This window comes from Echinicola vietnamensis DSM 17526 (assembly GCF_000325705.1).
GTDB classification, from domain to species: Bacteria; Bacteroidota; Bacteroidia; order Cytophagales; family Cyclobacteriaceae; genus Echinicola; species Echinicola vietnamensis.
This window is the reverse complement of the sequence record NC_019904.1, coordinates 1,336,599-1,394,269: the sequence shown is the minus strand read 5'-3', so window position 1 is coordinate 1,394,269 and position 57,671 is coordinate 1,336,599. Positions and strand designations below refer to the sequence as shown.

The following is a 57,671-nucleotide window of genomic DNA, read 5'->3' as shown; positions in this document are numbered from 1 at the left end:
GCAAGCAGAACGGACGTGCCCCGGCAGACCTCCGATCAAAATACCGAGAATAATTCTCCACTCCCGAGCAGTAGCCCAGCTCCCTGATCATCTCCAAATCAAACTCTGTCCGCTCTCGCAGCCTACTGGCTTCTTCCAGCCTCATGTCCTTTTCGAAAAAAGAAATCTGGCTCATCAAGTCATCTTGAATCTCCTTGATCGCCACATCAATCGTTTCCTTGCCTGTCACAAAGAGGTTGGCAGGAAATATGGTGATCTGCTTTTCACTACTTATGCGCTTTCCCGTTTCTGGATCGATCCGTTGGATTCCCTCGATTTCGTCTCCCCAGAAATAAATCCGATAGGCAAAATCTGCATAGGCCACAAAAATATCCACGGTATCCCCCTTCACGCGGAATGTCCCATGTTTAAATTCCACATTGGCCCGGCTGTACAGGATATCGACCAACTGGAACAGCAGTTGATTTCGTGGTATTCGCTGCCCTTCCTCTAGGTTCACTACATTCTTACCAAACTCCTCTGGGTTACCGATACCGTAGATACAAGAAACAGAAGCCACCACGATCACATCCCGCCGACCACTCAGCAAAGCGGATGTCGCGCTCAGGCGAAGTTTCTCAATCTCCTCATTGATGGACAGGTCCTTTTCGATATACACCCCACTCGTGGGAATAAATGCCTCTGGCTGGTAATAATCATAATAGGAAATAAAGTATTCTACCGCATTATCCGGAAAAAACTGCTTAAACTCTCCATACAACTGTGCTGCCAAGGTCTTGTTATGACAGAGCACCAGGGTCGGCCGCTGTACTTCTTGGATCACATTGGCCACGGTAAACGTCTTTCCTGATCCAGTCACCCCCAACAATACTTGTGAGGGCTCTCCCGAAGAAATTCCCTCAGAGAGATTCTTGATGGCATTGGGCTGATCGCCTGTGGGGCTATAATCTGAAATGATCTTAAAATCCATAATTTTTCTTCTCTATCCTTACACTAACGTATTCGAGCAGGCCAAAAGTTTTTTAGCTATTTACCATTCGCTTGTGGGCTTTGAACTTATCGAGGTTATAATAAAGAAAATTGCTCCGAAGGATCACAACCAAAATCAGTGGAAGGACGCTTGGATGAAAAGATTGCCAAGACAGGATCCAAAACACCACTGCCGCATCGGCCATGATCAACGCAAACAATAGATACTTTTTTACCCATGGAGCGGGACTGCTCATCCCCAAACCATACACCAATAAGCCATGTAGCGGAAATGCCCATAACATATTCCAATTGTACTTGGTCGCCGTATGTTCGGTAAAAAACCAAAGCAACACCACTACGATTCCCAATACTGCCAACACGCCAAAAAAGGCTTGATCAAATCCTATAAAGAGTCGCTTTTTTCTATATCCCATGTACGTAATGACGATAAACATGATGGCAATTCCCCAAAACAGAAAATACGGATTAAAAATATTCGGGGCAATCGCCACGGGAGGCACATCCAGAAGCGTGGATTGGTGCTTTACCAAGGGCCGTGTAGGGCCATCACCTACAATCTCCGCCCTCCCAAAAGCAGCTTCCATATAATCGGGCAAGAACTGCTTCTCCCGTTCGCTGGCGTCTATATCGATCACACTTCCCAAAGCCAGATCAATCCCTAAATCCCCCCAAGGCAGTGGATACACATATTCATCGATAAGGTCTCGAAAGGTCTTTTGTTCTTCAGACACCGGATCATTCCACTCCAGCTGCTCACCCAACACCGTCTTCATCATATCCCTGATCCGCGTAGCACAATTGTCATAGAAAAAATCATAACGGTAATACCGATTGTCTGGCTGATTGTTGATGTGTAAAAACTCCACCATTTTATTGGCCTGTTCCTCGTTTAAATTCAGCTCCTGCTCCCTTACAGCTTGCCCCAGATAAGCATAGTGCTCCATAAACCGGTCATAGGTGGCTACAGAAAGCCAATAGTCAAGTTTTCCTCTGGCAAATTTCATGTAAAAGCTCGGATCAAAATCAAATGTCCCGTAATTGTAGACCAAATCCCTGCCTGTTTCCATGTCCGTCACACGCACAGCACTGTGACCAAATACACTGTATAATTCTGAACCTGGGGCACAGGTCAACAAGCTTACCCTATAATTTTTCGCATATAATTGGCTAATATTCAAAAGGATAATGGTAAAAATCAAGACGGATTTCTTCATTGTCAGGATTATATTTATAGGTAATGGGATGGTCTATTTTTTTAGTACGGTTTTATACGATTCCCCTTGCCGAATGGGGCAGCACTTATGCCAAACGAATTTACAAGATAATATTCGTAATTTTTATAGTATCTGGGATATTCTCCTTAAACGCAAACGGTCAGGAAGTTGGTGCCTTCCGTACCATTACCAGTGGAAATTTTGACCAAATCAGCATTTGGGAAGTCTATGATGGCAGCAACTGGAATCCTGCAAGTATGGCCCCTGACAACACCTCTGATGTGTATGTAGCTTTTGGCCATGAAGTCACCTTGACCCAAAACCAGTCTGTCAAATCCCTCTACCTCAATGCTCAAACGGGAACCGGGAAAAAACTCGATATTAATGGAAATGAACTCTCCCTGTATGGAAGCCTCAATGCCTTTTCTGGAGCAGTGCCTGGCATCCCCTCCGGTACTTGGAACAACATCGACTGGATCGGCAGTAGCCTTGAAAGCAAGCTGGTCTTTAAAGGAGCATCCCGGATAGCCATACCTGAAGGCGCTTGGAGTGCCCTGTCCACCCGAAGCCGATACACCATGGTCTTTGCTCCGGAACCGGATGCCATCCTAACTGTTCAGGAATCGGTAAAAGCCAGTGAGATCATCATCGAATCTGGGACGGTAATCCAAGAAGGCATTCCAGGGGTGGATTGCGCCACCTTTTCCTTCAATACCAATCCCGCCATAACAGGAGCTTATGGCTCCCTTACCATCGCCGAAAACGCTGCCTTGGAAAGCTATTGTAACGCCCCTATCGTCCAAAGGTCCAGCACCCAACCTGCCCAAGAAATGACCCTTGCTGATGGAGGAACACTCGTGCTCCATGCCCCCATGCCCGAGCTCCATGCGGCCAACGTTAACCTTTTGGGAGAAGTCCATTATGCCGCCCCGTCAGGCATACAGGAGCTGCTCAAAAACACCTTAACCGGCACGGCAGAGCCCTCCTACCATGACCTATATTTTGAAGGTGAATCCCTAAAGAACCTTCCTCCTACGCTCTTCCTGTCCGGTGACATGATAAGGAATGGTACTGGCCCTATCCAAGGCAATAACACAGCCCTCTCCATCATTGGAGCGGAAGACCAAAGCATCTCCGGCATGGCCCTCTCCATAGAAGATCTCGAAGTGGACAAGCCCATGGGAACAGTCTCGTTTGACGATGACCTCACCATTTTACGCCATATGACCATGAAAGCTGGCGCCATGGATTTTGGGGGCCATGACATGACCTTAAACCAAAGCGGATTGGGAAGCTATGAATACGAAGTGGGGCAATGGCACAATCTTGAGGCTCTACACTATAAGCACCCTCCAAACAACCTGAATATCAGCAATGCCAGTTTTCCGTTTGTGGATACCTACGAGGGGGGCACACGGCTGCTCCAGCTGCTCGGCCCCAATCCAAATGCCGGAAACAACCTGACCATCCGGTACACACAGCTCCCTGGCGTAGATCACGATGCAGATTTCTTTGACACTGATGGCACTTGGATCCTGTATCAATTGTACAGCTATTTCAGCTTTTCAGGATTTACTGGAGGAAATAACTTCATTACCCTACGCATTTCCGGACAGGGACTGATCATCGATGAAGTCGATGACTTGCGAATTGTCGCCGATCATGAACCCGCGGCTGGCAACCATCGGATTGGCATTGATCAAAACGGATGGCCATGGGCCAGAAGAAAGGTTCGTCTCAATCAGCTCAGCAATCATAAGTTCACCATTGGTAGCGAGCGGGTAGCCACCATCCTCCCGGTCACTTGGCTCTCTTATGGCGCAAAAGCCGTGGACCATTACAATGTCCTGCATTGGGAAATTACGGATGAACGCCAAATAAAAGGCTATAAAGTCTATCGCTCAGCCTTCAATGTGGATAACTTTGAGCCCATTGGTGAAATCGAGGCCAAAGGCAGTGCTGGGGAGGATTTACCCTATCAATTTGTGGACGAAAACCCGCCGCTTTTTGGCCACTGTTATTATAAAATCACCAGTTTGTCCTCCATGGGCAACGAAGAACCCACGCCAATCTTTCTGGTAAAAAGAACGGCAGAAACCAGCCCATCACCCCGCATCTCTCCAAATCCTTACAACCATGGGGACCTCCACCTTGTCCTTCCAGAAAACCTGGAACACTTACAGGCTGATTGGAAGGTCATGGATGCACAAGGCATGGAAATCCTATCCCTCCAGGGCAGCAAAAAAGCCATATCCTCGAGGCTCAAAGAAAAATTATCAACACTTCGTAGTGGAATCTACCTCATCCGAATTTCCCATCGTCAGCAAAGCCACACCATCCGATGGATCAAACAGTGACCTTGCAGGCTCAAAAGGCCTCTTCTCACCAAAACCCTTAATCGATCCCAAGCAATTGCTACCTATCATTTTTTACGTTATATTCCTACACTATTTTAATGTAAACCCAAATCACATGAATTTTACCCTAACGGAAGAACACCTAGCCGTCCAAGAGGCCGCTCGGGAATTCGCCAAATCTGCATTGTTGCCCGGTGTAATTGAACGGGACACTCACGCCACCTTTCCCCACGAACAGGTTAAGCAAATGGGGGAACTGGGCTTTTTGGGCATGATGGTAGCTCCCCAATACAACGGTGGGGGCATGGATACACTTTCTTATGTATTGGCCATCGAAGAAATCTCTAAAATCGATGCCTCCGCGGCGGTGGCCATGTCCGTCAATAACTCTTTGGTATGCTGGGGACTGGAACATTATGGCTCTGAGCAGCAAAAAGAGAAATACCTAAAACCCTTGGCTGCAGGCGAAATACTGGGCGCTTTCTGCCTTTCAGAGCCCGAAGCAGGCTCAGATGCCACCTCCCAGCGTACCATGGCAGAAAAGCACGGCGACCATTACCTCCTCAATGGCACCAAAAACTGGATCACCAACGGCGGCACCGCCAGTGTATACTTGGTCATGGCCCAAACCAACCCTGAGCTGAAGCACAAAGGCATCTCCACTTTTATCGTGGAAAAAGATATGGAAGGATTTCAAGTGGGGAAAAAAGAAGATAAACTGGGCATCAGGGGCTCTGACACCCATTCCTTGATGTTCAATGACGTGAAAGTTCCTCTGGAAAATCGCATTGGAGAAGATGGTTTTGGCTTTACCTACGCCATGCACAGCCTGGATGGAGGAAGGATAGGAATAGCGGCCCAAGCCTTGGGAATCGCTGCTGGAGCCTATGAACTGGCCTTGGCGTACTCCAAGGAGCGGAAAGCGTTTGGCAAGCCGATTAGTCAGCATCAAGCCATTCAGTTTAAACTAGCGGATATGGCCACGGAAATAGAAGCGGCCAGGATGCTGGTCTGGAAGGCTGCCTGGCTTAAAGACCAAGGCGAATCATACGCCCATGCCAGCGCCATGGCAAAATTGTACGCTTCCAAGGTCGCCATGGACACGACGATTGAAGCTGTACAAATCCATGGGGGCTATGGATTTGTCAAAGAATATCATGTAGAAAGACTCATGAGAGACGCCAAAATTACCCAGATTTACGAAGGAACAAGTGAAATTCAAAAAATAGTTATATCCCGTAACTTATTAAGATAAATAAACAAATTCAAAATCGTCCCCCCGTAACTTTGAAATTCATATAATTATTCGGCCGTTGTTGAATTTTTCGTTAAATTTATTATATTCTAACTAAAAAAGTCATACTTTTACAGGTATCAACATAATAATATCTGTCATGGAATATTACAATAAAGTCATAGAATCCGTGGGTGTGCGGTATACGAGGGGTAATAACTACAAAGTAGAGCGACCTATTACCGTGACGGACTACTTAGAACCTGAAAACACCGTCATTCTATTACATCAAGGAACACTAAAGTTTGGTGATGAGCAAGAACTAGTCAATGAAGGCGAAATACTGTTCATTCCCGCTGGAAGAGCATGCAAAGTTTCCTTTGGTCAAGCCACCAAAAGAAATGAAATGTCCAACAACAGCTTTTTGGAAAACAAAAAGAAGCATTTACAATCCATAAGTTTTAAGGACATTAAATCCATTGAAGAGGACTGTATCACATTGGTGACCTTCGAAGCTAAAGTCTTCGATGTCGTGAATTTCTTCAATTCGCTCGGCATCCCGCCATTTATCATCCGTTTTAACGATCGATTGGCCTCCATTATTGAGGATGTGGTCAAAGAATCCGAGCAAAATATCCCCGGTAAAGAGCGAACTATCAAAATCCACACGGAACTGCTGGTGGTGGAATTGGTAAGGCATATTTTGAAAAACCGATTGTTCGTGGAAGAAATGTCTACGAACAGTACTTATTTCAAAGACCCACGCTTGATCGACATGTTCAATTACATCAAAAAGAACATCGGTGGGGATCTTTCCAACAAGGTATTGGCCAAAGTAGCCAATGTATCCGAAGACTATGTAGGCCAATACTTCAAAATGCTGACCGGCATCAATCCGCAGGATTACATCGAATACCAACGCATGGAAGCTGCAGTAGAACTACTCCGTACTACCAAGAAAAGTATTCGCGACATTGGTAAAGAGGTGGGCTATAAAGATACAGCCTATTTCTGCAGAAGGTTTAAGATGATGTACGGATTGCCAGCAGGCAAAATGAGAAGAAGAGAATCACTAATTAACGTTCAGTGATACGTTGTAAACATTTGCTAAGTCAATTACCTCGGTCAGCAGGCCGGGGTTTTTTTCTGCCCCATTGCCCAGGACGATGAGGTCTGCCCCCGCTTCCCAAGCGTCCCTTGCTTTTTCCACCGAATCGATCCCTCCTCCCACGATCAGCGGACGATCTACCTTCTTACTGACGGCTCGGATCACCGCTTTGCTGACCGGGACTTTGGCGCCACTGCCAGCATCGAGGAAAAAATACTGCATCCCCAGAAACTGACCTGCCAAGGCTGTCGCAACGGCCAGAGCGGGCTTATCATTGGGCAAAGGTATGGTCTGGCTGATATAGCTGGCACTCGTGATTTGCCCGTCATTGACCAGCATATATCCCGTGGGAAGCACCTCCAGCGAAGACTTCTCTAACAAGGGAGCAGCGGTCACCTGTTGGCCGATCAGCAATTCAGGATTTCTTCCCGATATCAATGACAAAAACAAGATCCCATCCGCCTTGTCTGTTACCTGAATGACATTTCCCGGAAACAACACCAACGGAATCTTTTTGGCCAAGCCCTTTATCTTCTGGACAATGGCATCGACGTTATGATCATCGATTAGGCTTCCGCCCAGAAAGATAAAATCCACTTTATGACCTGCGGCCAATCGAACCAAGTGCTCCAGCGCTTCTGCATCTCCGCATTTCTCCGGATCTATCAGCAGCGCCACACCTTTCATTCCATTTCTGTGCAGGTCATTTAATGCCGTGGCAATAACCGGTTTACTTTTTCTTGGCATCATTCGCTTGCTTGGACAGTACATCGACCAACTTAGCTTGGCCTAAAGATAAGGCGACCATAAAGAGACGCTTGCCCAAGCCACCTGCAAACGAAGATTTTTTTGGTTTTGTCTTCACTATATAATCCTCGGGCTCTTGGCTACTGCTTTTGGCTTTTTTAGCGTGCTTTTTAGGCTTCTTTTTTTTGCCCTTAAACAATTTTTTAGTGCCGTAAATAAGCATACTTCCTGCCATCACAGCACCGCCCACTTTGGCCCAAGAAACGGATTCTTGCTTTAAAAGCCCAAGCTGCTGGTCCAGTTGCCTTTCCAGGTCCTCTTCTTGTTTTTTAAGATCTGCTTTACTCATTGTCACCACTGTTTTTTTTGCGAAAGAAAAGGAACGTGTTCAGCACAGCACCAACATTACGCTGGATTCCTTTGGAATCTTTGATGATGTAAAGGAAAATCAGGATTCCCAAATATATGAGGCCTACATACAAAAATCCAAGTGAATTGGAATAGGTAAGCTCTGCAAAATAAAAGGCAAGGGCAATGCTTCCAAAAAGCAGAATCAATACCGAGACAATGACCATCATCGAAAGAATGGCCACTCTCGTAATGACGGCAGAAAGCTCATCCTGCACGTCCCTCTTGAGCATCTGAATCTTTACTTCGATGAGTTTTTTTACCGTATTGATAATTTCAGAGAAGTTAAGCATCATAGTTCGGTTATAATGAAAAATAATTTCTGTGAGATAAATTCAATACAATATACATCAAAAACCATGCTTTAAAAATTTATACCGCCTCTCCTTCAATGTAGTAATAAAATGAAAACACCGCTTCCAAGGCTTTTCTTATGGCCAGATTGATGGGAAACTGTTGCTCGGCCAAGTGAAAATCAATCGCGTATAAACGGGTATAATAATCTGCACTAGCGGGCACATGCAGTCCATCCTGGATGGCTACACTTACTGCTTGGTACTGATCCTTCTTTTCTTCTTTTATCAGTTTACAGGTAATCAGCTCCTTTTTCCCTTCCCTGTTTCGCCTAGCTGAAGCCCCGAAGAGCCGACAGATCAATCCACGATGCGCATACTGTCCGCATAGCCCGCCACTTCCGGCAATGCTCATCTGCTGAAGCACCACGCAATAGCGCTCATCACCCGCTTCTACCAGCTGGGTAAGGAACGCCTCTGCCTTGCCGGTTTGGTACAGCTCAAAGGCCAAGGGCAAAAACTCCAATACCGTGGCCGGTACGTTTGGGTTGGCGCAGCATCTTCCGCATCCTGTGAGACAGGTAAGCCGGCCCTGTTCGTTAAACTGCTGGATTTCTATGGCTAGGTCGTTGAAAAGTTCATTGACGGCAAGGGATTTTTGTATTAAATTCATACAGGTACATAAAAGCGCACGAAAGTACTCGAATGGCAGAATATTTACAACAGTTATTTTTGCAGACGGAATCTTTTTTTGCCCTGTTAGGATGAATTCATCTTGGAATGGAGCCTTCACATCAAAAGGACTGCTTTATCACTGACATTGAGATCATTAGCCAAAAAACCCATTCTCAAGCTCCGGATAAATCCAGCATCCATTTTCTATTTATCATCAAAAAAATTAAATTTAGTACCTGAAAGTAACCACTTTTAGTCGTTTCTATCGTATTAGTTTTTTAACATCAGTCCAAAAGTTATGAGCGAAGAATCAGAAAAAACCAATTTAGAAGAAGAGAGAATCCGTAAAGCTTTTAAGGAAAAAGACTGGAGTGAGATCAAAAGTGCCAACTCCTGGGTGATCTTTAAGGTAATGTCAGAATTTGTGGAGGGCTTCGAGAAGCTGGCAAAAATAGGCCCATGCGTTTCCATCTTTGGCTCTGCCCGTACCCCTCAGGACAACAAATACTATAAAATAGCCGAAGAGATCGCTGCCAAACTGGTCAGGCACGGCTATGGCGTGATCACCGGTGGCGGCCCCGGAATCATGGAAGCCGGTAACAAAGGAGCTCACTCCGAAAAAGGAAAATCGGTGGGACTCAATATCCAGCTGCCTTTCGAACAGTTTAACAACATGTACATTGACCAGGACAAACTGATCACATTTGATTATTTCTTTGTCCGCAAGGTAATGTTCGTAAAATATGCCCAAGGATTTATCGTTTTGCCGGGAGGATTCGGTACCATGGATGAGCTGTTTGAAGCCCTGACATTGGTACAAACCAAGAAAACTGGAAAATTTCCCATTATCCTGGTTGGTAAAGAATTCTGGGAAGGATTAATCGAATGGATCAAAACCATCATGCTGGAAAGGCACATCAATATCAGTCCTGAAGACATGGAACTGTTTACGCTGGTGGACACGGCTACCGAGGCCGTTGAGGCCATCGATGAGTTCTATAACAAGTATTTACTCTCCCCAAATTTCTAGTGGTGAAAAATATTCATGCATATATCCTGTACGGCCTGGTGGCCGTACTTTTTGTGTTACTTATCCGAAGCCGGATGGAAGTCGTATCTGATGATGCCAACACTTCCCGCGAATCTTCAGGAAACTATTTCTGGCCAAAACCTACCTCAAATGATGCCGAGTCCACCCCTCGGGTAACGCTCTTTGACCTTCCCGAGAAATTGACCTTTGCAGGTGAACCGGTTCCGCTAAAAGAAATGGACATCAAGGAGCGTTTTGAACGGGAGGTATACGTGAATGCTTTCTGGGAATCCAATATGCTCCTGATGATGAAGCGATCAGCAAAGTACCTACCAACCATCGAAAAAATCCTGGCAGACTATAACATCCCGGAGGATTTTAAGTATGTGGCCATGATCGAATCGGGCCTTCAAAATGTAGTCTCCCCGGCTGGAGCACGCGGATTTTGGCAATTTATGGAGGGTACCGCCAAGGATTTTGGCTTAGAGGTCACACGCGAAGTGGATGAACGCTATGATTTTGAGAAGGCAACCCATGCCGCCTGCAAGTACCTGCAGCAGTCTTATGCGAAATTTGGCAAATGGACCAGCGTGGCGGCCAGCTACAACATCGGCCAAGCCGGTTTACGACGAAGGATGAATGACCAGCAGCAGCCGGACTATTATGAGCTGTTGCTAAATGAAGAGACGGGTCGGTATATGTTCAGAATTTTGGCGTTTAAGGAGATTTTCGAGCATCCAGAAAAGTACGGTTTTGAGCTTAAGGAAGAGGATTATTACCATATGCCTGCCCTGAAAACCCTCGTCATCAAAAGTTCGGTAAAGGACTTGGCCGAATGGGCCCTAAAAAACGGCACCAACTATAAACAGCTAAAGATTTACAATCCTTGGCTCCGAACCCCAAAGCTCACCGTAAAAAAAGGCCGGGAATACCATATCAAACTTCCCGCAGATTGAGCCCAAGGCAACACCCGCAAAGAAAAGCGCTAACGATTCCTCATCATGTTTGATTTTAGACTTCAGGTTTTCCATACGGTCGCCAAGCGACTGAACTTCACCAAAGCTGCAGAAGAGCTTTACATTTCCCAGCCTGCCGTCACCAAGCATATCAGACAGATCGAACTGCACTATCAGGTCAAACTTTTTGATCGCCAAGGAAGCAAAATATCCCTGACGCCCGCTGGAGAAACGCTTTTTGAGCATGCTGAGCAGATTTTTGCCATCTATCGAGACTTGGAGTTTGAGCTCAATCACTTTACCAAGGACCATCGCGGCGAACTCCGCATCGGCGCCAGCACCACCATTGCCCAATATGTGTTGCCTCCTATCTTGGCGGCATTTCATGAGAAATTTTCCGATATCCGCCTAAGCTTGAGCACAGATAATACCGAACAGATCGGAAAGGCGCTGGACCAAGGGGAAATCGACTTGGGCATCATCGAAGGACAGACCAAACAATCCCAGTTTAAATACACCGAGTTTACCAAGGATGAAATCTTGCTGATCGCCCGTGCAGATCATCCCTTGGCCAAAAAAGAATCCCTTAGCATCCCCGAATTGCTAAAAATCCCCTTGCTGCTCCGAGAGCCCGGATCAGGCACCTTGGAAGTCATTGCCCATGCGCTGAAACCTCTGGGGGTAAAGCTGGGCCAACTCCAAAAAGAAATGCAGCTGGGCAGCACCGAAAGCATCAAAGGATACCTGATGAATTCTAATGCCATGGCCTTTCTATCCGTTTTTACAGTATTGGAAGAGCTTCATAGCAAAAAATTTACGGTCATCGATATCGACCAATTGTCCATAGAACGCTCTTTTCTATTTATCCAGCCTCATGGTGCCAAAGAAGGAATTGCTGATTTATTCATGAAATTTGCCCATCGCCATAACTTCAGGTAATCGATCATTGCCAAAAGCAATTTCATTTGTCCATTCTGAAAGAATATTTTTGCACTGTACAAAACAGGAGTTATGGACATGGAGAAAGCAAAGTTCAGTCTTATTCGCATTAGAAGCATCCAACAACTGCTGGACCGTGGCCTGACCATTCGGGAAATTTTATTTTGGGTGGCAGGGTTGATATGCCTTCTTCCCGGCATGACGGCTCCACTGGCCTTGGTGATGGGTCTGCTATTTGCCAATCTCCTAGGCACGCCCTACGCCACAGCAAGGACCAAAGCAACGGACTATCTGCTACAATTTGCGGTAGTTGGCTTGGGGTTTGGCATCGGAGCAGCAGATGCCCTTCAAGCAGGTAAATCAGGCTTCGCCATGACCATCATCGCCATATGCTGCACATTGGCACTTGGGCTAACCTTGGGAAAGTTCCTGAAAATAGACCGCAAGACCTCGCTATTGGTAGCAGTGGGCACGGCCATTTGCGGGGGCAGCGCCATTGCTGCCGTATCCCCAGCGATCCACGCACGACAGCATCAAATTTCCATGGCTCTAGGTGCCGTCTTTGTGCTGAACTCCCTGGCCTTGTTCCTGTTTCCGCCAATCGGAAAATTCCTAGGGCTCAGCGCTGGGGAATTTGGCACGTGGTGCGCCATCGCCATTCATGACACCAGCTCCGTGGTGGGTGCCGCCAGCCAGTACGGAAAGGAAGCCCTCCATATCGCAACGACGGTAAAATTGGCGCGAGCCTTATGGATTATTCCTGTGACCTTTGTGGCTGCAATGACCTTCGGAAAGGGAAAAGGAAACATCAAAATACCTTATTTCATCGGCTTTTTTATCTTGGCTGTTTTGGCAAACAGTTACCTGCCAATGGCAAATTGGATGGTCACGCTCATTCACCAGCTGTCGCATACGGCACTGTGCCTGTCCATCTTCCTTATCGGCTGTGGACTGTCAAAAAAACTGCTGCTTGCAGGGGGATTACGTGTACTCGGACAAGCGAGTATCTTATGGGTGATCATTTCAGGGATGACCCTTTTGGTGATCATCAACTTCTGATTTACCCTGGTCAGGGGACACTTTGCCAAGAGCTGAAAAAGTACGGTGATATTAGCGAAGTAAATCAAGGTTTGCCCAACCCACTCCCTAAAGGATGCTGGGCAAACCCAAATTGGATTACTCTTTCAAATAAACCAACACTAATTTACTTTCTTCATTCCCCACGTTAACGGCCTTATGTGTTCCTTCCTCAAACCAAATGGCTGCCCCTTTGGGAATTTCAGCTGTTTGCTCTTCACCCTCCGGAGAGGTAATTAACACATTCGCATCGATTAACAAACCCGGTCCACCCTTATATTCCTTGCAGCAAGGCTATTTTCTAAAGCCAATTCGATTCAAAAACTTTTGATACCCCATCAATGCTCAGGCACCTTCGTCGAAAGCCTCTTTTGCCTTATCGAGAAACTCCACAAAATTCTGGGGGTCGGTGTCGTACGCTTTTGGTCTGACGAGCATTTCCTCATCATGGTCCAATATCACATAATAGGGCTGTGCATTATTGTTGAACCGCGTAATCTGGAAATCCGCATTTTGCTTGCCAATGGTTTTCTTCACTTTATCATCGTAAGCAGAGGTATACCAATCTTCCTCGGGAAGTTCGGTACGCTCGTCCACATAAAGGGCCACCAGTACAAAGTCTTGCTTAAGCCGCTCCAGTACTTCAGGTTGTGACCAGACTTTTGCTTCCATCTCTCGGCAGTTGACACAGCCATGACCGGTAAAATCAATAAAAAGTGGCTTGTTTTCCTTTTTGGCCACCCTCAGCGCCTGCTCATAGTCATAATATCCCTGCAAACCGTGTGGCCAGTGCAAGAGCTCTCCGTGCTTGGGCACTTCTGTCATTTCTTGCTGAGCAGTGGCTCCGCCCCCACGGTTTTCACGGATCAGTTTTTCGATGTTAAAATCATGCGTGTGGATTGGCGGCAGGTAACCACTTAGTGATTTGAGTGGTGCGCCAAACAAACCCGGCACCAGATACACCACAAAGATAAACGTCACGGTCGCCAGCAATAGTCTTGGAACACTTAGCTTTTCGATGGGAGAATCGTGCGGCAGGCGGATCTTGCCGAGCAGGTATAAGCCCATGAGTGCAAAGATTACAATCCAAATCGCAATATAAATATCCCGGTCCAGCAGTCCCCAGTGATAAACCTGATCGGCCACGCTCAAGAACTTAAACGCCAATGCCAGCTCCAAAAAGCCCAGTACCACTTTCACGGAATTAAGCCAACCGCCCGATTTTGGCAAGCCGTTAAGCCATTCAGGGAAAATGGCGAAAAGCGTAAAGGGAATGGCAAAAGCCAGCGAAAAGGCAAACATGCCCATAATGGGCTTGAGGATTTCTCCTCCGGCAGATTCGATCAATATGGACCCAACAATTGGCCCCGTACAGGAAAATGAAACCAACACCAAGGTGAAAGCCATGAAAAACACACCTGTGAGGCCTCCCTTATCTGCTTTGGCGTCCATCTTATTGACCAGGCCACTGGGCAATGTAATTTCGAACAAGCCCAAAAAGGCCAACGCAAAGAAAACAAACACCAAGAAGAAAAAGATGTTGGGCAACCAATGTGTAGAAAGCCAATTGGCAAACTCCGGCCCTTGGACTGCCGCCACAATGGTTCCTGCCAGCGTATAAATAACGATGATGCTAAGGCCGTAGATAAAGGCATTTCTGATCCCCTGAGCCCGGCTTTTGCTTCTTCCGGTAAAGAAGGTTACCGTCATCGGGATCATGGGGAAAACACACGGGGTCAGCAATGCTGCCAATCCCCCCAAAAACGCCGCAATCACAAACGGCCACATGGAAGTGGCATCTCCCTGCTTTCCTTCTGGTGACAGGTCCACCTCAGGCACTTTAGTACCGGTCTTTTCAGGTGTAGTAGTCACTTCAGGCTTGACATCACCTGACGTATCCGCATCCGCTGTCTCCGAGGCAGGTGATGAAGTGTCTGCAGCACTTGGTGCATTGTTTTCTTCTACTTCATCCGTATCCGGTACGGCTTCTTTCTTGATGGAAGCATTGACCGATTGGGAAAAATCTTCCTCATAAGGCACACATTGTCCTGTCACATCCGAGCACATTTGATAGCTTATCAGGCCTACGATCTTTACGGCGGTTTTCGTGATCTTCACTTTCTGCCTGAATTCGGCAGTGCCCGTAAAATAGCTGACTTCACCATCCCATATTTCATCCATTTTCCGTTTTGGATTGATGGGCTTGAGTTCCCCAACTGGCTCAATTCCCTCGGATCCTTCCAAGCTCAATTCCGTCAGCATTGGCCCCAAATCGGGATCAAAATCATTGGAATAAATGTACCATTCCCGCGGAATATCTGCTTTGAAAATAAGCTCGACTTCATCATCCACAAATGGCGTCGGATCGGAAAGGGTCATCTGCCATTTTGGAGGCTCTATCAGCTGGGCAAAGGCCACCCAGCTGGTCAGGCAAAACAGAAATACGAAAGGGAGGGATTTTTTTAGACTCTTCATAACTAACAGTTAAAACTACCTTAGAGCACTAAGGGTTTCATATAAAACAAATAAACCACAAAACGGAAGCTGCTCAATTGATTTTTTAGGGTAAATACCCTACATTGGACGCTAGCTTTTTGTGGTTTACTGTGAAAGCTCAAATAAGGTTCTATTTTTCGGACAGTTTTCTAAAGTTTTTAAAGAAAGCTGCTATCGTCTCGATCCCCAACAGGTAGTTTTTGATACCATAATGCTCATTGGGCGAGTGGATTGCATCTGTATCCAGCCCAAAGCCCAAAAGAATTGGATCAAGTTTAAGTTCTTCCTGGAAAAGGGAAGTAATCGGTACCGATCCCCCTTCTCGGGTAGGAATGGCTTTTTTGCCAAAAACTTCCTGCACAGCCGCTTCAGCAGCTTTGTACCCTACCGATGAAGTAGGCACTACTGCCGGTTTGCCACCATGGTGAGGCGTCACCTTTACCTTCACCGAATCCGGTGCCAGTGACTCAAAGTGCTTCTGGAAGAGCTCCGAAATTTCATGATGATCTTGGTGTGGCACTAGTCGCATGGAGATTTTAGCATAGGCTTTTGATGGAAGGACGGTTTTAGCACCCTCGCCGATATATCCTCCCCAGATACCATTGACATCCAAGGTTGGCCGGATGCCTGTTCGCTCCAGCGTGGTAAACCCAGCCTCTCCTTCTACTTCTTTGATATCGAGCTTCCGCTTATAATCCTGCAAGTCAAAAGGTGCTTCATTTAGCTTTTTACGGTACTCCGCTGAAAGCTCCTCCACCTTGTCATAAAAGCCGGGAACGGTAATTTTCCTGTCTTCATCCTGCAGCTGGGAAATTATCTTGCAGAGGATATTGATGGGGTTGGCCACTGCTCCTCCATAGGTGCCACTGTGCAGGTCACGGTTTGGTCCGGTCACTTCCACCTGCATGTACGCCAGTCCCCGAAGACCAACCGTCACGGAAGGTGTTTCCAGTGACAGCATGCTGGTGTCTGAGATCAGCACCACGTCCGATTTTAGTTTTTCTTTATTTTCCTTGATGAAATTCGCCAAATTATCGGAGCCAACTTCCTCTTCTCCTTCGATCATGAACTTCACGTTGCAGGTCAGCTCTCCCTCGGCCATCATGGCTTCAAAGGCCTTCACATGCATATAAAACTGGCCCTTGTCATCAGCAGAGCCACGCGCAAAGATCGCTCCTTCTGGATGAAGCTCAGTCTTTTTGATCACAGGTTCAAAGGGTGCCGAATCCCACAGCTCATAGGGATCGGCTGGCTGCACATCATAGTGGCCATACACCAGCACCGTTGGCAACGCCGTGTCGATGATCTTCTCGCCATACACCACAGGATAACCGGGCGTAGGGCAGATTTCCACTTTATCGGCACCCGCTTGCGCAAGGCTTTCTTTCACGTATGATGCTGCTTTTAGCACATCCTCCTTGAATTTTGGGTCCGCACTTACCGAAGGAATGCGTAGCAATTCCAAAAGTTCTTCGATGAATTTATCCTTGTTCTGTTGGATATAATCTTTTGATGCCATATTTGGGATTTTAGATTGAACGTTCGAATGACCAAAATTACATTTTTATTAATTTATTTCCATGGTAATGGGAGGATAGGATTTTCGACGGAGGTATAGTGACTTCGTGGCCTTAAACTTTCGCCATTAAGGCACAAAGACACCAAGAAAGTTAGAGGTGGCCGCAACAACCGCTATGACCCCTCCAAGAAAATTGGTATTATTTCTTCCAATCCAACTGTGGAAGGCTTAGCTTAAACCTTACCGCTACCAATCGGATGGTGACCACCAATAGAAAGGAAAGAATCAAATTGGTATTACGCTCTACACCCAAGTTCTGAAGGACAATCACCAATATCGCCCCACTGAGGCAAGCGGTGGCATAAATTTCCTTTTTGAGTAAAATAGGCGTGGCATTGCACAGCATATCCCTGATGACCCCGCCCATGACGGCCGAAAACATCCCCATCATCGCGGCAATTTCAGGTCTTACCCCTAGGCTAAGGGCCTTTTCAGCCCCTAACACTGAAAACAAGGCGATCCCCAACGTATCAAATAAAAACAAGGTCCTCCGAAGCCTGGACATGATTTTAAAAAACAAAATGGCCGTGAGGATCCCAGCAAAAATAGCATACAGGTAACGGACATCATCGATCCACACCAACGGGTAACTGTCCAGCAGGACATCACGTAACGTACCGCCACCGATGGCCGTAATAAAACCCGTAAAGCCCGCCCCGAACACATCATGCTCCCGGTCATGCACCGCCAATGCACCAGAAACAGCAAAGAAATACGTGCCGACCAATTCGAAAATAAATTGCAAATCCATCATCTGGACGATTTAATTTTTTTTGATAAGTGTGATGAGCTGCATTATGCCGGTGACCCAAAACCTGTCAACTGCACGCCACAAATTACGTTGATATATACAGATATTTGGAGGAATTTTCTGGAAATTTCACTCCTCTTTTAAAAAACCAACTTCCTACAGGTATAGCAAATCAAATCCATAAAACACATGGTTGCGCATGATGCCTTGTATCACCCAAGCCTCTTAAGCATTAGCTTTCCTTGGTCATAACCAAGACCCCCATGGCACGAAGCGCATGAACCAGCACGGATTTAGGTGGTTCAACATGACTCAAGGTATGTTTCTCCATCACCTCACGCAATAACCCATCCGTGAGCAGAAACCGTGTAGAGCCATCCAACAACTGAAAAGTCCCTTCTCCAATCCTTTCACTGGCCGCCTCCATTCCGCCAAATCCCGTGGTCATGCGCAAAAACAACAGCCCTCCAGGAGCCAAAACCCGCATCATCTCTCCAAACATAGCATTAAAATGGGCGGTGTCCCTAGCGAAATGTAACACCGCAGAGCTGATCACTGCCTGAAAAGCCCCCTGATGAAAAGGCATGTCCTCCACAGGAGCCACCTGCAATCTCAGTGGGTCGTAGGCCTTGTCAATGGTCTTGGCATAGGTCCTGGCCATTTGGATGGCCGTTGGGTTTTGGTCCACGCCAAAAACTTGGAAACCTTCATGCAAAAAATAAATCAGGTTCCTTCCTTCTCCACAACCGGCATCCAAGATGCGCATTTCCTTGGTGAACCTCCCTTTCAAAATCTGATCCAACAGGTAAATATCGATATTGCCCAGCAATTTGTTCAGCGCGGCAATGTTCATAGGTCAAGTTGTTTTAATGTGGCGTGGGTAAGGTCTTTGCCCACTTCGATGATTTCTTTGGCCCGGTAAAACTCAAAGGTACCGCATTGCTTTCGGGACATCTGCACCACAGCATCCACGGTATGTGCCTGAAGGATATAGTCCGAAAGCCGGTCCTGCATCATCTCAAAGGAAAGGTTCATGAGATCCAGGAAGCTGGGGCTTTTGGGCTTTTCCTTTCGCTCTTGGGGAAAGAACCTGGCCATTTTTGCGCGATATTCGGTGACCCACTGCGGAACCGTAATGAGTGGCCTCCCGTCTTTTTGGGCCTGATGTGCTCGGACAAGGCAAGCAATGGGGGCATTGACATCAGAGGCAATCAACAGATCACTGTCAAAATCCTTAGCCATATTCACGGGAATAGGATTCAGCAAGGCACCGTCCACAAACTCCTCTTGACCGATCACATAGGGCTTAAAAACCGTCGGTATTGCTGCGGAGGCCCGAATTGCCTGAAACAAACTCCCTTGGCTGAAGGTAACTTCCTCACCAGAGAAAATGTTGACCGCATTACAAGCAAACGGGATGGGTAGGTTTTCGATCAGCTCATCGCCTACGAGTGCTTCTACCGCTTGGAAGACTTTATTTCCCTTGATAAAACCACGAGTGGAAATGGTAAAGTCCATCAGCGAAAATACATCGATACGATCCAAGTTACAGATCCATTCTTTGTAGGCATTCAATTTCCCACGGGCATAGATGCCTCCGATCAGTGCCCCCATAGAACATCCTGCAATGGCCTGGATGGAGTAGCCATGCTCCTCCAATGCTTCAATCACCCCAATATGTGCCAATCCTCGGGCACCACCACTTGAAAGCACGAGTGAAACTGTTTTTTTGCCCATGGTATCTTTGTTAACCCCTTATTTCAAGGGCTAAATTACTAAACGTTTCTTACGTAATAAATGATGTTGTCTTTTATTGAGGGGTAAGCTTGGAGGCTTGGGGTAGGTATGGCCTTTGAAGACTCAGCCAATTGCAGTTCCACGTCAGCGATGACGGGACTACTTGGTTTTTCTTCGGCTGCCTTCGGTCACCCACTCCTTGACTAGTCCTTTTCAAAAACAATCGCAGCCCAATTATCTTTCACTTTTTGGCCTTTCAGGTGAAGGCCAAGGGACTCCGCCCGGTATTGAAGATCAGGGATATCATGTTCGTAAAAGCCGCTGAGAAAAAGTTTGGCGTCCGGTTTCATCAAGGAAACATACACCTCCATTTCGTCCAAAAGCACATTTTTGTTGATATTGGCCATGACGATATCGAATGGGCCTTTGGGACTGACCTCCCGGATGGTTCCATGTCCCATTTTGACATTTTCCATCCCGTTGAGTTCAAAATTTTCATTGCCGTTTTCCACACACCAATTGTCTATGTCAAAAGCCTCAATGTGTGTGGCACCCAGTTTATGGGCCATGATGGCCAAAATGCCCGTCCCAGAACCGATATCCACCATGCTTTTTCCTTCATGCGATACCTCCAACTGGTGCGATAGCATCAGGTAGGTGGTGGCATGGTGGCCCGTACCAAAGGACATCTTGGGATTGATCAGGATCTCATGGTTGACGTCCTCCTTGGGAGCATGAAAGGATGCCCTGACATATACTTCATTGCCAATGGAAATGGGATCATAATGCTTTTCCCACTCTTCATTCCAGTTGACCTTGGGCATTTTGCCTTCTGTCAGGGAAATCTGGGCCATTTCTTGATATCGCCCCATCACCTCATCGAAAGCTTCCCGGTCAAATAAATCCTCTTGGACATAAGCTTCTACACCATCATCCGTTTCCAAAAATGAATCAAAACCGATTTCGCTCAATTCGGCCATGAGAATTTCCGTAAATTCTTGGGAACAGGAAATTTTAAACTCGAGGTATTCCATCGTCTATCGAAAAGTTTATGGTGTAATGCTAGAAGAAAGAGGCTGTCTCATAACTCCTCGTCATTGCGATTCCGATGGATATCGGAAGAAGCAATCTCGTCATACGTGCAATGCAAGCACATCGAGATCACTTCACTCCGCTCGTGATGACGGATTATTTATTTATGAAACAGCCTCTAGTTAACTTAGAAGGACTTGATGATGTCCACGAAGTCCCGAGATTTTAGCGATGCACCACCGATCAGCCCGCCGTCTACATCTGGCTTGGAGAAAATCTCTGGTGCATTATCTGGCTTGCAGCTTCCTCCGTAAAGGATGCTGGTTCCTTCAGCGATTTTCTCGCCGTATTTGCTGGCCAAGTGTGCCCTGATGGCAGCATGCATTTCCTGTGCTTGGTCAGAAGAGGCTGTTTTGCCGGTACCGATTGCCCAAATAGGCTCATAGGCAATCACAATTTTGGCAAAATCTTCCTCGCTCAGACCAAACAGACTTTCTGTTAATTGATCCTTTACATATGCCTCATGCGTACCTGCTTCCCTGATTTCAAGGGGCTCTCCACAGCAGAAGATCGGGGTAAGCCCATTTTCCAAGGCCAATTTCACTTTTTCGGTAAGCTGCTCATTGGATTCTGCAAAATACTCTCTACGCTCACTGTGACCAATGATCACGTAAGTGGCTCCGAAAGAGGCCAAGATGCTGGCAGAAGTTTCGCCTGTGTAAGCACCGGATGCTTTATCAGAGCAGTTTTGTCCGCCAAGGAAGATGTTATCCACTCCACCGATCAGTTTTTTCACATTGGAAGCATGGACAAAAGGAGGGTTCAACACCACTGTGACATCACTGATCCTTTCATCTTTGACCATATTGACAATCTCAGAAGTCAGCTTTTGACCTTCTTCCTGCGTTCCGTTCATTTTCCAGTTACCGGCGACGATTTTCTTGCGCATGATAATTTAGGTTAGGTTTGATATATTTGAATGAGAAAAAGACTTCCTGAGTCCACTGCGGTCCCCGGAAGATGTTTCGCTGCTAAAATTACATAAAATGTCCTTCCCAAGAAAAGATTATTCCCAAGAGCCTCAGAAAAAAACACTGACCCCTGGCCAAGCCAAGGTGAAGATTGCGGCATTTTGTGCATACCAGGAGCGAAGCCAGCAGGAAGTAAGGGATAAACTCTACGGCTATGGACTCTATCAAGATGAAGTAGAAGAGCTTATTTCAATCATGATTACGGAAAATTTCCTCAACGAAGAGCGATTTGCCGAGGCCTACGTCAGGGGCAAGTTTCACCTCAAAAAATGGGGCCGCCTGAAAATCGAGCAAGGACTAAAGCAGCACCAGCTTTCTCCCAACTGTATCAAATTGGGCATGCGGGAAATTGACGCGGAAGCATACTGGAACACTTTAGTGGAGTTGACGGAAAAAAAGTGGGCGACCACCCGAGAAAGTGATGATTTTAAGAAAAAAGCCAAAATCCACCGCTTCCTGATCAGTAGAGGGTTTGAGTATGACTTGGTGAGCAATGCCCTGCAGGAAGTCGCCTCAAAGGGTTAACGTCAATGGCTGGATTTGAACGGGCTTCCAGCATTTCATCACCAGAACCTACTTTTAACAAATCCCTTGCGGGCTAATCCATAATTATTGGATATGGTCATTATTCCCCTCTGGGGTTACACGCTTCAAATCCCCGCAGGCCGAACCCGGAGGGTTCAAACTTCCATAACCCAAGGAGAATCCTTGGGAAAGCACAACACCCTCCACCCCTCTCGCCAACCCCAGAGGGGTTGAACTTTTCCTTTTGAGCTGGTAAATTACACAGCACACAAAACCCAAATCTAACCATGAGCAGCTATAGACAATTATTTTACCATTTGGTATTTGGCACAAAACTCAGAGAGCCAAGCATCCCTGACAAATATTGCTTGGAATTATACAAATACATTTGGGGAATTGTTAAAGCGAAAAAATGTCAATTGTACCAGATCAACGGCATAGAGAATCACATCCACCTGTTGGTAGATATTAATCCACAAATAAGCCTTGTTGATTTCATAAAAGACCTTAAAGTTTCGAGCAGCACTTGGATGAGAAAGCATCCCAAGTTTCCTAATTGGAATGGCTGGTCTGTTGGTTATGGAGCATTTACACTATCTGTTAAAGAAAAGGATAGAATAATCAATTACATCAAAAAACAGAAAGAGCACCATGAATCCACTACGTTTGTTGATGAGTACAAAAAGCTTCTCAACGAACATGGAATCCCTTTTGAGGAAAAGTATTTGTTTGAATAAGAAGGCGTTCAACCCCTCTGGGGTTGGGGGTGGTTAAGTTTGCTCATGCCAATGGTTGCACCATTGGATATGGTCATTATACCCCTCCGGGGTTATGGGCTACCTCGTAGTTTTATTAGTTATGACTTGATTCCAAGGTCTCCCTTGAGGAAAGTTAACCCTTGTTTATGGATATACCATCTTTATCACCTCAGTTCGGCAATTATTCCAATGCCAAAACGTCACAGGGAGCCCTTTTGCGATAGGTTGTATAGGACATGGTAATCTCATGATGTTCGAAACTTTCAGTACACAGACCTCCATTAAAGACTTGAAGTCACGGGCTTTAAAATCAAACGCAGGTTCATCCAATTCCTGCCAAACGCCAAGAAAATTTAAACCTGCAAGAATTTAGATTTGGTCATTATTCCCCTGTGGGATTACACGCTTCAAATCCCCGCAGGCCGAACCCGGAGGGTTCAAACTTCCATAACCCAAGGAGAATCCTTGGGAAAGCACAACACCCTCCACCCCTCTCGCCAACCCCGGAGGGGTTGAACTATTAATTTTGAGCTGGTAAATTACACACGGAAGATTGGATAGAAACATCCCTATTGGCTGAATTTGATAGGTTTTTGCCCAGCCATATAAAAAATTCCGAGCCACTTATAAAAGGACCTTTTCTGATAAAACATTCTTTGGCTACCTTGAGCAGGAATTGACCGTACACTAAATCAACCGATATGAAAAAATTTACCCTATTGGTGGCATTGGCAGGGCTTTTCTTTTCTGCCTTTGGCCAACAACCATACACCACCCTGTTCGAAACATCCGATGGAACGGAAACTCCTGAATATGAAGCAGTGATTGCCTATTACCAAAACTTGGCTGATGATTTTGAAGAAGTTCAGCTAACCTCCATGGGAACCACCGACAGTGGCAAACCCCTCCACTTGGTCATAATGGACCAAAAGGGAAACTTTGACCCGGAAAGTTGGCAGGCAGAAGGACGATTGGTGGTTTTTGTAAATAATGGCATCCACCCTGGAGAACCGGTGGGCATCGATGCCTCCATGATGTACCTCCGTGACATTTTGCAGGGGAAGGAAAATTGGGACGAAGACATGGTGCTGGCCCTAATCCCCGTTTACAATATTGGGGGGCACCTGAACAGGAATTCGACCACCCGGGTAAACCAAGAAGGGCCCAAAGCCCATGGTTTCCGTGGAAATGCCCGCAACTATGACCTGAACAGGGATTTTATCAAGACAGACACAAAAAATTCGGAGAGCTTTCAGGAAATCTTCCAATGGCTACAGCCACATGTCTTCATCGACACGCACACCAGTAATGGAGCGGATTACCAGCACATCATGACCCTCATCGAAACCCAGCACAATATGCTGGGCGGGGCCGCGGGCAAATACATGCATGAAACCTTGACCCCAGGACTCTTCAGCCAGATGAAAGAGCGTGGATCGTCCTTGGTACCTTATGTAAATGTCTGGGGAGACGTACCGGAAAATGGCTGGTCGCAGTTTAAGGATTCGCCGCGTTACTCCAGTGGTTATGCTTCCCTATTCCATACCATTAGCTATGTGCCAGAAGCCCATATGCTGAAAACGTACCGACAGCGGGTAGAAAGCATGTACAAGCTTTTCCAATCGTACACCGCCATTTTTGAGCGGGACCAAAAAGAAATTGTCGCAGCAGTGAAGGCAGACCGTGAAGCGGCAAAAAGCCAGGAAACTTTCGACTTTAACTATCAATCCGTAAGGGAAAATCCGGCCACGATAGATTTCTTGGGCTACGAATCAGGCCACAAGCCAAGTGACATTTCTGGTGAGCCGCGGCTATTTTATGACCGCAACAAACCTTTTGAAGCAGAAGTGGATTTCTACGACACCTATTCACCATCGATTTCCATCGAAAAGCCCACTTACTATGTCATTCCCCAAGGCTGGTTCAAGGTAGTGGAAAACCTCCGGCGGAACCATGTCCACATGAAAGCCGTAAAGGCCGACACGACCCTCGACGTCACCACCTACTACATCACGGAATTTGAGACGCTGCAAAAGCCCTATGAAGGCCACTACCTCCATTCGGACATCCAAGTAAGAGAAGTTCCCCAGCAGGTATCCCTACGGGCGGGCGATTGGCTAGTCCCTATGAACCAATCTTCAAATGGCTTTATCATGGAAGTGCTGGAACCTCAAGGGGAAGACAGTTATTTTGCCTGGAATTACTTTGACACCATCCTTCAGTCCAAGGAAGGTTACTCTGCTTATGTTTTTGAGGATTTGGCAGCGGATTACCTTGCCCAAAACCCAGGATTGAGGGAAGCATTGGAGGAGGAAAAAGCCAAGAATCCTGACTTTGCCGATAACGGTGCTGCCCAACTTAGATGGGTCTATGAGCATTCCCCTTGGAAGGAAAAAGAATACATGCGTTATCCTATTTTCAGGATAAACTAATGGGGACAAATTTGTATATTGATGGCTTATGAATGTTTTCTTTGCTAATTATCAGACCACTATGAGCATCACAAGTGGCAAAAGATCACCATCATGAGCAAAAACAGTCTCCTTAAAAGACTCCAACATAAATGGCAACTCAAAAGCATCCGGCAGGTACTGCTGGTGCTTTTGGCTTTTGCCTGTACGGGATTTACAGTGCTGTTAATCAAGCAGCCGATCTTTGATTTTCTGGGCGTGGACATGTCATCAGGAGGTTTTTGGAAAACCGTTCTTTACTTGCTACTGGTCTTGCCGCTCTACCAAGTTTTATTGCTGGCTTATGGCTTTGTTTTTGGCCAGTTTTCCTTTTTCTGGCGAAAAGAAAAGAAATTTTTCCAAAGAATAGGCGCGTTGTTCATCCGAAGGTAGCATTTTACCGTAAATTACAGCGGTCTTTATACCGCAATTCCGTATTTTCTATTGATTTAGTGATCGTTATCATTTATAAACCAAATCTTGTACATTTGTAGCCGCAAATGAAGAAGTAGCGCACCCGATATGGCAAAGAAGAAAAAAGCACTGGAAGAACACGAGAAAAGAAAGCTGAACAAAAAGAACCTTAGCAAGCTGATTGGCATATTCAATTTTGTCTTGCCGTACAAGGGGATTTTCATCGTAGGGCTTATTTTCCTGCTGTTTTCCAGCCTCACCTTGTTGGCCTTTCCGTATGTTGCCGGAAAGCTGATCGATGTGGCCCAAGGGAAAAAATGGATGTTTTCGAACATCAACACCATTGCGCTAGTGCTGATTGGGATTCTTTTTGTCCAAAGTGTATTTTCCTTTTTTCGGGTTTGGCTATTTGCTTTGGTAAGCGAACGCTCCATGCGGGATATCCGGCTTTCACTATATAGCCGACTGGTAAACCTTCCCATGAGTTTCTTTGACAAGCGCCGCACAGGGGAATTGATCAGCAGGATCACCTCTGATGTGAGTTTGCTCCAAGATACCTTTTCGGTCACCTTGGCGGAGCTGTTCAGACAGATCATCACCTTGCTGGCCGGGACCGTTTTTCTTTTTGTGACCACCCCTAGACTGACCTTGTTTATGCTGGCCACCTTCCCGGTTTTGGTGATCATTGCCATGGTTTTCGGCAAGTTTATCCGTAAACTCTCCAAGGAAACCCAAGACGAACTGGCCGCTGCCAATGTCATCGTGGAGGAAACCCTCCAATCCATCAGCACCGTGAAATCCTTTGCCGGAGAAGCTTATGAAGCTGCTCGATACGGAAAAGGCCTGAACAAAGTGGTAAAAGTAGCCCTCAAAGCCGCGGGATTTAGAGGCGCCTTTATCTCCTTTATCATCTTTGCCTTGTTTGGTGGGATCGTGGCGGTCATGTGGTACGGAGCCATGATGGTCAGCACGGGTGCCATGAGCATTGGGGATTTGGTGTCATTTGTTCTTTACACGACCTTTATCGGCGGATCTATCGCAGGACTGGGCGATATTTATGGCCAAGTACAAAAGGCCATCGGGTCCTCTGAACGGGTCCTCGAAATCCTCGACGAAAGTCCCGAAGAATCCTTAGCGGACTACCAAGAAGTATCCATCAAAGGAAACGTCTCCTTTTCTGATGTCAGCTTTAACTACCCTACCCGTCCGGAAGCCGATGTGCTGAAACATATCAACATATCCATCCAATCCGGTGAAAAAATCGCTTTGGCAGGACATTCCGGGGCTGGCAAATCCACCATCATCCAGCTGCTGATGAAGTTTTATACCATCAACTTCGGTGAAATCACCATTGATGATAAGCCTATCCAAAACTGGAACCTTAAGCAGCTGCGTTCCAATATCGGGATCGTGCCTCAGGAAGTGTTGCTCTTTGGGGGCAGCATCCGTGAGAATATCGCTTACGCCAAACCAGAAGCAACAGAGCAGGAAATCATCGAAGCTGCCAAAAAAGCCAATGCGTGGCAGTTTATCGGTAAATTCCCTGAAGGGCTGGACACCTTGGTAGGAGAACGGGGCATCAAGCTCTCTGGTGGCCAACGTCAGCGAATTGCCATCGCCCGGGCCATCCTCAAAAATCCTTCTATCCTCATCCTTGATGAGGCCACCTCCTCCTTGGATGCTGAATCTGAAGCCTTGGTGCAAGAAGCTTTGGATGAGTTGATGAAAAATCGGACCACCATTGTCATTGCCCACCGGCTGGCGACCATCCGAAAAGTGGACCGCATCTATGTTATGAAAGATGGGGAAATCGTGGAAGAAGGAAGCCATGACGATCTGGCGGTGCAAAAAGGAGGATTTTACGCCAATTTGGTAAAGCTTCAGTTTGCCGAGTAAGGGGAGGCTGAAAAGCACTTCCAGGCAGCAAAAGTGATAGTACTAAGTGCAAAATCGGTTTCACCCGGAAATAAAGGATCGTTTCTCTGAGAGATTTGGCGATGCTGATGGGGACTGGCAGTTTGCTTAATGGTAAAACCACGAATAAATAAAAATGCCACAACCTCCCAATGACACCAAGTGGATTCTGTAACCTGCACTGAAGGGGTGTAAATTACTTGAGCCAGAACTCCTCCGCATCTCGAAACCCGGTCAATGGAAGGCATTTTCCATCCCCAGCAGCCATGATGGATCTGGGCAGTTGTTACGGTAATAATCTAAGTCTTTTGGTGCGCAAACCCCGGGATAATCCCCCCAGTGATCTCCTAAATCCAACATCAGTTGAAAATGCAAGTGAGGCGGCCAATCCCCATTTTCAGGAAATGGGCCGATGTGCGCAAATTCCTCTCCCGCCTGGACCTGCTGCCCCAGCTGCAAGCCCTCCAAATCCGCCTTTGCCAAATGGCCATACAGGGAGAAAAAGGTCACATCCTCGTAGGTGTGCTCCAAAATAATGGTCGGGCCATAATTCCCGTACCCTTTGTTGTTTTGGAAACTATGGACACGCCCTGCCAATGGGGCAAAGATAGGCTGTCCTGCTTTTGCCCAGATGTCCACTCCCAAGTGTATGGAGCGCCTTTCTTCATGATCCTTCCCAAACACCTCACTTCGATGGTAAATGGCCCTGGGCTCGAGGTATCCGCCAATGCCGAAGGATTTTTTTGCGGCGTCCAATTGCCCAAAAACATACGCATCAAATAAGGGAGTACTTGAAATATCCAGGGTGGCCAAATCTTCGTTTTTTGCAGTAAAATCCAACAACATGCTGTTTTCAGCAGTTAATTTGACCCCTACCAAAGGATAAATATCACTGATTTCTAAGGAATTAAGTAGTTTTTGCATCTTGGATATTTTGGCGAAATATACACAATTTGTGTTCAAAATGTTAACTTTAACCCATGCAGCAAACCTATAGAATCCCCCAACTCATTGATATCAAGCAGGCCTATCAACGGATCATGGCCTATATCCACCACACTCCTATTTTGACTTGTGAAGCCATCAACAAAATGGCAGATTGTCAACTGTATTTCAAGTGTGAAAATTTCCAAAAAGTGGGAGCCTTCAAAGCCAGAGGAGCCACCAATGCCATCTTGAAACTTCCTCCAGGATTAAAGAAAAACGGTGTGGCCACCCATAGCAGCGGTAATCATGCTGCTGCACTGGCCCGAGCGGCCAAGGAGACCGGCACCAAAGCGTATATCGTGATGCCTTCCACAGCGGCCGCAATCAAAAAAGCAGCGGTGCGTACGTACGGAGGTGAAATCATCGAATGTGAACCCAACCTTAAAGCCCGCGAAACGACACTTGAAAAGGTAGTGGAAGAAACAGGGGCGGCATTTATTCCTCCTTATGATTATATGGACGTCATCGAAGGACAGGCCACCTGCGCCTTGGAAATGTGGGATGAAGGCATCCCTTTTGACGCCATCATTACCCCGGTGGGTGGTGGAGGATTGTTGGCAGGCACTGCACTGACCACGCATTACCTATCTCGAAAGACGCCCGTTTATGGTGCCGAGCCAAAAGGCGCTGATGATGCCTATCGCAGTCTAAAGGCCAACAAAATCATCCCAATGGAAAACCCGAACACCATTGCCGATGGCCTGCTGACCTCACTTGGCAAAAGAAATTTTACCATCATAAGCAAAAATGTAGCGGACATCCTCACGGTTTCTGATGATCAGATCATCGCAGCAATGCGACTGGTCTTCGAGCGCATGAAGCTGGTCATTGAGCCGAGCAGTGCTGTGCCTTTGGCGGCTATTTTAGCGAATAAACCACTCTTTCAAAACAAACGAGTGGGGATCGTCATTTCAGGTGGAAATGTGGATGTGAGCAAACTGCCCTTTACATAAGGGGGGACTTATTGGCGTTATGCTCGGAATACGCAGGTTGCGATGGATTCGGCAATCAATTGACAGATTGGTAACCAATCATATTTCTAGGGTCACCTCCCTGCCTCCGTTGTTACCACTGCAGAGAGGCGGAACCACTGACATGGCGGGTTTAGGCTCAAAGCCGCTTATGCGTTGATATCACGGGATGCTTGGTGCTAGCCGCCATCATCAACCGCTCTTCATGTACCGTAGGTACATCACATGGGAAGATATTCCGAGAGGAAAATTTGATCAATCAAATTTTTCAAAAGTGATTTACATAAGCAATTCCCCAATCAATTGGATAATACATTGTTTCGAACTAATTTTGGGCAGCCAAAAAACCATTTGATTTTCCCGAATGGATCAATGCCATTGAGGTGCGACATGAATCATTTCCGATAATCTTCGGGAAAGCCTCTAGGGAAGACAAAAAAGACTGTAAAAAACCAGATCATATTCATGAAAAGAGACCAGGTAATATTTGACCTTATCCAAAAAGAAGAAGACCGTCAGAAGAGAGGCATCGAATTGATTGCTTCTGAAAACTTCACCAGCAAGCAGGTGATGGAAGCTGCCGGTAGCGTACTGACCAACAAATATGCGGAAGGCCTTCCCAAGAAGCGGTATTACGGTGGCTGTGAAGTAGTGGATGACATCGAGCAGATCGCCATTGATCGTGCGAAAGAGCTTTTTGGTGCTACATGGGCGAATGTGCAGCCCCATTCCGGTGCACAGGCCAATGCGGCGGTATTCTTGGCTTGCCTAAATCCTGGTGACCATATCCTTGGTTTTGACCTTTCTCACGGTGGGCACTTGACACACGGATCACCGGTAAACTTTTCTGGAAAAAACTACAAGCCTCATTTCTATGGCGTAGAAGAAGAAACCGGAATCATAGACATGGACAAAGTGGCCGAAAAGGCCCGTGAAGTAAAGCCCAAGCTGATCATTTGCGGTGCTTCTGCCTACAGCCGTGATTGGGACTATGCCCGGTTCAGGGAAATTGCAGATGAAGTCGGAGCCTTGCTATTGGCTGATATTTCCCACCCTGCGGGGCTGATTGCCAGAGGCCTCCTAAAGGATCCGTTGGAGCACTGCCATATCGTGACCACCACCACCCACAAAACCCTACGCGGTACACGCGGTGGCCTGATCATGATGAGAGAGGATTTTGACAATCCATTTGGCATCAAAAACCCAAAAGGAGAACTTAGAAAAATGACCCAATTGCTGGATTCTGCGGTATTCCCGGGAATGCAGGGAGGGCCGTTAGAACATATCATTGCTGCCAAGGCTATCGCTTTCCAAGAAGCCCTGTCTGATGAGTACATGGAATACATTCTTCAAGTGAAGAAAAATGCTTCCATAATGGCAGATGCCTTCGTGGAAAAAGGCTATAAGCTGATCTCCGGTGGCACAGACAATCACCTGATGCTGATCGACCTTAGAAACAAGGACCTTTCCGGTAAAATCGCCGAAGAAACCCTTGGAAAAGTGGACATTACCATCAATAAAAACATGGTGCCTTTCGACACCCGTTCGCCCTTCGTGACGTCCGGTATGCGTGTCGGAACTGCCGCCATCACCTCTCGTGGCCTTAAAGAGCAAGAAATGACCAAAATCGTGGACTTGATCGATAGGGCCCTGATGAACCATGAAGACGAAGCTGCCCTGGCCAAGATCAAGCAGGAAGTAAACGACTGGATGGTTCAGTTTCCATTGTATTAAGTAAAGAAGAAACTACGTGGCATTAGATCAATACCGGGAAGAAGAGGAAGAAGACGGCATGTCCTTTTTGGACCACTTGGAACAATTGCGTTGGCATTTGGTCCGGTCCGTTGCAGCTGTGCTGATCTTTTCAGTTCTGGCCTTCCTTTCTAAAAGTTTTGTTTTTGGACAAGTGATTTTGGGACCATCCAAGGTGGATTTTTTCACCTATCGGATGCTTTGCAAGGTTTCTGATGCACTGAATATCCCTGCACTGTGTATCCAAGAGCTCCCTTTCATCCTGCAAAGTAGGCAGATGACAGGGCAGTTTTCCATGCACATGACCTCCAGTTTGGTGGTAGGGCTGATCGTGGCTTTCCCGTACGTGTTTTGGGAAGTCTGGCGATTTATCAGCCCAGGGCTCTACTCGAGAGAGCGGAAAGCAGCCCGGGGAGCGGTGTTCTTTGTGAGCTTGCTGTTCTTTATGGGGGCGGCATTTGGGTATTATATCCTGTCGCCATTGTCCATTAACTTTCTATCGCATTATCGGCTGGATCCTTCCATTGCCAATGAATTTGATATCACTTCGTATATCTCCACTTTGGTGATGCTGGTGCTGGCCTCAGCGGTAATGTTTCAGCTTCCGGTGGTCATCTACTTCCTGTCCATGTCAGGACTGGTGAATTCCGCGATGCTAAAATCCTACAGAAGGCATGCCGTGGTCATCATTTTGGTGCTTTCGGCCGTCATCACACCTCCTGATGTCATTAGTCAGCTGTTGATTGCCATGCCGATATTGATACTTTATGAAGCGGGAATCATCATTGCCAAGCGTCTCGAACGACGAAGAAGGGAAGAACGAGCAGCAGAAGAAGACTATTAACCAAACCATATCATGTCAAAGAAAATAGCCATCGGCGGAGATCACGCCGGATTTGATTACAAGCAGCAATTGGTAACGTTCCTTGAAAAGGAGGGTTACGAGGTGAAGGATTTTGGGCCTTTTTCGGATGCTTCTGTGGACTATCCGGACTATGTGCATCCCTTGTGTGATGCCATCGAATCCGGAGAGTTTAGGCAAGGCATCGTCGTCTGCGGCAGTGGCAATGGGGTTGCCATCACGGCCAACAAGCACCAAGGCATCCGTGCAGCCATCTGCTGGAACAATGACCTGGCCGCCCTCAGCCGCCAGCATAATGATGCCAATGTGATCTCCATTCCGGCGAGGTTTGTCCCTTACGAACTGGCCCAAGAAATGGTCGGTACCTTCCTAAATACCGAATTTGAAGGTGGCAGGCATGCTAATCGGGTGAATAAGATCGCTTGTAAATAATCAAAATTTATGGCGAAAAGCCAGTAGCTTCAAGTTGGTTGGTGAGCATATCCAGTAATAAAAAGCCTTGTAGTCGATTGCTACAAGGCTTTTTTACTTATTAATGATCGATAATAATTTTTTAGGTGATTTATGTCACCTTGCGTAGGGATGCGTAGGGGATTTTTTTGAATTTAAATATTGGAGTATTAAAATGTACTATTCTTTTACTAAAACTCCTTTACAATGAAAATATTTAGTATTTATTTATGTTCCTTAATGATTTTAGGAACCCTGACGTGGACTTCTTGTCAGGAAAATGGACAGGAAGAACCTTTAATGACAGAGCATGAGGAAGTAGGGTCAACCGAAACCAATCCAATGGATCGCCAAGCGTATGAAAAGCAGCTTAAAGAACTTTCCCTATACATGGGAGAGGTAATGAAAGACCCTGAAGCGAGGGCCGAACTTTTCGGGTTTGGAGATATAAAAGGTAATTCGAGAGAAATAAGTTATAACCTCCGATTGCTATTTGATGAGAAAGTGGATCCCTTGAGCAGGAAACAGTCAGCGATAGTGAGGGCATTTCATCAGGCCACGGCATTTTCCAGGACATCGGGAAGTACTGCTACACTCGACAGTCCTATTTTCTTTATTAGGGAGAATGATGCTGGATTCTACCCGGGTACTAAGCTTCCAATCTATCGAATGACCCAAGTGGAATGGTATTTTTCCTCAACTCATTAACTGATTAGATCATGAAAACTATTATTAGCTTAGTCGCACTTCTATTATTGGCTACCCTCCGTGGTAGGGTATTGGCTCAAGAGAATCCAAAAAAATGGGATCACCTTAAGTCCCAACTTCATTCACTACAATGAAGGATCCAGATTGTATTTAAATGCAATTGGCATGGAAGTAAGTTATTCACGGACTATTGGTAATAGGCTTGTCATGGAAGGAGCTTGTAGTCTGGGGCACCTAAGAGGAGGAGGTAGTACGTTTATATTTGATCTTGAACCAGATGAAAAAAATTATAAACTTTTCTACCTGGAAATTTGGGATCGGATATACAGTCATCAATACCCGCAGCCTTCGTTTAATTCCGCAAATTTCAGGAATTAGAACTTCTTTTAAAGCGGTCAGAGGTATTCACAAAGATGGAGAGGGAAAAATTGAGTACCGTAATGTTGGCCCTAGAATTGATTTATCCTATTTAATAGGACTAAAACTATGGAACAGGTTAGGGGATCATGTGGCACTGGTAAGTCAAGGTGGTTACCAGCCTTATATTGGCGGTAGTGAGATGTTTATGGCGAGTAGGGGAGTCTCCTTCACTTTCTAAACATCTTTTGTGAAAGAAGCCGTTTCGAAGATCATCTCTATGATTTTGGAAACGGCTTCTTTGTTTTATTCTTAACGGAACGTATATTTCAGCCCAATACCTGCCCGAAGATAGGAAGTGTCCACACTAGGGATAAACAGTGGGCTGGCCTCCAAAAGGAAGCCGAAATTCCTGGTGGCAGGAAAGGGCTTTACCAATACACCTAAGGGAATTCCAAAATACCCAGAGCTACCCTCGCCGACATTGATGATTCCGGCATGGACACCGCTGTAAAAATTCACCTCTTCTTTCTGGATAAAGTTGTACCCAAAGGTGCCTTCGATGTCCACCTCATTGCCACCTTCCAGTCGGCCCTCGCCAAACATCTTTTTGTCTGGATCACTCCCCACCGCCAGGTAGGTGCCGAAATTTTGCTGGTAAATGCCCACACTAACCTGTGCCTTGGACTCTTCGTGTTGCAGTAATAAAAAGACTGCCAATGCTGCGAATAAAAACTTTTTCATCATGGTAACTTAAAACTTGGTTTAAACTTGCAGCCAATTCACAAACACTTTGCCATTCTGATGAAAACGAGCCAAACTTTTTGGTGTGATATAAATCATACTTTCTGGGCAGCCGTGGATCGGTTCCCTAAATGTATGTTTGGGAATGGGTTTTCGAGGATTGTAAATCCTGTGTTATGGTGAGTTCGGAATTACAAATCCCGAACAGCTGATAAAGCTATCGGGCAATAAAACTTATAAGCCTAGTGACCTTCCAACCATAAAAAAACACCGGTTTTTGCTCAAATACAGGGCTGGTTGTTGATTTTTTCCCTAAGGAAAATCTTCACCATTTCCAGGCCATTATCAAAGCTGTCGTTATTGGGGATGATCAGGTCGGCGTCGTGCTTGGACGGGTCGATGTATTTTTCATAGGTCGGCATCACGTGCTTTTCGTAGCGATAGAGCACATCATCGAGGTCGTAGCCCCTTTCCACTTTATCCCGGACAATCCTCCGCTTCAATTTGATATAATCCTTGGCATCTATAAAAACCTTCAGGTCCAGCAAGTTGGTCAACTTAGGTGAGTATAACACAAAAATCCCCTCCACCACCACTACCGGGGCAGGCTTAAATTCCAGCATTTTTGGGGTTACGGCAGGATTGTTAAAGGTGTATTCTTGTCGAAAAACGTGTTCACCGCGTTGGATTTTTTCTATATCCGCCGCATATGCATCAAAATCAAAGGAAAAGGGAGTATCATAGTTCTCAATACCTTCTTCATCCAGGGGCTGCTGATCGATGGGCTTATAATAGTTGTCCTGGGAAATGAGGCAGACCTCTGCTGGATCGAAGCTTTGCAGCAGCCGGTTCAGAAACAGGGTTTTGCCGGAGGCGCTTCCCCCCGTGATGCCAACGATGTAAGGTTTTCTCATGATATCTCCAGTTTTATGCAAAGGCAATTGTCTTAATCTACAGAGTATTGTCCAGCATCGCTTTCATTCTTCATGGCCAACCATCGAATGGTATGGTGAAGCAATCTCCTCATGTATATGCTCAAGGTGCGCTAAACACCTGTAGCGCTAGCGGTAACTGTTCAGAAAATGAATCAACTTCCGAACGGCCTTTCCCCGGTGGCTGATAGCATTTTTTGCTTCCATGCTGAGTTCAGCGAACGTTTCACCATGCCCCTCCGGCCTAAATACCGGATCATAGCCAAAGCCCCCTTCTCCAATTCTTTCCTGAATGATTTCGCCTTTTGCCACTCCCTCAAAACTGTATTCCTTCCCATCCAAAATCAAGGCAATCACTGTTCTGAATTGGGCTTTACGGTCGGTTACGCCTTCCATATTTTCCAGTAACTTGTCGACATTTCGATCATCACTGCGGGGCGCTCCGGCATACCTTCCTGAATATACGCCCGGTGCTCCATCCAATGCCGCTACTTCCAGGCCCGTATCATCGGCAAAACAACTGACGCCATAATTTTCAAATACGTGTCGGGCCTTCTGGAAGGCATTGAAATCCAACGTGTCACCCGTCTCAGGCAATTCCTCATGACAGCCGATTTCCTTTAACGAAACGATGGTAAAGTCTTCGCCCAAGGCGGCCTTTACCTCTTCGATCTTTTTGGGATTATTCGTAGCAAAGCAAATTTTCATGGTGCAAAAATAAGTATTTTTTTTCCGAAGGGAAGAGCGACGTGGCTTAATCTTACTAGTCAAACTGGAGGGCTCCCTGCCAAGGCTTGGATTATGCTGGTTGTTGATCATGCCATCAGTGAGCCCTTCTTATTTACGAAAAATATTCCTTGAATGCTCATGAAATTATTTTGTATGCATTCATCCAGCCCATAGTGGAAATGCCCACTTTCCGGGGAAGCTGTCCGCCCAGAAAATTCACTTGGTCTTTGATCCGCCACCCCTTTGGTGCCCGCCGCAGCCCTTTCAACAAAAAAAGCCGACCAATTTGGCCGGCTCAGTTTACTGTTTCACCTTATACTCATCAGGCAATAACGCCGTAAAGTTCTTTTAGTTTTTCGACCGTATAGTCGATTTCTTGGATGGTATTGAAACGACTGAACGAAAAACGGACGGAGTCTCTCTCAGGCTGAGCATCAAGTGCGCGTAACACGTGAGAGCCTACCGTAGCACCACTGCTGCAGGCGGAGCCTCCAGAAGCGGATATTCCATTGAGGTCAAGGTTAAATAGCAACATACCGCTATTTTCTTCGGATGGCGGAAGGCTGACATTAAGTACGGTGTATAAACTACGGTCCAAATCAGCTGAAAGGCCATTGAACTCCACGCCTGGAATTCCCTCTTTCAATTGTTCTATAAAGCGCTTCTTGAGTCCTTGGACATGCTGCTGATGGGCTTCCATATCTTCATAGGCCAGCTCCAGCGCTTTGGCTATTCCTACGATACCATACACATTTTCCGTTCCTCCGCGCATGCTTCGTTCTTGTGCCCCACCGTAGATAAACGGCCTGATTTTGTTTTTCTTGTTCAAATACAAAAACCCGGAGCCTTTTGGGCCGTGGAACTTATGCCCTCCCGCGACGATGGCATCTATGGACAACTCTTTTAGGTCGTGTACATAATGGCCCATGGTCTGCACGGTATCTGAGTGGAAAAACACCTCATGTTCCTTGCACTGCTGTCCAATCACATGGATATCATTGATATTGCCAATTTCATTATTGGCATGCATGATGGACACCAGCGCATGGGGATGGGTTTGAATCCATTCGGAAAGATGGCCCATGTCAATTTCACCATCCGCGTTTATTTTTGCAAAATGCAGTGTAATATGGCCCCGCTTTTCACATTCCTCCAAGGTATGCAAAACAGCATGGTGCTCGATTGGAGTGGTCAGCACATCTTTGATCCCATAAGTTTCAATGGCGCATACCAGTGCGGTATTGTCAGCTTCGGTCCCTCCAGAGGTAAAGAAAATTTCACCGGGCGTTGCATTCAACAATTCAGCTACTTTTTTTCTGGAGCGTTCGATCGCTGTCCTTACTTCTCTACCGTGAGAATGGACGGAAGAAGGATTGCCATAATGCCCTTTCATATAAGGCAGCATGGCTTCCAGCACCCTTTCATCGAGTGCGGTGGTGGCTGCATTATCTAAATAAATATTCATTATCTCTAAATACTTGGGTATGTTGGTTCTGGTAGCAAGATGCTATGATTTTGGTACAGTAAAACCATCCATTTTGTTAATTGGAAAATTCCTTTGCCCACCAAAAATGGCTGATTCACCTCTAAATAACAGCGAAATGCTGGTTATTTGCTTGCAGAGATCACCTCTTTAATGTCCAAAATAAGTTTATTGGCCAAGTGCTCTGCTGTCGCCTTGGTCTCAGATTCGGAGTAGATACGGATAATGGGTTCCGTATTGGACTTCCTCAAATGTACCCACTCTTTTTCGAATTCTATTTTGATCCCATCAATGTCATTGATGGGCTGTTTGCTATACTTTCTACTGATTTCATCCAAAATGGCATCCACGTCAATTTCAGGGGTGAGCTCTATCTTATTTTTTGAAATATAATAGTTGGGGTAGCTCGCCCGAAGCCTGTTGGCGGTTTTGCCAAATTTGGCGAGGTGTGTCAGGAACAGTCCTATCCCCACCAAAGCATCCCGGCCATAATGTGACGATGGGTAGATAACGCCTCCATTGCCTTCACCACCGATGATGGCATTGGTTTCTTTCATTTTATTGACCACATTGACCTCTCCCACGGCAGCGGCATTGTAGGTCCCTTCATGCTTCTCAGTAACGTCCCTCAGTGCCCTGGTAGAGCTAAGATTGGACACGGTATTACCTGGTGTTTGGGAAAGCACGTAGTCTGCTATGGCGACCAAGGTATATTCCTCCCCAAATGCCGATCCATCTTCTGTCAAGAATGCTAACCTGTCCACGTCCGGATCTACCACAATCCCCAGGTCAAATTTTCCATTTTTCAATTTACTGGAAATATCCCTAAGGTTTTCGGGAAGAGGTTCTGGATTATGCGGAAAATGGCCGTCAGGTTCACAGTACATTTCTTCCACATGCTCCACCCCGAGGGCTTTGAGCAGCTTGGGAAGGGCAATGCCTCCTGTGGAATTCACACAGTCAATGACCACCCTGAAGTTACGCGCAGCTATGGCTTCTTTGTCTACCAAATCCAGGCTCAGCACGTGGTCAATATGACGGTCGATATAATCTTCCACTAAGGTATAGGCTCCGATATTCTTAACGGTAGCAAATTCGAAATCCTCTTTTTCAGCCTTTTCGAGCACCTCTTTTCCATCTTGGTCAGAGATAAACTCGCCCTTGTCATTGAGTAATTTTAGCGCATTCCATTGAATGGGATTATGGCTGGCCGTCAGAATAATACCGCCACCTGCCTTTTCTAGCGGCACGGCAAATTCTACTGTTGGCGTGGTGCTAAGCCCCAAGTCGATCACTTGAATGCCCAGCCCTTGAAGCGTAGCAGTGACCAATTTGGAAACCATATCTCCTGAGATTCTCGCATCTCTGCCGATGACGATTCGAGGATTGTTGGTTTTTTCTAGGATCCACGCACCATATGCAGAGGTGAATTTTACAATGTCAACAGGAGTCAGTCCTTCTCCTGATTTTCCTCCGATAGTCCCACGAATACCGGAAATAGACTTAATTAATGCCACTTTGATAGCGTTTAGTTATAAACTATGAGAAAAAATCCCACTTGCCTAGACAAGCTGGAACTCTTGGTGATTATTTAAATCTTTCCATTACTTTATTGACCTCTGAATCAGGGTTACCACATGCTTCGCCTTCGTCCATTGATTTCCCACAATAGCTGCATGTCCCCCCCTCCTTGTTCAAGTATGGATTTTGGGATGCACAGGTCCCTTTGAACTGTCCATTTTTGAGGAAAATCAGCCTCACGGACATCAAAATGAAAAACAGTGCAAGAAATCCCAAAGTCAAATATAGAGTTGCCATATCCAATTAATTTGCTCAAATTTACGTAATACTTTGAAAACGTCCACACAATCCAAATAGTTTCCCGAATCCTATGTCCAAAATCTCTTCCCGATCACAACAACTAGAGGCATTTGACAGGCTGTTGACCATCATGGATGAGCTAAGGGAGCAATGCCCTTGGGATCGTAAACAGACCATCGAAAGTCTACGCCACCTCACCATAGAAGAAACCTTCGAACTATCCGACGCCATTCTTGATGCGGACTTGGAAGAAGTGAAAAAGGAGTTGGGGGACATTTTGCTCCACATAGTTTTTTATGCCAAAATCGGGGAAGAAAAGGGTGCCTTTGACATTGCCACGGTAATCGAAAGTCTATGCGAAAAGCTGATCCGGCGCCATCCACATATCTACGGCGATACCGAGGCAAACGATGACGAGGCGGTGAAACAAAACTGGGAAAAGATAAAACTTCAGGAAAAAGGCAATAAAAGTGTCCTTGGAGGAGTGCCGCGGTCACTACCGGCACTGATCAAAGCCATGCGCATTCAGGAAAAGGCCAGAGGAGTGGGATTTGACTGGGAAGACAAAGCACAGGTTTGGGAAAAAGTGGAAGAGGAAATGCAGGAGTTCAAGGAAGCCTTTGATGTCACAGCTCCCGAAGATATAGATCGTGAAAGGGCCACTGGTGAATTTGGGGATGTGCTATTTTCCCTGATCAATTACGCCCGTTTTGTCGATATTAATCCGGAGGAAGCCCTCGAAAAGACCAACAGAAAATTTATCTATCGCTTTCAATATCTTGAGGAAGCAGCCAAAAAGGCCGGGAAAAACCTGGGAGACATGACGCTAAATGAGATGGATATTTTTTGGAATGAAGCGAAAAAGCATTAAAGTCTCAGATTTATAGCATTATTTTAAGATGAAAGCCAATAAATTTTTACTTTTGACTTTGATTATCCGAAACAAGCCAAATAACCTATCATGAATCCGAATAAATTGATTATCAACTTCGTTCCGTTTTGGCAAAAGATATCATAACCCAGTTTTTAATCTGGCGGCTTAAGCATATAAGCACTAAGAATTTTATGCTAATTCTTAGTGGCGTCATCGGTATTTTGACGGGACTGGCCTCGGTGATACTTAAAGTTTCGGTCCATTCTATTCAGCACTGGTTGATCGAAGGTTTTCAGATTGAATATGCCAATTTCTTTTTTATCCTTTATCCCTTAGTCGGGATCTTTCTCACTTATGTGGTTGGCAAATACATTGTCAATGACTATGGTGGCCATGGCATTCCTGAGATTCTTTATAACATTTCCAAAAAGAAGAGCCTCATCCCCCGGGTAAAGATGTACAGCCGAGTTTTTACATCCTGCCTAACCGTGGGCCTGGGAGGATCCGTCGGTCTGGAGGCCCCCATCGTGGTGACCGGATCTGCCATTGGTTCAAACTCGGGCCTGCTGATGCACCTCAATGCCAAAAAACGGAATATTCTTATTGGTTGTGGTGCTGCAGGAGGGATATCTGCGATATTCGGTTCGCCCATCGGCGGGGTAATCTTTGCGATAGAAGTTATCCTAATGGAAGTAAACACCGGCGCCTTTATTCCCTTGCTGATTGCTTCCGTCCTTGGGTCATTGACGACCATGGTACTTATCGGAAATGATCCGATTTTCTCTTTCAACCTTTCCGGAGAATTTATTGCAGCACACACCCCCTACTATTTGTTGCTGGGAGTCATTACAGGTTTGGTATCTGTTTACTTTATAAAAGCCGTCCTGAGAACCGAAAACTTACTGGAGAAACAATCAAATCCTTGGCTGAAAATGCTGATAGGTGGTGCAGTCCTTGGCCTGATCATCTTCTTTTTTCCGCCCATTTACGGGGAAGGATATAATACACTGAATTCACTCATTTTAGGTGATCCAGCAGTTTTGCTGAACAGGAGCCCCTTCTTTTCAGAAATCAACAATACCTACTTTATACTTTTTTACCTTCTTATGATCATCTTCGCCAAACCAATAGCGGCAGCCTTGACGATCGGCAGTGGCGGTAGTGGCGGCATCTTTGCACCATCCCTGTATGTGGGAGGGATCACAGGCTTTCTCTTTGCCTTTGCCAATAACTTCTTTGGGATATACATCCCCATTCCAGTGGCTCATTTTACCTTGGTGGCGATGTGCGGGGTGATGAGTGGAGTACAGCACGCCCCCCTTTCTGCCATATTCCTGATCGCTGAAGTGACTGGCGGGTATGAGCTCTTCGTTCCCCTTATGCTTGTGTCAGCCATTTCCTTGGCCACGACCAATTACTTTGATAAAAATTCCCTGTACAAAAACCAATTGCTGGAACAAGGCAAACATATCCCGGAAACCAAAGATGAAGAAGTCCTTGGCCTGATCGATATTCGGCGCATCATGGAAAAGGACTTACTGCCCATCCATCCAGATGCGGTACTCAAAGACCTCTGCGGCCTTGTAAAACTCTCCAATCGAAATATTTTTCCTGTTGTGGACGAAAAAGGCACCTTAAATGGCATCATCACCCTGGATGATATACGTGACATTATGTTTGATCGAGAGAAGCAAAATGAAGTACAGATCAGAAAACTAATGCACAGTCCACCGGATACGATCCAGCCATCTGAAAGTATGCGAGAAGTAATGGATAAATTCGAACGATCAGGAGCATGGAACCTTCCCGTCGTGGATAATGGTATTTACCTCGGTTTTATTAGTAAATCACGTATTTTTAACGCCTACCGAACACGCTTAATCAGGCAGCAGCGCGAATAGTATAAAATTATATTCTGTTTCACATCTTATCCACCACTGCCCACAAAGGGTAAATCCGTATAAAATTCATTTACAGCCTTTTATCCACAAATTAAAACTTTGGTTTAAACTCATAACAAATTGATATTTAGCCAGTTACGGATACTTGAAGTATTGATGTGGATAAATGTGGATAAATGTGGATAAATTTTAGTCTATTTTTTTGGAGCTTTTTTCTGTCAATTTAGCGCGATTTTTTATGACGGTAGCTGCGTCAATCTCTCTACAAGAAAAGTGTATCGCTATCAAAAATCAGAATAAAATATCTGTCTTGACAAAATGACAATCTTGGATCAAGCAATGTTTCTGGGGGACGAATTTTGACATGATCTTATGAAAGAAAATTTCATAACGTCATAACGATGGACTTCCTCCACAGGGCAAACGCTTTAAAAAAATGTTCCTGTTTGCATTTATATCTGCCGTTTTTACGGAACTTACCCTTTTGTGTGTAATCATTTATGGTGCAGGTGACAACCTGCACCTTCTGTATGACCCTCTGCTAAAGGCGGATTAGGCAGGATGCTCAGTTGCTAACCCATATCCAGGGTGCTGCGACAGCTTGAGGATCCAAATCAACTAATCATTCTTTCAGCCTATTCCGCCATTCAGCACTATAGTCTAATGCGGTTTCCAATGTACAAATCTGGACAAAGTGCCTGCGGCACGATAAATTTTGTAACCTGCAGAATCATCCGCAGGAACTTAAACTCTCCTCAACCTCCCGAAGGAGTGCCAGCGGCACGGATGATAGCTCCTCTACTTGAAATGAATAAAATGCCTTTGCCACACTTGAAAACCATCAGGAAAATCGCTTTTAGCCCCTTGAAGTTCTTTAATTAAGGCTGACATCCCTTTAAGTGTTTGCCTTAGGGAACTGTCAATTTCCATTATGGAGTAAAATGCCCCCAACTTTTCAGCTTGATCCTTTTTCTGCTTACTATCGAAGAATAATGGTAGGGTGAAACCATTCACATCGGCAGTGAGAGGCAAAGACAGCATAAAATGAAAATAGGAATGAGGAAACTAGACCAGCTTCAAGTTTTTGCAGTCCGGAATCTGACAGTCTCCATAAAGCACTAGGGAATGGCTGGTGATGGCTGAAGAAAATTCCTCGCCCATGGCTTCCTTGATCAGGTTTATCCGCTCATCGGAGAACTCACGGATTTTGCGGCACTGGTTGCAGACATGATGATCATGGTGCTTGTAGGTGAGTGCTTGCTCATATAAGGCTACCTTATCCTTAAATTGGTGCTTGACGGCCAGCCCACATTCCACCAGCAGGTCCAGTGTATTGTATATGGTCGCGCGACTGATAGAATAACCTTTATTTCTCATACGTAAAAAAAGCCCCTCCACATCAATATGCTCATCTTGTGGCAGCGCGTAGAGTTCATCGATCACCGAAAATCGCTCAGGTGTCTTTCTACTTCCCTGCCTCAACAAGAAATTTTCAAAAATTTTCTTTGCTTTATCTACGATTGACTTTTCTGCCATAGCTTTTAATTTACCAAAAAATAAAGATGGTGCATTTTTTGGATTATGTCAAACCTAGCCCATCTACAGCGGTTTATTAATGCTAATTTGCTTTCAGTCTAAATTAGCTTTGGCGATTTTTTGGCAAGCTTTCCATATTTGATAGCAATTCAACCCTCCCAACCAATCCAAAATCCTTCCCAGATTAAAGGTCTATGTTTTTATTTTAAAGTGATAGTGCTAAATTAGTTATGTATGACCCTGACAAGACTATTCATCCTTTTTCTTACAACCATTTTTTTTGTTACCTCACCACTTTGGGCACAGGTGCCTGGTTTCTATTTAAAAAAGGACCAAAAGCAAGTCAATATCCCATTTCTCAATTATAATAACCTCATCATTGTCCCCCTTTCCATCAATGGAGGGCCTGAACTGAATTTTTTATTGGACACCGGGGTAAAGTCAAATATTCTATTTAGCAAGTCCATTGGTGATGAGATTGGACTTTACTATACCCGCACCCTTAACCTGATGGGAGCAGACGGAAAAACAGTACTAACGGCCTTGGTTTCCCCCAATAATTACTTTGATGTTGGGCCTGTAGAAGGAACGGTACAAGCCATACTGGTGCTAGAAGAAGACTTTTTGGAATTGGAGCGGGTAATCGGGGTGCCGATTCATGGCATCATTGGGTATGAGTTTTTTAAATATAATCCAGTGAAAATCAACTATGATACAGATATCATTACTTTTTATCGACAGGATCGCTTGAACTGGCGGCCTTTTGGGTACAGAAAGATCAGCTTAGATTTTGACAACTTTAAACCTTACGTAAAGAGTACGATAGACCAGATCGATGGACCGGAAATTCAAGGCAAATTGCTAATAGATACCGGAGCCAACCACGGCTTACTACTCAATCGAGAAACTTCCGAAGAGATCGTGCTTCCCCCCGAGCATATCGAAACCGACCTTGGGAGATCACTGGGAGGCGACTTATACGGATATGCTGGCAGGGTACGGAAATACAGCTTAGGCAACCTGAATTTTCGAAAAGTCATTACCTCCTATCCTGATGAAACGGAATTTTCTTCCATTATCATCGAATCCGGAAGACTTGGGAGCCTGGGTTCGGATATATTGTCTCGCATGACGCTGATCATCGACTACACCCGGGAGCGGATGTTGTTTAAAAAGGGGGGAGATTTTCACAAACCTTTCGAATATGACATGAGTGGGTTGAAGATACGGCTGACCAGTTTAGAGGAGCGGCGGTTCTATGTGAGCAGTGTTCAGGAAGACTCTCCAGCTTCCCGAGAAAACTTCAAAGCAGGTGATGAAATTTTAGCCATTAATTTACTTCCCATTGAATATTGGGACTTATCCGGAATCAATGATTTATTGCGTTCTGAGCCAGATAGAAAAATATTATTTACTATCAGAAGAAATATAAATGGCATAATCATGGAACTGGAAAAAGAAATCACCTTGGAAAAACAATTATAAATATGAGTTTTTTGTATTATTGAGGATAAAAAATACCAAATAACCAATCGATGCGAAGTAATACCGCATCAAAACATATTTTTCTTAGAGATCGTCGATGGAGAAGAAGAGAAGAAATATAGAACCTGCCATGTTTACTTTCAGGAGGTTTGGCGTAGGAGAATACCACTGTATTTACCAAACCGGAGCATTGCATGAGTTTACGGATCATTCAAGCCCCTTAGATTTTTCATCATCATTTTTGTGTTTACCTTTTCCAGCGCTGGAGCATATTTACCATTATCTGTTGATGGAAAGAAAAGTAAACACTTTTCTGTTCTCCAAAGAGGACACTTATGTGAATGTTAGCCTGCAGGGCAATGTCATTCGAGAAGGTTCTGCTTCCATATTAAACATACTGATTACACCAGACAACTTCGTAGAAACGTTAAATTTAGAATGGATATATGACCGTGAGGAACATAGATTTTACCGTCATGCCATTAATCCAACACCAACCAAAGAAAAAATAGCTGACCTCCATTCCGAGCTTAAACTCCTTTTTGGAGAGATAGAAAAAGCCGATTTGGAAGCTTTTTTAAATGCTCCTGAGCAAGATGTTTTTTACGTTGGAAGTGAGAAGGATTATCCATTATTTAAAAAGCACATTAGTGGCAATCGGTTTTACCTGATCTCTGAATCATATCATTCCGATTTACAAAAGCAGCCTCGTTTTATCCCCTTAAAATCTGATCAAATTCTTAAAAACTATCCAAAAACTCTATTTTATGAGTATGAGATGGACGGAACAGACATGTATTTTTGTGGGGATACCGAACAAATGTTTGGGTATGATGAGCAAGAGCTTTTTTCATTAAGCAAGAAATATTGGGAAGAATTGATCCATCCAGAAGATCGAATCAAGAGAGGAGAAAAATTTTTAAAACATTTGCAGCAGTTGGAATCTTGGTATCGTATACGGCACAAAGATGGCCGGTACATTTTTGTCCATGATCACATTTATTCCTATTTCGATGAACAGACAGGAAGCCGTAGAGTACTGGGAAAAATCAAATTAGGATCCAAATGGAAATATAGGGAGGGCATTGAACTGAAGGAAAAATATACTTTTAAGGAATTGGCCGATTGCATGCCGGATTTAACCTTTAAGTATCATTTCGATAAGGAAGGAAAGGCAAAAATTAGCTTCTTGAGTAATTCTCCTGAAGATACTTTGGGTGTAAAAGAAGACTTTTTCAAGAAAAATTTAATAGAAATCATCGAATCCATTGATCCGAATGGGGAAGGAACAGACGGCTCCTCATTTCCAAAGGTAAATGGAAAATCATCTGATGACAATACCCCCATCATGCAAGTGCTACTTCCCAATCATCAAATCAGATGGCTTTATCCTAAATCAAGACCTATTAAGAACAATAAAAATGGTCATGCCTTTGTGTGCAGTATTGTGGATATGACTTCATTAAAATCCATAGAACATGAGGCCAAAGGTCTTCAAGAGCCTTCTAGCGCCGATTATGACTATATCCCGTTGGTGATATTTCAGTATGATAGCCAAGGTACCATACTCAAGGCCAACAATACCCTGTTCCAAAAAACGCAGACCAAGGATAAAAGTAAATTTATCGGAAGGAATATCCATGAAATTTATGCCGACTCGCCCATCTACAACACCCTCCTAGAAGGATTGGAAAGGGGCTTTGCACGGTATGAGGGGCCATTTATATCCTTCTTGAGCAAAAGCAAATATTATGTGGGCCTGACGGTGCGAAAATTGGCAGACGAAGAGTCCTTTCAAGCTGTTTTTGAAGACATCAGCGAAAAGGATTTTGTGCAGCGGATTTTAAATGATGTGGCCGCTATTTCAGCCCATTATAGTGATAAAGAGTTTTTTAATCAGCTGGTGGTTTTGCTATCCCAAAAACTGAATTTCACCTATTGCCTAGTAGGTGAGTATCTTCCTGAAGAGCAGAAGGTAAAAAGTATCGCGGTCTCCAAATCAGGAAAGCTCATCCCTAATATGGATTACAGCATCCATGGCACCCCCTGTTTTCAGGCCATCAATGGCACAGGCGATGACAATGTCGTTATCGTGCCCAACCACGTAGCGGAGCTGTACCCAGAAGATGAATTCTTGCGGGAGGAGCAGCTCATATCATATTGTTCCACCGGTATCAAAGATAAAAAAGGGAAAAAGCAGGGTATACTAGTTCTGGCAGACCAAAGACCAATTTTTAACCAAAATATATTGATCAACATCATCTCCATTCTTGGAGACCGGGCCGGAGCAGAACTTCAGCGGATTCGCTATGAGAAAGAGCTAGTCGCTTCACAGCAGCTTTATAAAAGCATTGCGGAGAATTTCCCGAAAGGCACCATCGATGTACTTGACCGCGATCTAAGGTATATTTATACGGAAGGGAGCGAATATCGCCATCTGCAGATCAATCCCAAAAGCCTTATCGGAAACCTTCACTTGGCCAAATACGATCCGGATGTAGCGGCACATGCCAAAGCAAACCTCGAACGGGTCTTTGAAGGGGAAACGGTGACTTATGAGATTGATTACCAAGGAGAAAACTATAAAAAAATCGGAGTACCGCTTCGGAATGAGCAGGGAGAAGTGAGCCGGGCACTATTGGTGACACAGAATATTTCGGCATATAAAATGGCAGAAGTGGAGCGGGAGAAGCTGATTCGGGACCTTTCCAGCCACAATGAGGAATTACAGCATTTTGCTTACATCGTTTCCCATAATTTACGTGCACCGATAGTGAACATAACTTCTTTATTGGACCTCATTGATGAGGAGAATCTGTCCCAAGAAGAAAACAAGGAGTTATTTGACAGCCTTAGGGATTCCACTGCCATCCTAAACACCACGTTGATGGACCTCATTGAGGTGGTTTCGATCAAAAAGAAAAAGCTGATCAAAGTGGATCAAATTAACTTCCACAATATCCTGAACAATATCGAAAAAAGCCTCTTTCGACAGCTGAAGGACGCCAAAGCGACTATTCACAGGGATTTTATGGCGCCGGAAATCAATTATGTGTATAGCCACCTGGAGAATTTTCTGCTCAATTTTATGACCAATGCCATCAAATACCGCCACCCTGATCGATTGCCGGAAATATGGATCTGCACACGCATGGAAAAAGATAAATGCAGGATCGATTTTAAGGACAATGGGATCGGTATAGACCTGGACAAATATGGGGACCGCATATTTGGGCTGTATCAGCGATTTCATAATCACGTCGAAGGAAAGGGGCTGGGGCTTTACCTGATCAAAGAACAAATCCGGTCCCTCGATGGAGACATTACCGTGGAAAGCACCGAAGGGGAAGGAACGACCTTTTCCGTCCTGCTAAAAAACCTGCCGATCCCCTGATCACTCCATTTTGGCGAAAACTTCCCCTTCCCACTTTAGGGGCAAGAATGCTTTTTTTTAAACTCTTTCCATTCTTTTGCGTGAGAATACCTAAATTCGAATATTCCCATCCAAATGACTAGGGAATCATTCAAAATTTAATGCTCCGCTTACCTGAGGGGAGCAAATCACAAACGAGATACTCTTAAATATCAATTATAAGCACATGAAAAAAGCAATTATTCCAATTTTAATTTTGGTAGTGGTGGGTATTTTTGTCTATACCAAGGCGGTAGGAACCTACAACCAATTTGTTCGCACAGAAGAGGACATCAACGGTAAATGGGCGGAAGTGGAAACCCAATATCAACGAAGGGCCGACCTTATCCCCAATTTGGTCAATACCGTGAAAGGTTATGCTGACTTCGAAAAAGAGACGCTGGAAGGAGTGATCAATGCTCGGGCAAAGGCCACTTCCATTAACCTGAATGCTGATGATCTTAGCCCTGAAAAGGTGGCCCAATTTCAACAAGCTCAGGATCAATTGGGCGGGAGCCTCAGCAGGCTAATGGTCGCCGTGGAACGGTACCCGGATTTAAAGGCCAATCAGAACTTCCTCGACCTTCAGTCTCAGCTCGAAGGGACAGAAAACCGAATAGCAGTAGCCAGGCGAAACTTTAACCAATCCGTACAAGCCTATAATGCCAATTTGAGGCAGTTCCCCAACAACATCTTTGCGGGGTGGTATGGCTTTGAGAAGAAAGGTTACTTCGAAGCTGCCGAAGGTGCTGAAAATGCGCCTACTGTAGAATTTTAAATAGACTTACATTGCCCGGCTCAAACCGGGCATTCTTATTAAAACGATCAGGCCATGGCCGAAAAATTATTTTCCAAGGAAGAAAAACAAAACATCGTAGCAGCCATCAAAGCTGCCGAACTACAGACCTCTGGCGAAATCCAGGTTCACCTGGAAAGTCACTGCAAGGGGGACGTGTTGGACAGGGCGGCAGATGTATTTGCCATGCTCAAAATGCACAAGACCAAACTCCGAAATGGCGTCCTCTTTTACCTGGCAGTAGAAGACCATAAGTTTGCTGTGTTGGGTGATGGAGGCATCAATGCTGTTGTGCCCAAAGGGTTTTGGGATGAAATAAAAGAGGAAATGGTAAAATGCTTCAAAGAGGGCAAGTTTACCGAAGGACTCGTCACAGGCATCAAAATGTCCGGCAAAGCCTTGAAAGAACATTTCCCCTATGATGCTGACAGTGATGAAAACGAACTCTCTGATGAAATTTCCTTTGGATAATATGTGGTTAAAAAAATACGCTTCACTCCTATTCTTATTTTTACTGGCCAGTCAGGTCCTCATGGCGCAAGGGGATTTTCCCGAACGCCCCAATCCTCCCAAGCTGGTCAATGACTTCACCCAAACCTTATCTTCCTCCGAGCAAACGGCCTTGGAACGAAAACTGGTGGCCTATAACGACAGCACCTCCTCCCAAATCACGGTGGTTTTGTTAGGATCTGTAGGGCAATATGACATCAGTGATTATGCTTTTCAGCTGGGTGATAAGTGGGGAATTGGCCAAAAAGGAAAGGACAATGGCCTGCTCATTCTGGCGGCCATGAAGGACAGAAAGGTCTTTATCGCGACCGGCTATGGCCTGGAAGGAGCCGTTCCGGATGCCTTGGCCAGGAGAATTGTGGATAATGTGATCGTTCCGGCGTTTAAGCGGGAAGCATATTTTGAAGGATTGGATCAGGCCACCACCATGATCTTCAAATTGGCCAGTGGAGAATACGACGCCGAAGATGTAGCTAAAAAAGGCAATAGCGGTGGCGCGGTATTTTTCATCTTGATCTTTATCATCATCTTCATCATTATTCCCCTGCTCAAAAACAGAAATGACAACGATAACCACATGGGTGGCCGAGGAGGCGGAGTAGACTTGTTTACCTCATTGATGCTGATGAACCTGCTGGGAGGCGGCCGCCGTGATGGTGGTGGCTTCGGTAATTTCTCCGGTGGAGGCGGAAGCTTCGGCGGAGGCGGTAGTTTCGGCGGCTTTGGAGGCGGTAGCTTCGGAGGGGGCGGTGCCGGCGGAAGCTGGTAACATCCCTTCAGTGAAACGGTAGAAATCTGACATGCTTTTCGCCATTTAATGGCTTTCTAAGGTCCTTTTGGGAGAGAAATCCCCATGCTTCCTTTTTGGCAAACAAGGAACTGATGGAAGGGGTTTGCTGTTTAAGGAATGATATTTTAGAAATAGCAATCATAACCAATCGCATATGCTGAATTTTGAATTTAAGAATCCAACGAAGATCATTTTTGGCCAGGGCCAAACCGCAAAAATAGCTGATGAGATCCCCGCTGGAGCGAAAGTGCTCATGACATATGGTGGAGGGAGCATCAAAAAAAATGGGATTTATGACGCGGTAAAGGACGCACTTAAAGATTTTGAAGTCATTGAATTCGGAGGAATTCCCGCCAATCCAGCATATCATCAGTTGTTGGATGCGCTCAAGATCATCAAGGAAGAAGGCATTACCTTTATGTTGGCCGTGGGAGGAGGCTCAGTGATCGACGCGACCAAGTTTTTATCGTCTGCAGCACTGTACGACGGTGAAGAGCCATGGGACATTTTGGCCAAAAAGATCCGAACGGAAGAGGGACTGCCCTTCGGCACCGTCTTGACCATTCCAGCCACCGGATCGGAATCCAACTCAGGGGCAGTAATCTCCAATCACCAGACGGGAGAAAAATTTTCGATGGGCGGCCCGGGATTGTTCCCGCAGTTTTCGCTGCTTGATCCCACCGTCATCCGGACCCTTCCCCAGCGGCAGCTAGCCAATGGAATCATGGATGCATTTTCCCATGCGCTGGAGCAATACATGACCTATCCGGTAAAAGCTGGATTGCAGGATCGTTTTGCAGAAAGCATCATGCAGACGTTGATAGAAGTAGGGCCACAGGTAATGAAGGATCCCTCAGACTATGATGCTGCGGGGGACTTTATGTGGTGCTGTACCATGGCACTAAACGGACTTATCCAAAAAGGAGTACCCACCGACTGGGCCATCCATGCCATGGGGCACGAGCTGACGGCCCTCTACGGCATCGACCATGCGCGGACCTTGGCGATCGTGGCTGGCAGCCATTACCGCTACAACTTGGACAGGAAAAAAGCTAAGTTGGCCCAATACGCAGAGCGGGTTTGGGGCATCGTGGACGGTACTGCAGAAGAAAAGGCATTGGCCGGCATAAAAAAAACTGAAGCATTTATTCAATCCTTAGGCATTGAAACGCAGCTTTCAGCCTATACGGACACGTATAAAACAGCCGCCAAGGAAATTGCCGATCGCTTCACCAGCAGAGGCTGGACAGGCTTGGGCGAACACAAGGATCTAAGTCCAGCAGACGTCGAGAAAATAGTCGAAATGGCTTATTGATAGCAAAGTCCCCACCACGGATCTTGGAAAAATAAGCACCTGAATGTCTTTGATGTCAGGTCATTCATAAGCCCCAAAAAACACCTTCGAGGTGTTTTTTGGGGCTTATTTTTTTGCTTTTACTGCAAACTAGTGGATTGATGGTTTAATTTTTAATAACTTATGATAAGAATTTCACCAAAAAAGAATTTTCGGTATTCGTTGCCCTGAAATAACCTTTTACCTCCACCATACATCAATCACACGATCATGACGAGAAATGAGTTTTTAAAAAGATCAGGGATTTTGGGTGCATCCATGGTGCTGCTGAGCGGTTTTGGCTGGAAGAATGCCGACCCACTTTCTTCGGCCAAGAACCTGCGTATACGTCTTCCTAAAGAAGGCGAAGATCTCATGGGATACATTACCAATAAAAAAGGGACTTTTGACCTTGACCTTTACCGCCAGCTTATCGGGGCAGCAAATGCCTTCAAAGAAGGTGACGCTACCCTAGGTCTGGCTGCCGAAGATGAGCAGTCCCGGAAGCATGCCCGGATGCTTTTGGGAAACACCAAAATCAGTGACATTACGGAACACTTGGTATATAAAGATGAGCTTTACGACCTGATCGTAAAGACGACAGATCCAGCCATACTCCAAAAGATCAATTCGTGGACAATGGGTGAATTAAAGGATTTTCTACTTCGGGAAGAGGAACCAGAGATCAAAAAGATCATGCCTGGATTGACCAGTGATATCATTGGCTGCGTGGTGAAATTGATGAGCAATGAGGAATTGATAACGGTCAGCCAAAAGATCTTTAACCCTTTGCTTGGCTCCAAGATTGGTAGTAAAGGTTATTTCAGTGCCCGCATTCAGCCCAATTCTCCCACAGATAATATTGACGACATTGTATGGCAAGTATTTGACGCCTGGTCTTATGGTGTAGGGGACCTGGTACTGGGAACCAATCCAGTATCCAGTGAAGTAGCATCGGTAGGGAAAGTCGAAGCAGCCCTTCATGACCTCTTGGTGACTTTTGGATTGGAAAAAACACTTCCAAACTGTGTCTTATCACACATAGATGTGCAAGCAGCAGTGGAAGAAAAGCAGCCCGGTACGACAGGCATTTGGTTTCAGAGCTTAGCCGGAACAGTGGGGGCCAATCAGACGTTTGATGTCACCCTCGAAAAAATGCAAGATCACATGACCAGCAGGAATGGTCAATATGGCCTTTATGCAGAAACCGGCCAAGGGGCAGACTTTACCAATGGTCACGGCGAAGGCTTCGATATGGTGCTTCATGAATCTCGGAAATATGGTTTTGTAAGGGCCTTAAAGGCTCAATTGGAAGAAGGAAAAGCCGATGGTGAAAAGCCTTGGGTCCATGTAAACGATGTAGCTGGATTTATCGGACCGGAGGTCTTCAAGACCAAAGAGCAGCTTGTCAGGTGCTGTTTGGAAGATACATTGATGGGAAAACTTCATGGTTTATGCATCGGATTGGATATATGCTCTACTTTGCACATGGATGTGGATTTAGCTGATTTAACCTGGTGCATCGATGAGGTAATGCCGGCCAACCCAGCTTATTTAATGGCCCTACCGACCAAAAATGATCCCATGCTAAGCTATTTGACCACCTCCTTTAGTGACCATGTCCGGGTTCGGGAGAAGTTTGGCTATAAAGTAAACGATGCCATGTGGCATTTTTTTAAACGTATTGGGATCATTGGTGATGATGACCAGCCCACCATTCATTTTGGGGATCCCACATGGGTTTATTATCACTATTGTTTGGCCAAAGGTGACCTAAGAAGCCGGGAAGAGATTTTTGCTGATGGGAAAAATAAAATTCGTGCCATTCGCCAACGAGGTGTTCCCATTGCGGAGGGCTATGGTGATCATATCTGGGATTTGGAGCCACAACTGGCCCAGCAGGTACAGCAGCTCTATGATGATGCCAAAATTAGCCTGTGGACCGAAATGCCCTCGTCATTTATCCAAGGAATCCCATTGGCAGTGCCCATAGTGACCCAGTCTAAGAACCGGAAGGATTATGTATACCACCCTGAAACCGGAGAAAAATTAAGCCATGAAGCAGTAAAAATGCTCCAAAAGCATATGGCTAATTGGCAGGATGAGACTCCCGATGTGCAAGTGGTCATTTCGGATGGATTAAATGCCCGAGCCTTGATGGACAGTGGACACTTGGATGATTACTTGAAAGCCATTGGTCCTGCCCTTTCGGAAAATGGATTTCGGGTAGCAGAACAGCCAATTGTGATCAGACATGGACGGGTGAGGGCCGGGTATGCATGTGGCGAGCTGCTATTTGGAAGTACAGGAACCAAGGAGGGATGCAAGGGCATTTTGCACATCATCGGTGAGCGCCCAGGCTCAGGGCACCATAATTTTTCGGTTTACCTGACGGCTGCCCATCCAGCCACTTGGGGACAAAAGGGGGCAATAGACCATGATATTTCTCGGGTGATTTCGGGGATATCCGATTCTTCTCTGCAGCCAAAAGAGGCTGCCAGGCAAACCTCCCTTATTTTAAGCCAACTGTTCAAAAAATATGAGGCTGTCTCTTAAATCCACGTTATGCATGACGCAGATTTAAGAGACAGCAGTTCCATCACATCGGCATTTGCCTTAAGGTTATTCCCCCATTACATTCATCTTGGCCACATAGAAGTTGCGGTCCACGATAAGTGTTGGTGATGCTATGTCCAGCTTTTTGCTTTGCCATTGGGTAGTAGGCTCAAGCCAAACTTCCTTTCCATCGATCCATACTTTTACGGGCATGTCAAAGCTTTTAATGACATTTTCCCATCTATAAGCCAACGTGCCATCCTTTATGGTGTAGCTAAAAACTGGAATACGGATGTCCCGAAGGTATTGGTCAAATACGGGATCCAAGTTCATTTCGGCCTTGTCGCTGATGTAGTCTTCGACCTGCTTGGTGGTGACCGTTTCGTGGTAAAATTCCCGATTGAGCCCCCGGAGGATTTCACGCCATTTTTCATCATCATTGATGAGTTGGCGAATGGTATGGAGGAGGTTTGCTCCTTTGTAGTACATGTCCCCTGAGCCTTCGTAATTCACACCATAAGTACCGATGACCGGACGGTCGTTATTAATGGCCATGCGTGTACCCAGCACATAATCACTGGCGGCTTCTTTGCCATAGAAGTAATCCAAAAACAAATTTTCGGAATAAGCTGTAAATCCTTCATGGACCCACATGTCCGCCACATCTTTGTTAGTGATGTTGTTGGCAAACCACTCGTGGCCGGATTCATGGATAATGATAAAGTCAAACTTCAATCCCCAGCCTGTTCCGCTGAGATCCCTTCCAAGGTATCCATTTCCATAGGCATTGCCATAGGTCACGGAACTTTGATGCTCCATACCCAAATAAGGTACTTCCACCAGTTTATAGCCATCTTCATAAAAAGGGTATGGCCCAAACCAATGCTCAAAAGCTTCCATCATGCGTCTGGCATCCTTAAACTGTTCTTTGGCCTTTTCCAAATTTTCGCGAAGCACATAATAATCCATGTCCAACGCCCCTTTTTCGCCTTGGTACGTTTCAGAGAAATGGACATAGTCTCCGATGTTGATGTTGATCCCATAATTGTTAATAGGATTTTTGACTTCCCAAGTATAGGTTTTGGTGTTGGCCTTGCGGTTGTGCTTGGTGTCGATTAAGCGGCCGTTGGAGACATCCATGAGGTTTTCGGGCACCTCCACTTTGAGCACTACCCCATGGTCGGGCTCATCACTGGGGTGGTCTTTGTTTGGCCACCAAACACTGGAGCCGATCCCCTGGTTGGCATTGGCAATGAACGGAAGGCCGTTGCTGTCCTTTTGCCAAGTAAGTCCTCCGTCCCAAGGTGGGCGCTGTGCCACCACGGGTTTGCCGGAAAAGAAAAAGGTAATGTCGTAACTTTTCCCTTGCTCTTGGGCTTGGTTTAAGGTGATAAAATGGGCACTTCCATCATGCTCAATTGGAAGCTCTTCGCCATTTTGAACGGCTTTGGTAAGTTTCATGGGTGCTTGAAGATCGATTTGCATGCGATCAGGTTTGCCCGTCACCTTATAGGTCATGGTATTGCTTCCAGAAAGGTACTGCTTTTCGGGCTCTACCTTGACTTCCAAGGTATAATGCTCCAAGTCCCACCAGGCCCTTTCCGGTGTTATGGTACCCCGCAAGGTGTCCTGACGGGTAAATGTTTCCCCGTGAGGGAATAGTTGGGCCCTGGCCACGAAACTAATCGTCAATGCCCCAACTAATAAAATCGATTTCATCCAGTTCATACTAAATAGGGTTGGTTTCTAACTTAACTTACTAAATTAAGCTTTATTCTACGGTAGTGACAATTGATTTATATGAGTGGAGCCAGGAAAATTTTCGTGAAGCAGGACCGCTTTACGGTCACAAGTGGGAAAAGGTGTCTTGCGTTGGCTATTGTAAAAATTTGTGCGGAGCACTAAAAAAAATGTCATTCCGACGGCAGGAAAAATCTCTAATTCATCATTTCATGCGATAATGCCATAGAGATGTCTCCTTTGGTCGGAATGACATATGCTGCTAGCAGCAATAATTACTTCAAGTCATAGCGGTCCAAATTCATTACCTTGTCCCAAGTGGCAACAAAGTCTTTAACGAATTTATCCTTGGCATCTGCACTGCCATAAACTTCCGCTTGTGCCCGGAGCTCCGCATTAGAGCCAAACACTAAGTCTGCTCGCGTGGCGGTCCATTTCTGTTGGCCTGTCTTGCGATCTTTGCCTTCAAAAAGCTCTTGATCCTCGGAGGTGGCTTTCCATTCGGTGCCCATGTCCAGCAAGTTCAGAAAGAAGTCATTGGTCAAGGTGCCGGGCTTATCTGTAAATACCCCATGCTTGGAGCCATCATAATTGATATCCAACACCTTTAGCCCACCCATCAGCACAGTCAGTTCAGGCGGCGTCAGTGTCAGCAGGTTTGCCTTGTCGACCAAAAGGTCTTCCGTAGAGACATTAAACTTCACCCGGCGGTAATTTCGGAATCCATCCGCTAACGGCTCCAGGTATTCAAAAGCTTCGACATCGGTCTGTTCGGCAGTAGCATCCATCCTACCAGGCGTAAAGGGAACGGTAATAGTGTGGCCCGCATCATTGGCCGCCTTTTCCACCGCTGCACATCCGGCAAGCACAATCGTATCCGCTAGGGAAATCTTTTTATTGCCAGACTGGGCCTTGTTAAAGTCCTGCTGTATGCCTTCCAAGGTTTCCAATACTTTTGCCAGCTGGGCAGGGTTATTGACCTCCCAGTCCTTCTGTGGGGCAAGGCGAATCCTGGCACCATTGGCACCACCACGCTTGTCAGAGCCTCTGAACGTGGAAGCTGATCCCCAAGCGGTGCCGACCAAGGCCGATACAGACAGGCCACTGCGGAGAATTTTTTCTTTCAGGCCTGCTATGTCTTTTTCATCTACTAGTTCATGATCTAGCGCAGGAATCGGATCCTGCCAAATCAACTCTTCCTGGGGAACTTCAGGGCCGAGATAC

Annotated in this window: 51 protein-coding genes (2 of these 51 cut by a window edge); 27 read left to right on the top strand and 24 right to left on the bottom strand. The window is 45.7% G+C overall.

Annotated elements, in window-relative coordinates; all coding sequences use genetic code 11:
- Both uvrB and ECHVI_RS05915 read right to left on the bottom strand, forming a co-directional pair.
- Positions 1–970 carry the beginning of an excinuclease ABC subunit UvrB gene (uvrB, locus tag ECHVI_RS05920; RefSeq protein WP_015265050.1) on the bottom strand. The gene continues 1,067 nt to the left of window position 1, outside the view, so the window shows 970 of its 2,037 coding nt (coding positions 1–970); its start codon is at positions 968–970; its stop codon lies beyond the left edge, outside the window.
- Between the two features lie 52 nt (positions 971–1,022).
- Positions 1,023–2,207: an Lnb N-terminal periplasmic domain-containing protein gene (locus ECHVI_RS05915; RefSeq protein ID WP_015265049.1), complete on the bottom strand. Its 1,185-nt coding sequence runs from the start codon at positions 2,205–2,207 to the stop codon at positions 1,023–1,025.
- Between the two features lie 23 nt (positions 2,208–2,230).
- Here ECHVI_RS05915 and ECHVI_RS05910 point away from each other — a divergent pair, with 23 nt between their 5' ends.
- The 3 genes from ECHVI_RS05910 (at position 2,231) to ECHVI_RS05900 (ending at position 6,888) form a co-directional block, all read left to right on the top strand.
- Positions 2,231–4,564 (top strand): T9SS type A sorting domain-containing protein, encoded by a 2,334-nt coding sequence (locus ECHVI_RS05910; RefSeq protein WP_015265048.1) that lies wholly within the window; start codon positions 2,231–2,233, stop codon positions 4,562–4,564.
- 115 nt (positions 4,565–4,679) lie between these two features.
- The gene (locus ECHVI_RS05905) at positions 4,680–5,819 is read left to right on the top strand and encodes an acyl-CoA dehydrogenase (RefSeq protein ID WP_015265047.1); all 1,140 of its coding nucleotides are present in this window, start codon (positions 4,680–4,682) and stop codon (positions 5,817–5,819) included.
- A 139-nt stretch (positions 5,820–5,958) separates the two neighbouring features.
- Positions 5,959–6,888 (top strand): AraC family transcriptional regulator, encoded by a 930-nt coding sequence (locus ECHVI_RS05900; protein ID WP_015265046.1) that lies wholly within the window; start codon positions 5,959–5,961, stop codon positions 6,886–6,888.
- Here ECHVI_RS05900 and ECHVI_RS05895 read toward each other — a convergent pair.
- From ECHVI_RS05895 to ECHVI_RS05880, 4 genes are all read right to left on the bottom strand, one after another.
- Positions 6,871–7,653: a phosphoglycerol geranylgeranyltransferase gene (locus tag ECHVI_RS05895; RefSeq protein ID WP_041738353.1), complete on the bottom strand. Its 783-nt coding sequence runs from the start codon at positions 7,651–7,653 to the stop codon at positions 6,871–6,873. The two genes, ECHVI_RS05900 and ECHVI_RS05895, sit on opposite strands and share 18 nt — an antisense overlap.
- On the bottom strand, positions 7,637–8,002 hold the full coding sequence (locus ECHVI_RS05890) for a hypothetical protein (RefSeq protein WP_015265044.1): 366 nt from the start codon (positions 8,000–8,002) through the stop codon (positions 7,637–7,639). The genes ECHVI_RS05895 and ECHVI_RS05890 overlap by 17 nt, the downstream gene beginning before the upstream one ends.
- Entirely contained in the window at positions 7,995–8,357 is a 363-nt protein-coding gene (locus tag ECHVI_RS05885) for a phage holin family protein (protein ID WP_015265043.1), read from the bottom strand. The genes ECHVI_RS05890 and ECHVI_RS05885 overlap by 8 nt, the downstream gene beginning before the upstream one ends.
- A gap of 76 nt (positions 8,358–8,433) precedes the next feature.
- Positions 8,434–9,027, bottom strand: a complete 594-nt coding sequence (locus tag ECHVI_RS05880) for a YkgJ family cysteine cluster protein (protein WP_041738352.1) — start codon at positions 9,025–9,027, stop codon at positions 8,434–8,436.
- Positions 9,028–9,327: 300 nt separating this feature from the next.
- On the opposite strand from ECHVI_RS05880, the gene ECHVI_RS05875 reads away from it, so the two are divergent.
- The 4 genes from ECHVI_RS05875 to ECHVI_RS05860 all read left to right on the top strand — a co-directional run bounded on the left by ECHVI_RS05875 (position 9,328) and on the right by ECHVI_RS05860 (position 13,013).
- Positions 9,328–10,059, top strand: coding sequence for an LOG family protein (locus tag ECHVI_RS05875; RefSeq protein WP_015265041.1), 732 nt, complete (start codon positions 9,328–9,330; stop codon positions 10,057–10,059).
- On the top strand, positions 10,059–11,015 hold the full coding sequence (locus tag ECHVI_RS05870) for a lytic transglycosylase domain-containing protein (protein WP_015265040.1): 957 nt from the start codon (positions 10,059–10,061) through the stop codon (positions 11,013–11,015). Before ECHVI_RS05875 ends, ECHVI_RS05870 begins: the two co-directional genes overlap by 1 nt.
- A 45-nt stretch (positions 11,016–11,060) precedes the next feature.
- Positions 11,061–11,954, top strand: a complete 894-nt coding sequence (locus ECHVI_RS05865; RefSeq protein WP_015265039.1) for a LysR family transcriptional regulator — start codon at positions 11,061–11,063, stop codon at positions 11,952–11,954.
- Between the two features lie 78 nt (positions 11,955–12,032).
- Entirely contained in the window at positions 12,033–13,013 is a 981-nt protein-coding gene (locus ECHVI_RS05860) for a YeiH family protein (protein ID WP_245553435.1), read from the top strand.
- 117 nt (positions 13,014–13,130) lie between these two features.
- Here ECHVI_RS05860 and ECHVI_RS23595 read toward each other — a convergent pair whose 3' ends face one another.
- The 8 genes from ECHVI_RS23595 to tpiA form a co-directional block, all read right to left on the bottom strand.
- Positions 13,131–13,274: a hypothetical protein gene (locus ECHVI_RS23595; RefSeq protein WP_157501238.1), complete on the bottom strand. Its 144-nt coding sequence runs from the start codon at positions 13,272–13,274 to the stop codon at positions 13,131–13,133.
- A gap of 102 nt (positions 13,275–13,376) precedes the next feature.
- Positions 13,377–15,506, bottom strand: coding sequence for a protein-disulfide reductase DsbD family protein (locus tag ECHVI_RS05855; RefSeq protein ID WP_015265037.1), 2,130 nt, complete (start codon positions 15,504–15,506; stop codon positions 13,377–13,379).
- A 151-nt stretch (positions 15,507–15,657) separates the two neighbouring features.
- Positions 15,658–17,046, bottom strand: a complete 1,389-nt coding sequence (locus tag ECHVI_RS05850) for a dipeptidase (RefSeq protein ID WP_015265036.1) — start codon at positions 17,044–17,046, stop codon at positions 15,658–15,660.
- A gap of 199 nt (positions 17,047–17,245) precedes the next feature.
- Positions 17,246–17,857 (bottom strand): trimeric intracellular cation channel family protein, encoded by a 612-nt coding sequence (locus ECHVI_RS05845; protein ID WP_015265035.1) that lies wholly within the window; start codon positions 17,855–17,857, stop codon positions 17,246–17,248.
- 232 nt (positions 17,858–18,089) lie between these two features.
- The gene (locus ECHVI_RS05840) at positions 18,090–18,710 is read right to left on the bottom strand and encodes a class I SAM-dependent methyltransferase (protein WP_015265034.1); all 621 of its coding nucleotides are present in this window, start codon (positions 18,708–18,710) and stop codon (positions 18,090–18,092) included.
- On the bottom strand, positions 18,707–19,594 hold the full coding sequence (locus tag ECHVI_RS05835) for a patatin-like phospholipase family protein (protein WP_015265033.1): 888 nt from the start codon (positions 19,592–19,594) through the stop codon (positions 18,707–18,709). Before ECHVI_RS05835 ends, ECHVI_RS05840 begins: the two co-directional genes overlap by 4 nt.
- Positions 19,595–19,797: 203 nt before the next feature.
- Positions 19,798–20,628 (bottom strand): 50S ribosomal protein L11 methyltransferase, encoded by an 831-nt coding sequence (gene prmA / locus ECHVI_RS05830; RefSeq protein ID WP_015265032.1) that lies wholly within the window; start codon positions 20,626–20,628, stop codon positions 19,798–19,800.
- Between the two features lie 185 nt (positions 20,629–20,813).
- Positions 20,814–21,575, bottom strand: a complete 762-nt coding sequence (gene tpiA / locus ECHVI_RS05825; RefSeq protein ID WP_015265031.1) for a triose-phosphate isomerase — start codon at positions 21,573–21,575, stop codon at positions 20,814–20,816.
- A gap of 97 nt (positions 21,576–21,672) precedes the next feature.
- On the opposite strand from tpiA, the gene ECHVI_RS05820 reads away from it, so the two are divergent.
- The 5 genes from ECHVI_RS05820 to ECHVI_RS05800 all read left to right on the top strand — a co-directional run bounded on the left by ECHVI_RS05820 (position 21,673) and on the right by ECHVI_RS05800 (position 27,700).
- Positions 21,673–22,182 carry a regulatory protein RecX gene (locus tag ECHVI_RS05820; RefSeq protein ID WP_015265030.1) on the top strand — a complete coding sequence of 170 codons (510 nt, stop codon included), beginning with the start codon at positions 21,673–21,675 and terminating at the stop codon, positions 22,180–22,182.
- Between the two features lie 287 nt (positions 22,183–22,469).
- Positions 22,470–22,919, top strand: coding sequence for an IS200/IS605 family transposase (gene tnpA / locus ECHVI_RS05815; RefSeq protein WP_015265029.1), 450 nt, complete (start codon positions 22,470–22,472; stop codon positions 22,917–22,919).
- Positions 22,920–23,641: 722 nt separating this feature from the next.
- Entirely contained in the window at positions 23,642–25,372 is a 1,731-nt protein-coding gene (locus tag ECHVI_RS05810; protein ID WP_015265028.1) for a M14 family metallopeptidase, read from the top strand.
- Between the two features lie 93 nt (positions 25,373–25,465).
- A complete protein-coding gene (locus ECHVI_RS05805; protein ID WP_015265027.1) occupies positions 25,466–25,783 on the top strand; it encodes a DUF6787 family protein in 318 nt (105 codons plus the stop codon).
- Between the two features lie 129 nt (positions 25,784–25,912).
- A complete protein-coding gene (locus ECHVI_RS05800) occupies positions 25,913–27,700 on the top strand; it encodes an ABC transporter ATP-binding protein (RefSeq protein WP_015265026.1) in 1,788 nt (595 codons plus the stop codon).
- A gap of 252 nt (positions 27,701–27,952) precedes the next feature.
- On the opposite strand, the gene ECHVI_RS05795 is transcribed toward ECHVI_RS05800, so the two are convergent.
- Positions 27,953–28,642, bottom strand: coding sequence for a peptidoglycan DD-metalloendopeptidase family protein (locus ECHVI_RS05795; protein WP_015265025.1), 690 nt, complete (start codon positions 28,640–28,642; stop codon positions 27,953–27,955).
- 56 nt (positions 28,643–28,698) lie between these two features.
- Between ECHVI_RS05795 and ECHVI_RS05790 the strand changes: the two genes are divergently transcribed.
- The 6 genes from ECHVI_RS05790 to ECHVI_RS05765 all read left to right on the top strand — a co-directional run bounded on the left by ECHVI_RS05790 (position 28,699) and on the right by ECHVI_RS05765 (position 34,046).
- On the top strand, positions 28,699–29,658 hold the full coding sequence (locus tag ECHVI_RS05790) for a pyridoxal-phosphate dependent enzyme (protein ID WP_015265024.1): 960 nt from the start codon (positions 28,699–28,701) through the stop codon (positions 29,656–29,658).
- 483 nt (positions 29,659–30,141) lie between these two features.
- On the top strand, positions 30,142–31,410 hold the full coding sequence (locus ECHVI_RS05785) for a serine hydroxymethyltransferase (protein WP_015265023.1): 1,269 nt from the start codon (positions 30,142–30,144) through the stop codon (positions 31,408–31,410).
- 16 nt (positions 31,411–31,426) lie between these two features.
- Entirely contained in the window at positions 31,427–32,272 is an 846-nt protein-coding gene (tatC, locus tag ECHVI_RS05780) for a twin-arginine translocase subunit TatC (RefSeq protein ID WP_015265022.1), read from the top strand.
- Between the two features lie 12 nt (positions 32,273–32,284).
- Entirely contained in the window at positions 32,285–32,722 is a 438-nt protein-coding gene (gene rpiB / locus ECHVI_RS05775) for a ribose 5-phosphate isomerase B (RefSeq protein ID WP_015265021.1), read from the top strand.
- 225 nt (positions 32,723–32,947) lie between these two features.
- Positions 32,948–33,448 carry a hypothetical protein gene (locus ECHVI_RS05770; protein ID WP_015265020.1) on the top strand — a complete coding sequence of 167 codons (501 nt, stop codon included), beginning with the start codon at positions 32,948–32,950 and terminating at the stop codon, positions 33,446–33,448.
- 277 nt (positions 33,449–33,725) lie between these two features.
- Entirely contained in the window at positions 33,726–34,046 is a 321-nt protein-coding gene (locus ECHVI_RS05765; RefSeq protein ID WP_015265018.1) for a hypothetical protein, read from the top strand.
- A gap of 71 nt (positions 34,047–34,117) precedes the next feature.
- On the opposite strand, the gene ECHVI_RS05760 is transcribed toward ECHVI_RS05765, so the two are convergent.
- From ECHVI_RS05760 to ECHVI_RS24020, 6 genes are all read right to left on the bottom strand, one after another.
- Positions 34,118–34,552: a hypothetical protein gene (locus ECHVI_RS05760; RefSeq protein ID WP_015265017.1), complete on the bottom strand. Its 435-nt coding sequence runs from the start codon at positions 34,550–34,552 to the stop codon at positions 34,118–34,120.
- A 278-nt stretch (positions 34,553–34,830) separates the two neighbouring features.
- On the bottom strand, positions 34,831–35,463 hold the full coding sequence (gene udk / locus ECHVI_RS05755; protein ID WP_015265016.1) for a uridine kinase: 633 nt from the start codon (positions 35,461–35,463) through the stop codon (positions 34,831–34,833).
- A gap of 147 nt (positions 35,464–35,610) precedes the next feature.
- Entirely contained in the window at positions 35,611–36,189 is a 579-nt protein-coding gene (locus tag ECHVI_RS05750) for a non-canonical purine NTP diphosphatase (protein ID WP_041739508.1), read from the bottom strand.
- Between the two features lie 343 nt (positions 36,190–36,532).
- The gene (locus tag ECHVI_RS05745; RefSeq protein ID WP_015265014.1) at positions 36,533–37,675 is read right to left on the bottom strand and encodes a cysteine desulfurase family protein; all 1,143 of its coding nucleotides are present in this window, start codon (positions 37,673–37,675) and stop codon (positions 36,533–36,535) included.
- A gap of 143 nt (positions 37,676–37,818) precedes the next feature.
- Positions 37,819–39,210: a phosphoglucosamine mutase gene (gene glmM / locus ECHVI_RS05740; RefSeq protein ID WP_015265013.1), complete on the bottom strand. Its 1,392-nt coding sequence runs from the start codon at positions 39,208–39,210 to the stop codon at positions 37,819–37,821.
- Positions 39,211–39,280: 70 nt separating this feature from the next.
- Positions 39,281–39,511, bottom strand: coding sequence for a hypothetical protein (locus ECHVI_RS24020; protein WP_015265012.1), 231 nt, complete (start codon positions 39,509–39,511; stop codon positions 39,281–39,283).
- Positions 39,512–39,584: 73 nt separating this feature from the next.
- Here ECHVI_RS24020 and mazG point away from each other — a divergent pair, with 73 nt between their 5' ends.
- On the top strand, positions 39,585–40,385 hold the full coding sequence (gene mazG, locus ECHVI_RS05730) for a nucleoside triphosphate pyrophosphohydrolase (RefSeq protein ID WP_015265011.1): 801 nt from the start codon (positions 39,585–39,587) through the stop codon (positions 40,383–40,385).
- A 128-nt stretch (positions 40,386–40,513) separates the two neighbouring features.
- On the top strand, positions 40,514–42,289 hold the full coding sequence (locus ECHVI_RS05725; RefSeq protein ID WP_015265010.1) for a chloride channel protein: 1,776 nt from the start codon (positions 40,514–40,516) through the stop codon (positions 42,287–42,289).
- Positions 42,290–43,354: 1,065 nt separating this feature from the next.
- Here the strand turns inward: ECHVI_RS05725 and ECHVI_RS05715 are convergent.
- Entirely contained in the window at positions 43,355–43,825 is a 471-nt protein-coding gene (locus ECHVI_RS05715; RefSeq protein ID WP_015265009.1) for a Fur family transcriptional regulator, read from the bottom strand.
- 234 nt (positions 43,826–44,059) lie between these two features.
- Between ECHVI_RS05715 and ECHVI_RS05710 the strand changes: the two genes are divergently transcribed.
- From ECHVI_RS05710 to ECHVI_RS05680, 7 genes are all read left to right on the top strand, one after another.
- On the top strand, positions 44,060–45,310 hold the full coding sequence (locus ECHVI_RS05710; protein WP_015265008.1) for an aspartyl protease family protein: 1,251 nt from the start codon (positions 44,060–44,062) through the stop codon (positions 45,308–45,310).
- A gap of 97 nt (positions 45,311–45,407) precedes the next feature.
- On the top strand, positions 45,408–48,704 hold the full coding sequence (locus ECHVI_RS05705; protein WP_052331407.1) for an ATP-binding protein: 3,297 nt from the start codon (positions 45,408–45,410) through the stop codon (positions 48,702–48,704).
- Between the two features lie 205 nt (positions 48,705–48,909).
- On the top strand, positions 48,910–49,500 hold the full coding sequence (locus ECHVI_RS05700) for a LemA family protein (RefSeq protein WP_015265006.1): 591 nt from the start codon (positions 48,910–48,912) through the stop codon (positions 49,498–49,500).
- 54 nt (positions 49,501–49,554) lie between these two features.
- A complete protein-coding gene (locus ECHVI_RS05695) occupies positions 49,555–49,989 on the top strand; it encodes a TPM domain-containing protein (RefSeq protein WP_015265005.1) in 435 nt (144 codons plus the stop codon).
- On the top strand, positions 49,970–50,797 hold the full coding sequence (locus ECHVI_RS05690) for a TPM domain-containing protein (protein ID WP_015265004.1): 828 nt from the start codon (positions 49,970–49,972) through the stop codon (positions 50,795–50,797). The genes ECHVI_RS05695 and ECHVI_RS05690 overlap by 20 nt, the downstream gene beginning before the upstream one ends.
- Positions 50,798–50,972: 175 nt before the next feature.
- Positions 50,973–52,133: an iron-containing alcohol dehydrogenase gene (locus ECHVI_RS05685; RefSeq protein ID WP_015265003.1), complete on the top strand. Its 1,161-nt coding sequence runs from the start codon at positions 50,973–50,975 to the stop codon at positions 52,131–52,133.
- A gap of 249 nt (positions 52,134–52,382) precedes the next feature.
- Positions 52,383–54,707: an ethanolamine ammonia-lyase gene (locus ECHVI_RS05680; RefSeq protein WP_015265002.1), complete on the top strand. Its 2,325-nt coding sequence runs from the start codon at positions 52,383–52,385 to the stop codon at positions 54,705–54,707.
- Positions 54,708–54,773: 66 nt separating this feature from the next.
- Here the strand turns inward: ECHVI_RS05680 and ECHVI_RS05675 are convergent, their stop codons facing one another.
- Together ECHVI_RS05675 and katG are read right to left on the bottom strand one after the other, a co-directional pair.
- Positions 54,774–56,435 carry a M1 family metallopeptidase gene (locus ECHVI_RS05675; protein WP_015265001.1) on the bottom strand — a complete coding sequence of 554 codons (1,662 nt, stop codon included), beginning with the start codon at positions 56,433–56,435 and terminating at the stop codon, positions 54,774–54,776.
- Between the two features lie 287 nt (positions 56,436–56,722).
- Positions 56,723–57,671: the end of a catalase/peroxidase HPI gene (gene katG, locus ECHVI_RS05670; RefSeq protein WP_015265000.1), read on the bottom strand. 1,286 nt of this gene lie beyond the right edge of the window; the window shows 949 of its 2,235 coding nt (coding positions 1,287–2,235); the start codon falls outside the window, past its right edge; it ends in the stop codon at positions 56,723–56,725.

What these genes read in the sequence shown, in the direction of transcription:
- ECHVI_RS05915 (WP_015265049.1), bottom strand. Translation starts at nt 2,207, where the DNA reads ATGAAGAAATCCGTCTTGATTTTTACCATTATCCTTTTGAATATTAGC.
- ECHVI_RS05910 (WP_015265048.1), top strand. Translation starts at nt 2,231, where the DNA reads ATGGGATGGTCTATTTTTTTAGTACGGTTTTATACGATTCCCCTTGCC.
- ECHVI_RS05905 (WP_015265047.1), top strand. Translation starts at nt 4,680, where the DNA reads ATGAATTTTACCCTAACGGAAGAACACCTAGCCGTCCAAGAGGCCGCT.
- ECHVI_RS05900 (WP_015265046.1), top strand. Translation starts at nt 5,959, where the DNA reads ATGGAATATTACAATAAAGTCATAGAATCCGTGGGTGTGCGGTATACG.
- ECHVI_RS05895 (WP_041738353.1), bottom strand. Translation starts at nt 7,653, where the DNA reads ATGCCAAGAAAAAGTAAACCGGTTATTGCCACGGCATTAAATGACCTG.
- ECHVI_RS05890 (WP_015265044.1), bottom strand. Translation starts at nt 8,002, where the DNA reads ATGAGTAAAGCAGATCTTAAAAAACAAGAAGAGGACCTGGAAAGGCAA.
- ECHVI_RS05885 (WP_015265043.1), bottom strand. Translation starts at nt 8,357, where the DNA reads ATGATGCTTAACTTCTCTGAAATTATCAATACGGTAAAAAAACTCATC.
- ECHVI_RS05880 (WP_041738352.1), bottom strand. Translation starts at nt 9,027, where the DNA reads ATGAATTTAATACAAAAATCCCTTGCCGTCAATGAACTTTTCAACGAC.
- ECHVI_RS05875 (WP_015265041.1), top strand. Translation starts at nt 9,328, where the DNA reads ATGAGCGAAGAATCAGAAAAAACCAATTTAGAAGAAGAGAGAATCCGT.
- ECHVI_RS05865 (WP_015265039.1), top strand. Translation starts at nt 11,061, where the DNA reads ATGTTTGATTTTAGACTTCAGGTTTTCCATACGGTCGCCAAGCGACTG.
- ECHVI_RS05860 (WP_245553435.1), top strand. Translation starts at nt 12,033, where the DNA reads ATGGAGAAAGCAAAGTTCAGTCTTATTCGCATTAGAAGCATCCAACAA.
- ECHVI_RS05855 (WP_015265037.1), bottom strand. Translation starts at nt 15,506, where the DNA reads ATGAAGAGTCTAAAAAAATCCCTCCCTTTCGTATTTCTGTTTTGCCTG.
- ECHVI_RS05850 (WP_015265036.1), bottom strand. Translation starts at nt 17,046, where the DNA reads ATGGCATCAAAAGATTATATCCAACAGAACAAGGATAAATTCATCGAA.
- ECHVI_RS05845 (WP_015265035.1), bottom strand. Translation starts at nt 17,857, where the DNA reads ATGGATTTGCAATTTATTTTCGAATTGGTCGGCACGTATTTCTTTGCT.
- ECHVI_RS05840 (WP_015265034.1), bottom strand. Translation starts at nt 18,710, where the DNA reads ATGAACATTGCCGCGCTGAACAAATTGCTGGGCAATATCGATATTTAC.
- ECHVI_RS05835 (WP_015265033.1), bottom strand. Translation starts at nt 19,594, where the DNA reads ATGGGCAAAAAAACAGTTTCACTCGTGCTTTCAAGTGGTGGTGCCCGA.
- prmA (WP_015265032.1), bottom strand. Translation starts at nt 20,628, where the DNA reads ATGGAATACCTCGAGTTTAAAATTTCCTGTTCCCAAGAATTTACGGAA.
- tpiA (WP_015265031.1), bottom strand. Translation starts at nt 21,575, where the DNA reads ATGCGCAAGAAAATCGTCGCCGGTAACTGGAAAATGAACGGAACGCAG.
- ECHVI_RS05820 (WP_015265030.1), top strand. Translation starts at nt 21,673, where the DNA reads ATGTCCTTCCCAAGAAAAGATTATTCCCAAGAGCCTCAGAAAAAAACA.
- tnpA (WP_015265029.1), top strand. Translation starts at nt 22,470, where the DNA reads ATGAGCAGCTATAGACAATTATTTTACCATTTGGTATTTGGCACAAAA.
- ECHVI_RS05810 (WP_015265028.1), top strand. Translation starts at nt 23,642, where the DNA reads ATGAAAAAATTTACCCTATTGGTGGCATTGGCAGGGCTTTTCTTTTCT.
- ECHVI_RS05805 (WP_015265027.1), top strand. Translation starts at nt 25,466, where the DNA reads ATGAGCAAAAACAGTCTCCTTAAAAGACTCCAACATAAATGGCAACTC.
- ECHVI_RS05800 (WP_015265026.1), top strand. Translation starts at nt 25,913, where the DNA reads ATGGCAAAGAAGAAAAAAGCACTGGAAGAACACGAGAAAAGAAAGCTG.
- ECHVI_RS05795 (WP_015265025.1), bottom strand. Translation starts at nt 28,642, where the DNA reads ATGCAAAAACTACTTAATTCCTTAGAAATCAGTGATATTTATCCTTTG.
- ECHVI_RS05790 (WP_015265024.1), top strand. Translation starts at nt 28,699, where the DNA reads ATGCAGCAAACCTATAGAATCCCCCAACTCATTGATATCAAGCAGGCC.
- ECHVI_RS05785 (WP_015265023.1), top strand. Translation starts at nt 30,142, where the DNA reads ATGAAAAGAGACCAGGTAATATTTGACCTTATCCAAAAAGAAGAAGAC.
- rpiB (WP_015265021.1), top strand. Translation starts at nt 32,285, where the DNA reads ATGTCAAAGAAAATAGCCATCGGCGGAGATCACGCCGGATTTGATTAC.
- ECHVI_RS05770 (WP_015265020.1), top strand. Translation starts at nt 32,948, where the DNA reads ATGAAAATATTTAGTATTTATTTATGTTCCTTAATGATTTTAGGAACC.
- ECHVI_RS05765 (WP_015265018.1), top strand. Translation starts at nt 33,726, where the DNA reads ATGAAAAAAATTATAAACTTTTCTACCTGGAAATTTGGGATCGGATAT.
- ECHVI_RS05760 (WP_015265017.1), bottom strand. Translation starts at nt 34,552, where the DNA reads ATGATGAAAAAGTTTTTATTCGCAGCATTGGCAGTCTTTTTATTACTG.
- udk (WP_015265016.1), bottom strand. Translation starts at nt 35,463, where the DNA reads ATGAGAAAACCTTACATCGTTGGCATCACGGGGGGAAGCGCCTCCGGC.
- ECHVI_RS05750 (WP_041739508.1), bottom strand. Translation starts at nt 36,189, where the DNA reads ATGAAAATTTGCTTTGCTACGAATAATCCCAAAAAGATCGAAGAGGTA.
- ECHVI_RS05745 (WP_015265014.1), bottom strand. Translation starts at nt 37,675, where the DNA reads ATGAATATTTATTTAGATAATGCAGCCACCACCGCACTCGATGAAAGG.
- ECHVI_RS24020 (WP_015265012.1), bottom strand. Translation starts at nt 39,511, where the DNA reads ATGGCAACTCTATATTTGACTTTGGGATTTCTTGCACTGTTTTTCATT.
- mazG (WP_015265011.1), top strand. Translation starts at nt 39,585, where the DNA reads ATGTCCAAAATCTCTTCCCGATCACAACAACTAGAGGCATTTGACAGG.
- ECHVI_RS05715 (WP_015265009.1), bottom strand. Translation starts at nt 43,825, where the DNA reads ATGGCAGAAAAGTCAATCGTAGATAAAGCAAAGAAAATTTTTGAAAAT.
- ECHVI_RS05710 (WP_015265008.1), top strand. Translation starts at nt 44,060, where the DNA reads ATGACCCTGACAAGACTATTCATCCTTTTTCTTACAACCATTTTTTTT.
- ECHVI_RS05705 (WP_052331407.1), top strand. Translation starts at nt 45,408, where the DNA reads ATGGAGAAGAAGAGAAGAAATATAGAACCTGCCATGTTTACTTTCAGG.
- ECHVI_RS05700 (WP_015265006.1), top strand. Translation starts at nt 48,910, where the DNA reads ATGAAAAAAGCAATTATTCCAATTTTAATTTTGGTAGTGGTGGGTATT.
- ECHVI_RS05695 (WP_015265005.1), top strand. Translation starts at nt 49,555, where the DNA reads ATGGCCGAAAAATTATTTTCCAAGGAAGAAAAACAAAACATCGTAGCA.
- ECHVI_RS05690 (WP_015265004.1), top strand. Translation starts at nt 49,970, where the DNA reads ATGAAATTTCCTTTGGATAATATGTGGTTAAAAAAATACGCTTCACTC.
- ECHVI_RS05685 (WP_015265003.1), top strand. Translation starts at nt 50,973, where the DNA reads ATGCTGAATTTTGAATTTAAGAATCCAACGAAGATCATTTTTGGCCAG.
- ECHVI_RS05680 (WP_015265002.1), top strand. Translation starts at nt 52,383, where the DNA reads ATGACGAGAAATGAGTTTTTAAAAAGATCAGGGATTTTGGGTGCATCC.
- ECHVI_RS05675 (WP_015265001.1), bottom strand. Translation starts at nt 56,435, where the DNA reads ATGAACTGGATGAAATCGATTTTATTAGTTGGGGCATTGACGATTAGT.